This is a genomic window from Paenibacillus silvestris, assembly GCF_009882985.1.
GTDB classification, from domain to species: domain Bacteria; phylum Bacillota; class Bacilli; order Paenibacillales; family NBRC-103111; genus Paenibacillus_E; species Paenibacillus_E silvestris.
This window is the reverse complement of sequence record NZ_WTUZ01000016.1, coordinates 230,686-288,356: the sequence shown is the minus strand read 5'-3', so window position 1 is coordinate 288,356 and position 57,671 is coordinate 230,686. Positions and strand designations below refer to the sequence as shown.

Annotated in this window: 38 protein-coding genes (2 of these 38 only partly in view); 3 read left to right on the top strand and 35 right to left on the bottom strand. The window is 46.8% G+C overall.

Annotation, left to right across the window (positions count from 1 at the left end; translation table 11 throughout):
- Positions 1 to 834, bottom strand: partial view of a DUF4091 domain-containing protein gene (locus GQF01_RS13995; protein WP_161407390.1) — the start only. It extends 846 nt beyond the left edge of the window; 834 of the gene's 1,680 nt are visible here — the first part of the coding sequence; the start codon lies at positions 832 to 834; its stop codon lies off the left edge, out of view.
- A 156-nt stretch (positions 835 to 990) separates the two neighbouring features.
- On the opposite strand from GQF01_RS13995, the gene GQF01_RS13990 reads away from it, so the two are divergent.
- Positions 991 to 1,824, top strand: a complete 834-nt coding sequence (locus tag GQF01_RS13990) for a helix-turn-helix transcriptional regulator (protein WP_161407389.1) — start codon at positions 991 to 993, stop codon at positions 1,822 to 1,824.
- A 480-nt stretch (positions 1,825 to 2,304) separates the two neighbouring features.
- Here GQF01_RS13990 and GQF01_RS13985 read toward each other — a convergent pair whose 3' ends face one another.
- From GQF01_RS13985 to GQF01_RS13895, 19 genes are all read right to left on the bottom strand, one after another.
- A complete protein-coding gene (locus GQF01_RS13985; protein ID WP_161407387.1) occupies positions 2,305 to 3,876 on the bottom strand; it encodes a response regulator transcription factor in 1,572 nt (523 codons plus the stop codon).
- On the bottom strand, positions 3,870 to 5,621 hold the full coding sequence (locus tag GQF01_RS13980) for a sensor histidine kinase (protein ID WP_161407385.1): 1,752 nt from the start codon (positions 5,619 to 5,621) through the stop codon (positions 3,870 to 3,872). Before GQF01_RS13980 ends, GQF01_RS13985 begins: the two co-directional genes overlap by 7 nt.
- A 129-nt stretch (positions 5,622 to 5,750) precedes the next feature.
- Positions 5,751 to 7,124, bottom strand: coding sequence for an ABC transporter substrate-binding protein (locus GQF01_RS13975; RefSeq protein ID WP_161407383.1), 1,374 nt, complete (start codon positions 7,122 to 7,124; stop codon positions 5,751 to 5,753).
- A 122-nt stretch (positions 7,125 to 7,246) separates the two neighbouring features.
- The gene (locus GQF01_RS13970; RefSeq protein ID WP_407945406.1) at positions 7,247 to 8,038 is read right to left on the bottom strand and encodes a carbohydrate ABC transporter permease; all 792 of its coding nucleotides are present in this window, start codon (positions 8,036 to 8,038) and stop codon (positions 7,247 to 7,249) included.
- Positions 8,039 to 8,105: 67 nt separating this feature from the next.
- On the bottom strand, positions 8,106 to 9,053 hold the full coding sequence (locus GQF01_RS13965; protein ID WP_161407379.1) for a carbohydrate ABC transporter permease: 948 nt from the start codon (positions 9,051 to 9,053) through the stop codon (positions 8,106 to 8,108).
- Positions 9,054 to 9,239: 186 nt separating this feature from the next.
- Positions 9,240 to 10,262 carry an S-layer homology domain-containing protein gene (locus GQF01_RS13960; protein WP_161407378.1) on the bottom strand — a complete coding sequence of 341 codons (1,023 nt, stop codon included), beginning with the start codon at positions 10,260 to 10,262 and terminating at the stop codon, positions 9,240 to 9,242.
- Between the two features lie 20 nt (positions 10,263 to 10,282).
- Positions 10,283 to 14,101, bottom strand: coding sequence for a polysaccharide lyase family 8 super-sandwich domain-containing protein (locus tag GQF01_RS13955; protein ID WP_161407376.1), 3,819 nt, complete (start codon positions 14,099 to 14,101; stop codon positions 10,283 to 10,285).
- A 72-nt stretch (positions 14,102 to 14,173) separates the two neighbouring features.
- Positions 14,174 to 19,210 carry an Ig-like domain-containing protein gene (locus GQF01_RS13950; RefSeq protein WP_161407374.1) on the bottom strand — a complete coding sequence of 1,679 codons (5,037 nt, stop codon included), beginning with the start codon at positions 19,208 to 19,210 and terminating at the stop codon, positions 14,174 to 14,176.
- 270 nt (positions 19,211 to 19,480) lie between these two features.
- Positions 19,481 to 22,996 (bottom strand): Ig-like domain-containing protein, encoded by a 3,516-nt coding sequence (locus tag GQF01_RS13945; RefSeq protein WP_161407373.1) that lies wholly within the window; start codon positions 22,994 to 22,996, stop codon positions 19,481 to 19,483.
- A gap of 522 nt (positions 22,997 to 23,518) precedes the next feature.
- Positions 23,519 to 28,678, bottom strand: coding sequence for a discoidin domain-containing protein (locus GQF01_RS13940; RefSeq protein ID WP_161407371.1), 5,160 nt, complete (start codon positions 28,676 to 28,678; stop codon positions 23,519 to 23,521).
- 66 nt (positions 28,679 to 28,744) lie between these two features.
- A complete protein-coding gene (locus tag GQF01_RS13935) occupies positions 28,745 to 29,593 on the bottom strand; it encodes a carbohydrate ABC transporter permease (protein WP_161407370.1) in 849 nt (282 codons plus the stop codon).
- Between the two features lie 13 nt (positions 29,594 to 29,606).
- Complete coding sequence (locus GQF01_RS13930; RefSeq protein WP_202556355.1) at positions 29,607 to 30,515, bottom strand: carbohydrate ABC transporter permease; 909 nt, start codon at positions 30,513 to 30,515, stop codon at positions 29,607 to 29,609.
- Positions 30,516 to 30,642: 127 nt separating this feature from the next.
- Positions 30,643 to 32,034, bottom strand: a complete 1,392-nt coding sequence (locus tag GQF01_RS13925; protein ID WP_328803459.1) for an ABC transporter substrate-binding protein — start codon at positions 32,032 to 32,034, stop codon at positions 30,643 to 30,645.
- 220 nt (positions 32,035 to 32,254) lie between these two features.
- Complete coding sequence (locus GQF01_RS13920; RefSeq protein ID WP_161407366.1) at positions 32,255 to 33,529, bottom strand: ABC transporter substrate-binding protein; 1,275 nt, start codon at positions 33,527 to 33,529, stop codon at positions 32,255 to 32,257.
- A gap of 27 nt (positions 33,530 to 33,556) precedes the next feature.
- Positions 33,557 to 34,546, bottom strand: a complete 990-nt coding sequence (locus GQF01_RS13915) for a substrate-binding domain-containing protein (RefSeq protein ID WP_161407364.1) — start codon at positions 34,544 to 34,546, stop codon at positions 33,557 to 33,559.
- Entirely contained in the window at positions 34,536 to 36,332 is a 1,797-nt protein-coding gene (locus GQF01_RS13910) for a cache domain-containing sensor histidine kinase (protein WP_161407363.1), read from the bottom strand. Before GQF01_RS13910 ends, GQF01_RS13915 begins: the two co-directional genes overlap by 11 nt.
- Positions 36,329 to 37,951, bottom strand: coding sequence for a response regulator (locus GQF01_RS13905; protein ID WP_161407362.1), 1,623 nt, complete (start codon positions 37,949 to 37,951; stop codon positions 36,329 to 36,331). The genes GQF01_RS13910 and GQF01_RS13905 overlap by 4 nt, the downstream gene beginning before the upstream one ends.
- A gap of 653 nt (positions 37,952 to 38,604) precedes the next feature.
- A complete protein-coding gene (locus GQF01_RS13900; protein ID WP_328803461.1) occupies positions 38,605 to 39,795 on the bottom strand; it encodes an MFS transporter in 1,191 nt (396 codons plus the stop codon).
- A gap of 102 nt (positions 39,796 to 39,897) precedes the next feature.
- Positions 39,898 to 41,052: a glycosyltransferase WbsX family protein gene (locus GQF01_RS13895; protein WP_161407358.1), complete on the bottom strand. Its 1,155-nt coding sequence runs from the start codon at positions 41,050 to 41,052 to the stop codon at positions 39,898 to 39,900.
- A gap of 139 nt (positions 41,053 to 41,191) precedes the next feature.
- On the opposite strand from GQF01_RS13895, the gene GQF01_RS13890 reads away from it, so the two are divergent.
- On the top strand, positions 41,192 to 42,112 hold the full coding sequence (locus tag GQF01_RS13890) for an AraC family transcriptional regulator (protein WP_161407357.1): 921 nt from the start codon (positions 41,192 to 41,194) through the stop codon (positions 42,110 to 42,112).
- A gap of 59 nt (positions 42,113 to 42,171) precedes the next feature.
- On the opposite strand, the gene GQF01_RS13885 is transcribed toward GQF01_RS13890, so the two are convergent.
- The 9 genes from GQF01_RS13885 to GQF01_RS13845 all read right to left on the bottom strand — a co-directional run bounded on the left by GQF01_RS13885 (position 42,172) and on the right by GQF01_RS13845 (position 50,111).
- The gene (locus GQF01_RS13885; RefSeq protein ID WP_161407355.1) at positions 42,172 to 43,290 is read right to left on the bottom strand and encodes a PepSY-associated TM helix domain-containing protein; all 1,119 of its coding nucleotides are present in this window, start codon (positions 43,288 to 43,290) and stop codon (positions 42,172 to 42,174) included.
- Positions 43,291 to 43,310: 20 nt separating this feature from the next.
- A complete protein-coding gene (locus GQF01_RS13880) occupies positions 43,311 to 44,144 on the bottom strand; it encodes a hypothetical protein (protein ID WP_161407354.1) in 834 nt (277 codons plus the stop codon).
- Positions 44,145 to 44,159: 15 nt separating this feature from the next.
- Positions 44,160 to 44,861 carry a hypothetical protein gene (locus GQF01_RS13875; protein ID WP_161407353.1) on the bottom strand — a complete coding sequence of 234 codons (702 nt, stop codon included), beginning with the start codon at positions 44,859 to 44,861 and terminating at the stop codon, positions 44,160 to 44,162.
- A gap of 175 nt (positions 44,862 to 45,036) precedes the next feature.
- Entirely contained in the window at positions 45,037 to 45,531 is a 495-nt protein-coding gene (locus GQF01_RS13870; RefSeq protein WP_161407352.1) for an SRPBCC family protein, read from the bottom strand.
- Complete coding sequence (locus GQF01_RS13865) at positions 45,512 to 46,375, bottom strand: sugar phosphate isomerase/epimerase family protein (protein WP_161407350.1); 864 nt, start codon at positions 46,373 to 46,375, stop codon at positions 45,512 to 45,514. Before GQF01_RS13865 ends, GQF01_RS13870 begins: the two co-directional genes overlap by 20 nt.
- A gap of 26 nt (positions 46,376 to 46,401) precedes the next feature.
- Positions 46,402 to 47,361, bottom strand: coding sequence for an acetylxylan esterase (locus GQF01_RS13860; RefSeq protein ID WP_161407349.1), 960 nt, complete (start codon positions 47,359 to 47,361; stop codon positions 46,402 to 46,404).
- 505 nt (positions 47,362 to 47,866) lie between these two features.
- Complete coding sequence (locus tag GQF01_RS13855) at positions 47,867 to 48,022, bottom strand: hypothetical protein (protein WP_161407348.1); 156 nt, start codon at positions 48,020 to 48,022, stop codon at positions 47,867 to 47,869.
- A 6-nt stretch (positions 48,023 to 48,028) separates the two neighbouring features.
- A complete protein-coding gene (locus GQF01_RS13850; RefSeq protein ID WP_161407346.1) occupies positions 48,029 to 49,771 on the bottom strand; it encodes an AAA family ATPase in 1,743 nt (580 codons plus the stop codon).
- Between the two features lie 49 nt (positions 49,772 to 49,820).
- A complete protein-coding gene (locus tag GQF01_RS13845) occupies positions 49,821 to 50,111 on the bottom strand; it encodes a hypothetical protein (RefSeq protein WP_161407345.1) in 291 nt (96 codons plus the stop codon).
- Positions 50,112 to 50,324: 213 nt separating this feature from the next.
- On the opposite strand from GQF01_RS13845, the gene GQF01_RS13840 reads away from it, so the two are divergent.
- A complete protein-coding gene (locus GQF01_RS13840) occupies positions 50,325 to 51,425 on the top strand; it encodes a GerAB/ArcD/ProY family transporter (RefSeq protein WP_161407344.1) in 1,101 nt (366 codons plus the stop codon).
- Between the two features lies 1 nt (position 51,426).
- Here GQF01_RS13840 and GQF01_RS13835 read toward each other — a convergent pair whose 3' ends face one another.
- The 6 genes from GQF01_RS13835 to GQF01_RS13810 form a co-directional block, all read right to left on the bottom strand.
- A complete protein-coding gene (locus GQF01_RS13835) occupies positions 51,427 to 52,581 on the bottom strand; it encodes a Ger(x)C family spore germination protein (RefSeq protein WP_161407343.1) in 1,155 nt (384 codons plus the stop codon).
- A 20-nt stretch (positions 52,582 to 52,601) separates the two neighbouring features.
- The gene (locus GQF01_RS13830; protein ID WP_161407450.1) at positions 52,602 to 54,005 is read right to left on the bottom strand and encodes a spore germination protein; all 1,404 of its coding nucleotides are present in this window, start codon (positions 54,003 to 54,005) and stop codon (positions 52,602 to 52,604) included.
- A 205-nt stretch (positions 54,006 to 54,210) separates the two neighbouring features.
- A complete protein-coding gene (locus tag GQF01_RS13825) occupies positions 54,211 to 54,528 on the bottom strand; it encodes an NIPSNAP family protein (RefSeq protein ID WP_161407341.1) in 318 nt (105 codons plus the stop codon).
- A 35-nt stretch (positions 54,529 to 54,563) separates the two neighbouring features.
- A complete protein-coding gene (locus GQF01_RS13820) occupies positions 54,564 to 55,307 on the bottom strand; it encodes an SDR family NAD(P)-dependent oxidoreductase (protein ID WP_161407340.1) in 744 nt (247 codons plus the stop codon).
- 651 nt (positions 55,308 to 55,958) lie between these two features.
- Positions 55,959 to 57,128, bottom strand: a complete 1,170-nt coding sequence (locus tag GQF01_RS13815) for a YbfB/YjiJ family MFS transporter (protein WP_161407339.1) — start codon at positions 57,126 to 57,128, stop codon at positions 55,959 to 55,961.
- Positions 57,129 to 57,312: 184 nt separating this feature from the next.
- On the bottom strand, positions 57,313 to 57,671 hold the 3' end of the coding sequence (locus GQF01_RS13810) for a glycoside hydrolase family 88 protein (RefSeq protein ID WP_202556332.1). Its footprint extends 793 nt past the window's final position; 359 of the gene's 1,152 nt are visible here — the last part of the coding sequence; its start codon lies beyond the right edge, outside the window; its stop codon occupies positions 57,313 to 57,315.

Below are 57,671 nucleotides of genomic sequence, written 5' to 3'. Positions count from 1 at the left end.
ATGCTTCGCACCCCACTGCGTGAACAAGTGCGAGAGCTCGAACACCTTCACGCCGTTGCGGTTCCCCATCTCAACCCAGCGCTTCAGCCGTTCGAAACCGAACGTGTAGGATTCGCCGTTCTTCCAGACTTCCACCAATTGAACCGTTGGACGTTCCCCGCCGACCTCCGTATCGAGCGGAGGTGTAAAAATCGGTGTCAGCAGCATATTGCAGCCATAAGCTGTTGCCGTTTGCACATACGATTCTACGATTTCCCAATATCGCTCGCTGAACACCTCTGCGCCGTAATAGACGGCCAGGCTGTCTGAGTGGAACCATTCCGTATGGAGCAGCTTTTGTTCCGGTAGTGCGGCAGGCAGCACGGTAAGCGTAAACGTTTCGCTAGCCAGCGTCTCCCCTGCCGTGTCGACGAAGGTGATAGTTGCTGCGTGCGAACCAGGCTGCGCGTCGCGGCCTACCTCCATCGTGACCCAAATAGAGCGCCACTGTTTGGGAATCGCCGTTAATGTCCCCGAATCTGGCACAGGCACGAGCAGATCCGGGTACAGCCCCGGGGTATCGCGCAGCACACCCTCATCGTGGTTCGGGTAGTTGGGAAATTCAGCCGGCACCAACTGTACACTGCGCAGACGGATGCCGTCTTGCAAAGTTGACGTTACACCCAAAGAGAAAGGTAACTGGGCTTGGCTTCGATAGGCAACTTGAAAGGAGTAAATTTCGCCTTGCAAGGCAGAGGCGGCGTGTGACGCAGCGGCTTGAAGCTCTTCATCAGCAAAAACTTTCACCAAAGAGGAAAGACAACGTGACTCGAATTGCGCTTGTAACGTTGGCATGATAGGTCTCCTTCACTTATACTATGAATAAGCGTCACATGACTCCTGTAACTAATGACCAGTGGGCTTTCCGCTTGGAATTTTCGTCATGCAGCTTCAGTTTACCTCGCTATCTGACAGAAAGGAATGACACCCATGACACGCTTCTTGGACTCTATGATCAGTCCGCAGCCGATTCGCATCGTAGATCTCAAAATCGATTCATCCAAGCTCAGCATCCCTTCTCTCACGATAAACGAAATGGGACACTTGCCGGGGCGAACGCTGCAGCGCAGCCAGGCCACCTTCGAAAGCTGGGCATTTCTGTATATCGCTGGCGGAAGCGGCTTTTACCGCGTGAATCAAGGGCCTGTGCAGCATGTCGAGAAAGGGTGCCTGTTCTTTGTTTTTCCCGGAAGTGTCATCGACTTCGGCCCGAAGGAGGGCGGGCATTGGGACGAATATTATGTGCGCTTTGAAGGCAGCCGCATTCAGGAATGGCTTGGAAGTTGGCTTGTGCAGACCGACATCGTGAAGCACGTCGGGTTTGAAGAAGCTTGGATCGCGCAGCTCGATGCCATGTTCCTGCTTCTTGAGAGCGGATCTCCGACGCAAATTGATGGGGCCGCTCTTCAGCTTGAGGCGATGCTGTTCAATTGGATGGCCAAATCCAAACTCCCGCAGGGCCAAGCGACAACTTCCAAAGCAGTAGATGTGCTGCAAGATATCGCTACGAGCTTGTATTCCCCGCTTAACGCGGAACAGCTCGCCAATCGGCATCATATGGCCGTATCTACGCTGCGCCGATTGGTCAGCCAGCATACTGGCTACCCCTTGCATGATTACATTCACCGTTTGAAAATGGAGGAGACGAAACGGCTCCTGCTCAGCACCGACCTGCCAATTAAGGAAATCGCCGACGCCCTGGGTTATCCCGACGAAAGCTACTTCTCCCGTTTGTTTAAAAAATATGGGGGCCTAGCGCCCAGGCACTACCGCGCGCGGAGTTAATACAAAGAGACGCTACCCGAAGAGGATAGCGTCTTGGTACTGACGCGCGCAGCGTTAGGGAAGCTGAGCACGAGACTACGGCGAGCAAAGCGAAGCATGGATCGCACTGAATGTATGCACTGAACGTATGGACGTCTATTTCTTTTTTGTTTCTGCCTATCAGTGTACGCGCTTAAATCCAGTGTCTTCCACTCGGAGGTAAATAACGAAGCTGCCCAGCAACACTCCACTTAACAAACTTTTCCTACTTTAAGAGAACTAGAGGGCCCTATTTAGGCGAAAAGTGGTGGTTCAAGCGCATGTGAGGAACTACAGGGCTCTATTACAGCGAAACGTGACCTCTATCTGTCAATGACAATGATATAGAGGATCACAGTTCCCTCCCATTTCCTCTAATGTCTGTTTCCCTTGAAATAGCGCCCTAGAGTTCCCTTAACTTTCCTAAGAAATTCACCAAGTTTCGAAGCTCCGCCGTCAGCCTCATTTGTAATGCTTAGGGCTGACACCTACATACTTTTTAAAAATCCTCGAAAAATACGTACGTTCCATATAGCCTAACTTTAGCGCAATCATTTCAATATTGTATTGCTTTTCTTTTAACAAGCCGCAGGCAATTTTCATTTTGAATTGGTGGTAGTAATCAACGAAATTCACACCGGTTTCTTGCTTGAAATATCGGGAAAAATAGCTTGGATTCAGAAATAAATAATCGGCAATATCCACCATCGAAATATTTTCAGCCAAATGATCCGTTATGTACCGGTCGATTTGCTGCAGCTTCGGCTTTTTATCTATCGCCATATGAAGGGATGCTGTGTGCAGCTCTTCTATTTTGCAGCTGATTAATTCAAGACTCTCTTTTAACCGCTTGCACCTCAGCAAGCAGCTATGGAACGTTTCTTCGCTTTTAGGCTTAGCTTCCAATTCGATCAGACGAATTCGATGCGAGCATGCCGCCAGGAACATCCCCGACTCAATCCGCTCTTCACGAGCGAAAGCTTCTAAAGCACACAGGGATCTAGTAATTCCATCGATATTGGCATCTTTGATTTTAACGGCTTCTGTGATCCGATCCCATTGTTCCTCCAGAGAATGACTGACATTCCACAAAGGAACTTCCAACAATTTGATCGTCCCGAACGTATCATCTTCATAAAAAGCTGACTTCTGCCACATCTTCATCGTCCTATAATTAGCGCTTATTCCCTCCACGCCTTTGAAAGGAATCCCATAATGAAGGAACACATCCATCTTCAAGTACTGTTTAATCAGTTCACGTAAAGACAATAAATAATCCTTAAACAGCGTTGTCGCATTCACGCTCAGGTTCTGCTGATAATTATATATACAAATCAATTGACCGTCCGAATCTGAAAATAACGTGACCTGCTGCTGCGATTGCAAGGACAATTCACTCGCTATGTTCCCAGCCGCATACAACAGCAAATTCATATCTTCAAATCTATACTGTTTATAGACCGAAGCCCTATGAAAGGAGCCAACCGCCATAAGAAACTGCGAATGTCCCCAGTTGATCCCTAACCGCTTCCCATAACTAAGCATCTCTGTGGCCGATGATGTTGTAAGGAGCTGCTGAAAGTACGTCATCTTGAGTAAATCTTTATTTTTGATCAAATCTTGTTTATACACAATGTCCTCTACTTGATTCTTAGCCTCAGTTAACAGTTGAATGGCTTTGCGCAGACTTACATCAAGCTGTTCGGAGGTTAATTCATCCTTAATCAAATAGTCGACTGCATCTAATTGCACAGCTTTTCTGGCATAGTGAAATTCTTCATGACAGGTCAAAAATACAACCTGAAGCTCAGGCTTGATCGCCTTTAACTGAGCTACCAGCTCCAAGCCATCCATTTGTGGCATCCCAATATCCGTTATGATCAAATCGAGCTGTGTTTCATGGAATTTCTGCAAGGCGCTTTCTCCCGAATGTGCCGTCGCAGCAAGCCGCAGCCCCAATGATTCCCAAGAAATCAGTTTCGTCAAATATTTGATCATCGGCACATCATCATCTACCAACATGACATTCAACATGCAGATCCCCCTATATCCAATTTCTCTGTAAATCCGAGTCTAACGGTCAAGCCCCCGAGCTCACTCTGTGTGCATGTCATGGATGAGCAGCTGCCATAGGTCATTTTCAACCGTTGAAAAACATTCCACAGTCCCACGCGTTTATCCGATTGCCAAGCTTCCGTATCATGTGAGTTTAGCAGCTCGGCATTGAGCTGATTAATTTTCTCCTGGCTCACACCCACCCCATTATCGGAGATCGCAATTTCCACGCGGTTTTCAATTTGCTCAGCACGAATGGCAATTCGAGGTTGATCGACAGCTTTCCTAAAGCCGTGTACAAAAGCATTTTCCACGACGGGTTGAAGCAGAAGCTTCGGGAATTCTAAGTTGGCAAGCGCCGGAGGAAGCTCAATATCCAACTGAACGACAAGATCACTGCGCATCTGCATGATGTCCACGTAATGAAACAGCAGCTTGCATTCATTCCCAAGGCTAGAGGGTTCATTGAACTTCATATAAGCCCTTAATAAGCTCATCAAAGAATTAATCTTCTGACTATGGACCATTTCGTTATCTAACGCTAAATTGCACTTGATTGAATTCAGGGTATTCATCAGGAAATGAGGACGAATCTGTGAATATAGCGCTTGAAGCTCTAATTCACGCTTCTGCTCTTGCTCCTGCTCGTTTTCCACAATAAGCTGGTTGATTTGTTCCAGCATAATATTCAAGGTTCGGCCCAAATCCGAAATTTCATCCTTGCCCTCTTCATCAAACCGAATCCGCCGATTGCCATTACCAAATTGCTTCACGCCAGCTTGAAGCTGCCGAATGGGCCGATGAAGCCGCTTCGCTACATACATCGAGACGACGAAAAAGATTAGAAAAAAAGGAATGATCAGCAGCAGCGTAATGAAAAATGTCTTCGTAATTTCACCAGTAGCTTGCTCGTCTGGCGTTTCACTAATGAGCTTCCAGCCTGAATATTGAATTAGACTCTCATTTCTAATGCTGCTTCCAGCGTGAGCATCCATGACATAAGGGACGTCCGGATTGCCCGCAATCATTTTGCCTTCCGTATCAAACAATGCCAACTTCGATGTACCTAGCTGCGCGAACGCTTTCATAAAATAACGCTCAGGTATGGAAATAAACAAAGTACCCAGCTGCTGCGTATCACTTGGAAATTTGATTACTCTTGCAAGCAAGTAGGCCTTGTTGGTTAACGCGTTTTCCCCTTGCGTGGGCACAGTTCCAAGCCATTGCAAAATATTGGGCTTTGACAGATTCACACGCCATTTAACGGCTTCGTACTGCTGCCTCGTCAGCTCAGGGTCTGCCCCTTGAATCTCACTGGATTGAACGATAAATCCGGATTGATTGGACACATACATGAGAATGTCTGGATTCATCGTTTTCACATCAACCAGACTGAAAAAGTCTTTGATTTGCAAATAGGTCTCAAAATCATGGAAGCTTTCTATGCGTTTCATAGCCACAAAGTTGCGCAGCTGTTTTTTAACATTTTCATCCTGAACAAAAAAGTTCGACGCATACGTCATATCATCAATCGTTTTGGATATATCCTTGGCAATGACGGTAAGCACAGTCTGATTGCTGAGGAAAATTTTCTCCCTCACATTTTGATGCGTAATCGAATAATTGAGAAATGCAGCAACAACAGTCGGCAGTAAAATAAAGCAGAGAAATGAGATTTGGATGCGTCGATAAAAGGAAAATCGAAATAGTGAGTGGATTCTCATGGGAACTCCTTTTGCCTTCTGAGATGCTTAACATTTAACTATTCCTATCATAGCATAACGCCTGTTGCCCTATGAACGTAAAACATAGAGGACGCTTTTACGCCCTCTATCCGGTGTGTCCATGAAAACCTATTTTGCATTTTGCTTAGCGATTTTATCCGATTCATCCATCATCCACTTCTGAGCTTCCTCAGCCGTCGTATTGTCGAGCATAAACTTGCTAAAGCCTTTTTCCAGAATGCCCTTCAACTGGTTGCCGTAAGAAACGGAGATGGCAGGATCAAAATTCGTTTTTATTTTCTTATCAAAAATGGTTGCTTGCAGCGACGTCACGTCGATAATATCCGCCGCTTTGCCATATAGGCGATCGACGATCGCTTTGGGATCAGCCTTTTTATACCCGGACAATTCCAGTCTCGCCTCTTGCTCCGTCGTCATATACCGAATGAAATCATAAGCTTCCTGCTTATGTTTAGAGTTGGAGGCAACCGACACGTAAGATCCTCCTATGTTCGTAATGCCTTGCTCACCGCTTTTGGATGAGCGAGGCAGCGGAGCAATAACCGATTTGAATGTGTGCGGATACTTCTCCTTGTTCATCACATTGTCGAGCATGAATGGCGCTGTTGCCAGCATAGCTGCTTTACCGTTCAAATATTCCGTAATATAGCTTAGCTTCGCTCCGACAACATCAGCTAAAGGTTTTACGGATTTATCGTCTTTCTCCATGGAGCGACGCAGATTGAAGAAGTACGCAAACGAAGGATCATTAAAACCAGGCTTGAGGTCGCTAGTCAGGTAAGGGCTCTTGAGATCAGAATATGCAATCAGATTCGTATACTCGCCCCATGTATGGAAATAAGCGCCGTATCGTTTATCATTGCCTTCGCCTTTCGCAAGCTTTTTGGCATACTCCCGAAAGTCGTCCCAGGTCCAATCGAAGGATGGCAGTGGAAGGTTGGCTTCCTTCAACGCCTCTTCATTAATCAGTACAAAATAAGGACTTGATGTCAGCATCGTCGCGTAATATTTCCCATTGACTTTGGGATTAATGTAGTAATCTTCTTCCGGCTTTACATTTCCTTTGGCATATAGCTCATCTAGTGGAGCAAGGACGCCTGCTGCCGCTCTGGCCAGCGTTTCATCGATGTTCCCATATTCAAGAACGTCGACCTCTTCACCGGAAGACATTAAGACATCCATTTTCTTCATGCTTTCCACGGAATTTCCGGGAACCAAAGAAATATTCTGCACCTTAATGTTCGGGTATTTGACTTGAAAAGCATCGATCATCTTCTGCCGTGCGACCTGATTCGTTTCATTATCCCATGTGTAAAATTTGAGATTCACCGGCTTTGCAGCCGCTTGTGTTGCAGCAGGCGCTGCGCTTGTCGCAGCTGCGGAAGATCCCGCATTTTCTTTATCAGAACCCGCGCTGCATGCACTCAGAATTGACATCGTGAATAAGGCGCTGCTCAGCAAAATTGCCTTTCTATTTGTCATGTGATGTCCCCCAATTAGTCGTTTTTGTTGTTGATATTCCGTATTTTACACGGTTTTCCACTCCGCAATGGTATAATATCTTGCTCTCTTTGTGTGATATCTTTACCTTCTATCCATAGCGATCAACCTTTGACTCCGCCAAGCGCGATACCTTTGATTACTTGCTTTTGCAGAATGATAAAGATCATTAATAGAGGCAAAATGGCAGCAACAGAGGCCATCATAAGAACCGCGTAATTGTCGGCAAATTCATTTTTGAAAAGCTGCAAGCCAAGCGGAATGGGATACAATTGCTTTGATATAAGGAAAATCAGCGGATTCTGATAATCATTCCAGACCCAAATAAATTTAATAATCGCTACTGTTGCTAGAATCGGCTTGGATAACGGCAGGATGATTTGCACATACATTCTAATATAGCCTGCTCCGTCTATTTTCGCCGCTTCCAGATATTCACTATGAATGGAGACCATGAACTGCCGCAGCAAGAAGGTAAAATAGATGGTCGAGAACATCCCCATGAGCATTAATCCCGCATGCGTGTTGTACAAGTGCAGCCACTTGAGCAGCAAATAACGAGGCACCAGCGTAGATTCGGCAGGGATGATCATCAAGGAAAGCAAAATGCCAAATGCCGTATTGCGCCCACGAAATTGCAGTTTGGTAAAGGCAAATGCCGCCATGGATGAGAAGAGCAACGTTGCAAGAGTTATCGTGAGCGCTAGCTTTAGTGAATTATAATAAAACAAAGAGAACGGGACGCTGCTAAGCCAAACTTCCTGGAAGTTGTTCATCAGGTTCCACTTGGTTGGCAGCCACTGGATCGGGAATACCATGACATCCTTCTCATACTTCGCTGCCGCCGAGAGCATCCAAAGCAAAGGCAGAAGGAATAGGAGCGAAAATAATCCCATCAATATCGTAGTGATCCACTTCGGTATATCTATCTTTTTCAATAACAAGCAAGCCCTCTCCTTTCTGCTATTCGTAAGCGGAATGCTTCTGCAGCCGATAAGTAATCAAAGTTACAACGCCGATAATAAGGAACAAGACCCATGAAATCGCTGAAGCATACCCCATCCTGAAGTTCTGGAAACCTTCCTCATAAATGCGGTAGACCAGCACAGTTGAGGAATCATTTGGCCCCCCGCCCGTAAGAAAAGCAATTAAATCAAACACCTTAAAGGATGACATTAGCGTCGTAATAAATAAGAAGGACGTTGTCGGTGCAAGCAAGGGAAGTGTAATCCGGAAAAACTGCTGAAAGGAAGATGCGCCGTCCATATTGGCCGCTTCATATAGCTCATCCGGGATATTCGTCAATCCAGCAATAAATATAATGATTTGATAGCCAAGAGCAGCCCAAATCGCAATAATCATGATGGAGGTTAACGAGTAATGGGTATCCGCCAGCCATTTCGGTGGGTTATGAATCCCTAGGCGGAGCAAGAACTGATTAATCGGACCTAGGGATGGATGGTACAAAGCGCTCCAAATCGCACCAAGAGCCGTTATGGAAGAGATATACGGGATGAAAAAAGCGATCTTAAAGTAGCTTTGTCCAAACACTCTGGCTTGTATGAGGACCGATAGAATTAAGGCAAACACGAGTCCAATAGGCACTGTAATTGCCGTATACGTTAAGTTGTTTTTTAAGGCCATGTAGAACTTATCGTCCTCGAATAGCTGCTTAAAATTATCAAGCCCGATAACCTTAATACTTGAAAGTCCCCCAACTAAGTTCCATTGACAAAAGCTTAAAAATAAGGAGAACAAGACTGGAAATACCCCTAGAATTAGAATGCATAGATAGACGGGCGATAGAAATAACCATCCCGCGAGCGCTTCTTTTCTTGGTTGATTCCAGAAAGCTCTTGGCCTCGAAGGAGTCGAAGTTAAAACAACCCTCTCTGACTTATGGATCAACATGCCGTTCACCTCTCTATATAAGTGTCATCGTATAGATCAACTATACTGCCTTTTCATTTTCACCTATGAATCTGATATTTTACTGATTTGTGTAGTATTTTTACTTTATGCCCCAGTAAATGAAAAAGATTGCCAACCACCTGACCAGTACGGTCCGGTAGAAAGCAATCTCTTCGAGAATATTGACTATTTTGCGCTGATTCCTCCTAAAAGCCTTTTCAACACAACCACTGATTCTGCCCTTGTGGCATGTTCCTGCGGAGCAAATTCTTGCTCTGTTCGGCCATTCATTAAGCCATCACCAACAGCCAGTTCTACGGAGTGTTTGGCCCAATCACTGACTGCGTTCTCATCGCTGAACGTGGCCCTGGTACTTGCCGTCATATCTTCGACTTTGGTCCCCGTCGCCTGAGCCTTCGCTCTCATGAGCATAGCGGTCATTTCTTCACGTGTAATGTTCTTCTCCGGGGCAAACGTATCATCAGAAACTCCGTTGATCAGCCCTGCTGCATAAGCTTTCTTCACCGTGTCCTCATACCAGGAGCCAGCTGCGACGTCAGCAAAAGGATTGAGCCCCGTGCCTTCCTTAAGGTTCAAGGCTTTGGCGATTAGAGTTGCAAACTGTGCGCGTGTTACATTCGTATCCGGTGCGAAATGATCGTCATCCATACCTTCCACGATCTGTTTGCTGACCATCAGCATAATATCCGATTTGGCCCAGTGACCGGCAAGATCGCTGAAGATTTTGGTGAAATCAGCGGATTTACTAAGCGTAATGGATTGACTTTTTAAATTGTGATCGACGATTTTCATAGAGGTCCATGTCACTTGGGATGCCCCAACCTTCTTGGCTTTGAAGGTAATAGTCCCAATGTCCAAATTTCCCTTCTCGCCATCTACTTTCCCCACTTTGGTATGTGCAAATGTCACTTCGTTGTTCTTCACGATAGGAGAAACGGAGAAGCCTTCAATCTTCGTATCTGCTTTGACGACTTCGAGCTTGCTGGCATCAAAAGCGAACTTTGCTTCATACGCGAATAAATCCTGCAGATTTTCCCCCTGTAACGTAACTGTAAATTCGCCTGTTGATTCGGTATCCGTGGTCTTCATCACAAATTGGGAAGCGTCCTCCGCATAGGCCGGACCGAGTAGTGCTAAGGAACAACCAAGATTGCAGACTAATGTGGCAAGTACGATTTTACGTCTCATTATAAGCCATCCTCTACGATTTATTGGATTATTTTGGCCGCTACAAAGGCAAGGTCGTTAATATCGATATGACCATCACCAGTAACGTCCGCTTTCTTAGCTTGTTCCCAATCTGAGCTGCTTGTATCTTTACTGTAATGGGCTGCTACGATGGCCAAATCGCCAATCGTCACTTTCCTATCGTTCGTCAGATCGCCAGGAAGTCCTGGAATCGGAGCCACTATCGCTACGCTGTAACTAGAAGCTGCCGCTTCCGCCTCGTCCCCTTCAGCATCGCCAAGCACCGCTTTCGAAATCGCCATCGTCCCCGTCTTATTCTCCGTGACAACTTTGGCTCTAAAAATTAGCTCCACAATTTGCGCGTCATCGCTAATTGCATGAGCTGCACCTTGACTAGCAATGATTAGTCGCAGTTTACCTGCTGATTGCTTTATTGGCTTCAGGATGGAGACGCCGTCAATCACCGATTTCGCCGATACGAACTCCATCGCATTCGCGTCATAGTTCAGAGTGACATCTTGTGCAAAAGCCGTTTGTGTCAAGTTTTTCAAACTGAATGTAACCTTGAATGTTTCCCCGCTCGCTACCGACCTGCCGCCAGTAAGCTCTGTTGATAGTGCTGCCGGTGGCGTATTTAACGTAACCTCAAGAACAGGTCGATAGGAGACATTGACATGCTCTCTGGACGCATAACTCACGTCCCCTTTCGCTCCCTGATTCGACGTAGAGGCAATCAACAGCGACATTTTCTTGTCAGCCGCAAGCGCACCATTCACTTGCTCAGTTACATCAAATTGGGCAGCCGAATAAGCCGTTGTAAGTGCCCAAGTGGCAAACGCTTGGCCCCCGGCAGGCTTATTATCCCAATTAATCCCCGACTCTCCCCAGCTGTTATCCGCCACAAGCTGCGCCTGATTCGTTGTACCAGACATACTCACACCAACCGGAATGAGCGTAACCTTAGCGCTTGCAATAGTGCCAGAAATGGAAGCTAGATTGAATCGCAAGTACGATTGCCGGGCATATCCAGCAGCATCCTGCTTGGTTACCAGACTATCCGCTGTCCCATAGCTCGTACTGGCATAAGAGCCGTCACGGACATACGCATCAGCTTCAGGCCAAATCATCATGATTGGAACCGGAATGGCGGATAACTCATTTGAAAGACTGCTTTCACCTGCTGCTTGGTAAGCCGCTACGGCAAAATAGTATTTCTTCCCCGTTTCCAAGCCAGTGACGGCAACTTGATTGGTTGAACTTACAGCTGTGACATCAAGCGTCTTGGTGTATACACCTGAAGACGTGCCATACTTCACCCTGTATCCAGCTGCTCCATGCACGCCAGTCCAAGACAAGACAACTTGAGAAGCGCCGCCTTCTGCACTTACCAAAATAGGCGCTTCTATACTTGAAGGCGCTTCCAGATTGAACTTGGCTGCGAATGTCTTACCGAAAGCCCCACTCGTTTGAACGATCAGTTTGATTGTCGGACTGAACTGGGTAACCGTGATACCAGGATCGAGGGAAACGACTCCAGCTGCACTGCGGTTAATTTCCACTTGAATCGTGCCTGTGTTCGCTTTCGTCGGATCAGACATCCCGATGTGGATTTCTCCATTCGTTTCGAGCATTGTGACTGAAGCCTTCTTGTCGCTTGTAATCAGTGGTTCATTGTCTGCATAGACCGTCTTGGTTACATCATTCCAGAAATTCGCTCCAACTGCATGCACAGACGTATCCATCACCGCATGAGCATCGGCTGAATTTTCCAGCATTTGAATATCCGGATTAGCCGCATAGATCTCCGTTGCCGCCGCATCCTTGCCTGGCAGCACAACATAAGCATAAGAAGCATTTGCAGGTGTTCGACCATGATTAAATGCCAGGCTAAGATAAGGATTCGCCACTTGTTCCGTGTTTCCTCCTGTATTAATCTGTTTCCATGTTCCTGATCTATATTCCCGTAGTCCAGTTATGGATGCTGTACCTGGAAAATAATAACCGATATCAGAACCTGGCACATTGCCAGCCAAATGAGCCCAGTGTGCGTTATTCATAGCTTCCGACCATCCAAGCCCATTCGGCTTGGTGACACCGTCTACAATGAACGTATTATCTCCACTTTCATTTAACTTACGGTTCTCGACAATGGTTTCAACCGTGCGTGCCGTGTCCGTACTTGTTATCCCTGAGCCTACGGCGACGATTTGATCCCCCAGCATGAACCATGATTTTTTTCCTTGCAAGGGACTTCCCGTATTTTGAGAAAGTGAGAACTGCATCCCCGCTGAGCCGTAGAGTTGATCAACAGATGAACCGCCAACCCATGTGTTTGGATTCGCATAGTTTTTCCAGTCAACCGGTGTTCCGCTTCCAGAACCATCTGTTGTCGTCCCAGGAAGGCGGTACATATTGACAGTAGCCCAGTAATTGCCGCTGTACTGCTTCAAATCATTGTTGTACAGCGTCGTCATTCCGACACCCGTAAACCACCCCTTGCTATTTTCACCATTGCCATATTCAAAGGCGGAAACACGTGGCGAGAACATGCTAATGCCCAGTCCAAAATGTTCACGAAGCTGGGAAACACGATCCATTCCCGGAAATTGGAATTGACCTACCAGCTTACCTTGTGCTGCGATCGCTGAATCACTCATCAGCCTCTTGCCAAGGATCATGTCGAACATACTTGCCCCTGTGTAATAGTTCGCAAAGGTTGTATCGGTTGATATCCATTCCTTGACCATCCGCTTGATTTTCATCGCTTGCTCAGGCGATGCACCTTCTGCCAGACGAAGCATGCTCAAAATAATAGATCGTCCCGTTGTATGATCGTTCCCACTTTGCCGTGAGATTCCCCGTCCTTTCAAATTATCCATGCTGGCCCCCATATAAATGAGCGGCTTGTATGATTCTTCGACCCATCTGTATACATTGGCCACATTCGGATCTATGATACGCCACGAAGAACCGCTTAATACATACATCAAATCCGCCATCCTTCCGAGCAGCACATCCCCATATCCGCCTGTGTAGGCAACATAAGTATGTTGAATAAACGATCCATCCTCGTAGAAACCATCTCCGCTTTTTACATATAGAAATGCGGGACTCATTGAATCCCTGCCTTGTGTAATTTTGGCGCTCGACTTACCGATAACGCCGCGAAGAGACACCACATAAGCTTTGTCCAGTAAGTTCGCTCCCGTCTCGACGACCGAACTTACCGTTCGTTTACTTGGATTAGGAACAAATCGGTCAATGGCCCGCATGTAATTATCAATCTGAGTTTGCGTCAAATCCCCATACATGAGAACTAGTGTGCTATTAACCAGCTGAGGCGTACCAATTTCCCAGTCCCACCAATTGTCATATTCACTTTTGGATTCTTTATAGCGATTGGCATAAGCCCAATCCAAACCGCTGATGATATCCGATTTGAGACTACTATTGTGATACAGAGGGGAGCCAATTGTGGAATAAGCAATTGCCATTTGATTTAATCGTGTAAAATGCGATGAAACCTCGCTCGATTTTGTTGTGCTTTGCAAATCAGCCCATAAGTAGGTCCTGTTCGCCGCTTTATTCATCGTGTCCCAGTAACCGGTCAAATTCTCATTGCTTACGGCATCGCTCTTAAATTTAATGTTTACGGAAATATCCGAGTCATTCGGATCATAGCCGCTTCCTCCCGTGAAATAAGTAAACATTTTGGCACGCAGCGCGTCGAATTCGTCAGCGGGGTTGGATGCTGCTGCTGCATGCGGCGTAAATGGGATGACAAGCATGAGAATGAGCAGCGTAAGAATGACGTGAAATGTTCTTTTTTGTTGTTTCATTCGTACCTCCCTATACGGATACGTTCCGTTAATTAAAAAAGAGGGGAGCATACTTCACTCCCCCGTTCTTTCTTACTCCATCATTTTGGATGCCACAAATGCTAGATCGTCAATATCGATTTTACCATCTGCCACAACATCTGCTTTTTTCGCTTGCTGCCAATCAGGGCTGTTGGTATCTTTGCCATAGTTAGCTGCCACAATAGCCAAATCGCCAATCGTCACTTTCTTATCATTCGTGAGATCGCCTGGCATGCCTGGCATCGGTGCAAGAATCGCTACACTATAACTGGAAGCTGCCGCTTGCGCCTCTCCTCCTTGCGCATCGCCGAGAACAGCCTTCGATACCGTGACGGTACCCGTCGTATTTTGCATGACGGCTTTCGCTCGGAACGTCAGCTCCACCACTTGCGCGTTGCCACTGACTGCATGAGCAGCACCTTGACTTACGATGATCATTCTCAGCTTGCCCGCTGATTGCGTAATCGGCTCCATCATGGTGACGCCCTCAATGACGGATCTTGCAGATACAAACTCCATCACATCTGCATCATATTGGACGGTCACATCTTGTGCTAATGCGGCTTGTGCGATGTTTTTCAAACCGTAGGTGACTTTGAACGACTCACCGGATTGAACGGTGCTGACCCCTGTAAGCTCTGTCGAGAGGACCATCGGTGAAGCCGCAATGTGTATCGTGATAACAGCTTCATCTGAATCCGCCATACCGTCATTGGCTCTGAAAGTAAACGTATCGGTTCCGCTTACGCCTGGGTTCGGTGTATACGTGAACGCACCCGTTGCCGGATTCGTAATCACCGCTGTCCCTTTCGTACCACCCACGACAATTGCATACGAGAGCGTATCCCCATCATAACGACTGACCGACAAGTTTCCGTTATAGACAGCGTCTTGCACGGTGTTCACATCAGCGCTAACTGCTGTAGGACTCTCATATAACGAGAGGGAGATATCGTCGAGATACGCTACTTTTCCATCATTGCTCGCATTCGTATTTTTCCATGAATAAATGGTGGCAGCTGTATTCGCAGCACCTGTTTTGAAAATGATTTTACCTTCTGAATAATCCAGTGTGCTAATTGATTTTGAAATCTGGCTGCCGCCATAATTTTTGACACCGATGCTTTGCGTATTTCCGGCATCCATCACTTTAATCCAGCCTCTAGCAACATAGTTCGTATTCGGTGTTAGACCGCTTACCACTTGTTCAGCACCTGAATTATTGCTCATAAACTTCACAGCATTGCTGCCGGAGTGTACATGGGCCGGATCGCTAATAATTGTGGCGCCTGTGCCATAGAAGGAAGTCCAGCCAGGCGGCGGTGCAGTTGTGCCCGCTTCGAATCCGCCGTTTTGGAGTAGATTTGCCTGCGCGATAGCTACCGTGACTGTTCCAACATTAGAATCAAGCAAGCCGTCAGATACTTTGAACGTAAAGCTATCGTTCCCTGTCGCACCGGAATGAGGTGTGTACACGAAGTCGCCTGTCGTGCTATCCAATAGCTGAACGTTACCTAAAGACCCGTTACTCACGATTGAATATTGAAGCTGATCGCCATCAGGGTCGCTTGCAGTGAGCTTGCCTGTTACAGGACGGTCTATTTTTACACTGTATTTCGCATTCGAAATCAATGGACGATGATTGACTCCCGTTGTATCGCCTTGGTATTCGAACGCTCCAATATCCGCAAACCCTTTGTATAACGGATTGCCTTCATAATCTTTACCACCGTTATTATTCATCGCAATCCCCGCATTAATAGCAGGCGAATCCGGTTGCAGCTCATAGGCATTGGCTGTTGCCAATCCTGATCCTGCACCACCTGGATGCACAAACTTTGGTTCATCTGTCACCTTGTTAGCATCGTTAGGCTCATTCGCAGAATGAACGCCTCCCGCTTCATAGAACACATTGTTGCTGAATAAAGCATTGCTCCAACTGTTGTTCAGCCAATTTGTAGGTGTCGTCGTGTTCGTGTTATAGAAAATATTGTTATAGAAGCTATAACCCCTTTTCACTGTGTTGCCTGAACCCATTATTTGGTTCTTACTTCCATCATAATAAAACACATTATTATAAATAGAGCCCGTTGTCTTCTCGTCAAAAGCAAAGTGCCTGAATATAATGCCGTCGTTCTGACTGACGTTATAGCGCAATACATCGTTCTCATTGGTTCCCATCAGGAGCATGAACCCCATCGGATTATCATGGCTGTAATTGTATTGGTAAACCGTATTAATCAGGAATTCGTCGAAGTCAAAAGCGCATCCGTCCTGATTATTAGCAGGTCCTCCCGTAACCTCGTTATACTGAATGAGTGTATTCTTGGCAACTGCCAGCCAAATGCCTGCAATGGCATTGCTGCTCGCAACCCGCGTACCAAATTTGTTCAAATAGTTATACTCCAGAACTGCCCCATCCGTATCCCGTAAAATAATACCGTCTCCGCCCACATCTTCCATCGTGTTATGCGCGATGTAAAAGCCCGTGTTCCAATTGCCATATTTGAATGTGGCTGTCGTTGAGAAGGAATCGTCGCCGACATAGTTCGCATGAGCCGCAACACGAATGGCAACGCGATCGACTTTGCGAATCGTATTATTTTCAACCTTCACATCATTAAATCTGGCCGAAGTCACTTGGCTGGTTGGAGCCGTTCCTTTGACTACACCGATAATGCCGCCATTTTCTTTGGGACCTGCGTTGTTGTTTCCATCGATATCATGAACATAACAGTTTCGGATATAAATGTGGTTGTACACCCGATCGCTTTCATTCGCATCGATGGTGAAGAAAATACCCGCTCTAAGCGCAGCAGAATCGTTGTTCTCACTTGCAAAATTGTCATCATTCGTTACTTCTAAATTGTTAAGTTCCCAGTATTCCTGATTTTTCAGAAACACTGCCCCTGAGTTGTAGGTCGTCGTTGAATTGTATATCGTTTGATCGAAATTATTCCCCTGCCCGTTAATAAGAGGTCTGTTGCCTGTGCCATATTGGTCGATAATAATTGGACTGCCTTCCGCTCCTGAACCTTTCGGCCATAATTGACCATTCCATGAATCGCCTGCTTTGAGCAAAATCTTGTCACCAGGAATAAACGTCGTGCTGCTGACTTTATTCAAGGTTTTCCATGGTGCAGCTGCGCTTAATCCATCATTCGCGTCATCGCCTGCGGAGGAGCTGACATAGAAGGTATGGCTTCCTTGACCCGAAATTTGAATATTCGTTTGACCGACAACACCGCTGCCGTCTTGCGCTGTAGCCTTGACAGTTACGGAGCCATTGTCTATGGCTGTCAACAAACCAGTGCTGTTGATCGAAGCACTTCCTGTCCCCTTCTCTACCGTCCAAGCTACGTTAGTGGTTGGCGCTCCTCCAGGCTGAGCCGTCGCTCCCATTTGCAGCTGTCCAGCACGCGAAGTGATCTCTGTAGCTCCACCAGCTCCTGTCACCGTCAAAGAGGTCATTTTGACATCAAATGTTAGCTGCAAAATATTGCTTTTTACACCGCTAGGATCATTGGCTGTTGCTTGAATTTGCACGGTGCCGGCTTTAACTGGCGTAAGAACGCCAGTGCTCGAAATCGTTGCGACATCCGCTCCTTGCAGGATAGCCCAAGTAACGGATGGATCCGCCGTGTCCACCGGTATGACCGAAGCACTAAGCGCTACAGGATCAAGCGTCGTGAAGCTTGTTGCTCCCGCTGACGCTTGAATCGTGATAGCTGCAGCTTTCATCGTCTGGCCTGTGATCGTGATTACAGCGCTACCGGATATTTCCGGCTTAACCGTGGAGGTAGCCGTTACTTTGACGGTTCCATTCCCCTTCGCAGACAATAAGCCTGTTGCCGAAATCTCGGCATTGTTCGTTGGCGTTCCGTCTGCATTCTCTACTTTCCATGTCACCATGGAAGGTGCGCCAGCAGGATTGACAGCTGCTGTCATTTGCAGGGAACCTGCATCTGCCGTAATAGCTGCCGCTCCGCCTTGTCCCGCTACAGTCAACCCTTCCAAATCAGCGGTCGTAACCGGGATCGACAGTGTTGTCGATAGACTGGTTCCAAGCTGTGTTGTTTTGATATCGTCATAGTAAGTAACTGCATTATTAGGCAGCCAATTGCCGAGCAATGCGACGTATTGATATTTCGTTTCTGCTGTTGTCGTGCCAACCAAAGTTCCGTCTATGTACATTTTGGCATCGGTACCTGAAGTGAGGTCCCATTTGAACTCATGCCAAGATGGCGTTGTTCCACGATTCACGGGTGAAGGGGAAAAGGCGGAAGTCATTAAACGCGTAGTAAATTTAGTCCCCGAACCTGTGGCACCGTCCCAATGTTCTCCCATGAGCAGCCCCGCTGATACATTCACGGCTCCTGATGTAGTTTTGGTACCTACATAAATATTGTTTCTAGACTGATCAGCAGGGGAAGCTGCCCCAGCGGAGCCATTATAAAACCATGCCGTCACAACCCCATTCAAGGCTTGGCCCATATCAACTCTTACCGTATTCGTAGTGGGGCCTGTGCGATTAGCACTATACGTGCCGCTGTGCGCTGGAATCCCTGCCCCTGTTTTGGCCACTACCGCCGTTGATGTCGTTGTTGTGGCACTCGGGTCATAGCTAAAACTGCCGATGTTGCCGCTTTCAAATCCCTCGAAATATTTTACATCCAAGTACTTGATGTCAGCTTTAACATCTACAGGCACATTGCCCGCAGAGCCGTCGTACGTCAATATACCTGTTGCATCATCGATCGTTACACCTTGAACGGTTGACGTATAATGAACACCGCTGAGCTCAGGATCTGTTGAATTGGAGGCGGTTGTCTTCTTCAGCTCAACTTCCGTTCCATTGCTCATATGTGCCATTACCTTTAGCTGAACTTGCTCGCCAAGCGTCGCAATTTGCGTTTTGTCAGCCAACACGTAGGTATTCACCACCGTAGGTATAGCCGATGGCGATGGAATGACGGCCGCATAGGCTGTTTGGGTGCTGCTGCCGAACGGTAAATTCACCACATTGATGGCCAAAAGCGAAACAACACCCAAAGAAACAGTGCGTTTAAACGTTTTAATAAAAGGCATGATTCACGGCTCCTTAGTATCGTATGAGAAGTTCTTGTCTTCTCCATATGATACAGTACGTATTGTCCAAATCATGTGCATAATCTTTACTTTTTCGTTTAAATTCTTTACTTGTTTCCTACTTGAGATTCGACATTATTTTCACATAGCACATAGTTATGCTGAAATTTGACACATTTTGTATCATCCATCATACACTTTAGTGCAAATCAGAAATGGAGTTAGAAGGAGACCAGGGAAACGTTCTTCCCCGATCTCCACAATTTCCTGTTATTCTAAAATTTTCATCGCCATTGCTGCGATGTCATCAATGTCAATCTTGCCATCGTTATTCATATCCGCTGATTTAACAGCCTGCCAATCTGCACTAGCTGATGTTTTACCATAATGAGCAGCTACAACTGCAAGGTCACCAATGCTTATTTTGCCGTCATGGTTAATATCGCCTACGGTACCAACCGCAATATTGATTCCTACCGATGACACTGCTGCAGTTGTTTCCGCGCCCGTGCCGTCAGCCAGCGTAGCACTTGCTACAGAGATTGCTGCTGATGCCGACTGCGAGATAGACTTCGCTCGGAAGGTTATTTCCAGCAACGGTGTATCACCTATAATCGCATTCCCTGCCCCTTGGCTGGCCAAAAGAAGACGCAAACTGCCTGACGTATTCTTGGATTCAACAAGGCTTACTTTATCTTTTACCGATTTGACAGACACGAAGTCCACTAGGTTCGCATCATAATTCACCACAAAATCCTCAGCATAAACTTGACTCGTTACATTGTTCAGACCTAATCGGACAACGAAGTCACTGCCTGGAGTGACAGAAGGAACACTGCTAAGCGTTGTCACAGCACTAGAAGGCACCGCTGCTTCTACCGTCACTTGACTTGTCGCCTGAAGGCTGCCGTCAACGCTAGTAGCTGTAATCGTCACTGTCCCTGGTTTTATACCAGTTACAATTCCTTTACCCGCTTGATTGTCCACGCTCGCTACCGTGGAATCACTGCTGCTCCAAGTAACGTTCTTATTGCTCGCATTCACTGGCAATACGGTTGCCGTCAACTCCGTCGTCTGTCCTTGTTTGACCGTTGCGGCAGATTTATCAAGCTGCACGCCTGTGACCGGAATCTGCACCGTTGTATCCTCGCGTACCGCACTCTTCAAATTCGGCAGTGCTTCCTGACCTTGCGCATTGGCAATGACCGCTGTCTCCAACGATGCCGCAGCAGATTCTTCTTGCTGAGTTGCCTGAATCTTCAGCAAAGCTGCATCCGGTGTAATGCTGTTCTCTGCGCTTAGTACGACTCTCGTACGTCCATTAGCCGATTCACTTCTGAGCACCTTCACGCCTTCTTGAACGGATTCTACCGCCGTTACGTTCAGTCCATTCGTCGCAACGACAATGTCCATCGCTTTGGCAGGGGACGCTGTATTGCTGACAGACAACTCATAATACTTGAACTGCTGCGTTGTTGGAGCTACCACTTTCGTCAACTGCAGATTTGGCGAATCCGCTTTGTTCTGATCTTTCTGTGCCACGAACATGCCGTTAATCCCTTGCGAGTCACCAATGGTTCCACTAATACCTAACGCCTTCAATACCGTGGCTGCCAAATCTTTGGTCGTCCCACCTTGCAAAATTTTCTCCTTGCCTGTACCCGTTGCCACCGTTCTCCCGTTTGCCGCAAAGAAAATCGTTGTCGCGAGCGGGGAATCCTGTCCGTGTGAAGTCGCGCTTCCTAACGTCGTATTGGCGTTCTCCGTGCCTCCCCCGTGATCCGGCAGCATGACAATCAAGGTATCATCCAGCAAGTTTTTATCACGCAGTGAGTTGACAACTGTTCCTACGTTCAGATCCGTCTTCGTCAACTGCTCATAATATTGCTTCGTGTAGAAGCCAATACCATGCCCCGCATGGTCCATATCGTCAAATTGGATGAACATGAGCGATGTATCGAGTGCTTTACCGCTTGCCACATACTGTGCGAAAGCAGCTGCGTCCGCTTCATCGTTTCCTGTTCCAACTTCAACGCCTACTGATGGTTCGATATGTCCGTCCAAAATGTTTTTCCACTGCGCGAAAGCGACCATTTTCTTGTTCGGTAATGCTTCTCGCACCTTCTTGAAAACGGATGGATAGGGTGAGGTTTCCGAATAGTAATAGAGTCCGCTTTCCGTGTTGTTAATTTGATGTTTGCTAAAGTCAACGCCATTCAACATAGCGCCCCAGTTCGGGGATGAGCTTGATGGCAGTGTCGTTTTGGCCGTGTAGCTTGCAGCGCCTTTCTCAATTAGACTGCGCAGGTTAGGCGCGATCTGCCTATTGCCGACCTGCTCCTTCAGGGAGCTTGGCGTCTCCCAATACGGTGCGTTTGGCATCACAGACAAACCTCCGCCATCCATGCCGATCACGACAACCCTTTTATACGGAACGTACTGCGCATTGCTGGCAATTGAGCTCTGCAGCTCGGAGGAGTTTCCTTGTGCAAGGGCAAGGTCGCCTACCGTGACAACGCCGTCCTTATTCAAGTCTTCTGTGGCTTTCGGATGAATTTGAACCGTCTCTGGCTGCGAATTAAACGTTTCATTCACCAATTTGGTCGTTCCGGCATAAAACTCTGCCTTGCTTACCTGAATTTGCCCTTGTCCGGAAGCCGCTTTCGTTCTAAAAAACACTTCAGAAATTCGCGATTTGTTGTATTCAAGTGGATTGGATTGGCCATATACGATGCCTCCCGGAATGGTCAACTTCACGATGCCCGGGGTGGAAGTATCTGCTGCTATCGCGTTCGTTGCGCTTACAAACTCGAACAAGTTGTTATCATAGGCGAGCTCGATAACTGATTTATCTACTGCCGTACTCATGGTTGGCGTACGAAGGTCCAAATTGACTCGGAATGTGCTCCCCTGTACGGCATGCTCAGCGCCAATCAAGTTCAGCGAGCCTTTGAAGTTCTCATTCACCTCTATCGGAGGTACACTATTAAACATATCCCCAACTTCCTGGGCGGTGACGGCTCGTTTAATGACTTGCATGTCATCCACTTGCATATCAAACGTGCTTACCTCGTAATTCCCTGTACCATCGTTGCCGATCATCGTGGACAATCCCGAATCAATCGTTCCTGTTCTGCCGGCAATATTCATACTACTCGATATGCTTTGGAATAATGTGCCGGTTTTCACCGAAATGGCCACAGGTACTCCGTCTTTATAGAAATCAGCGCGTCCGGTCGTTCGATCATGAGAGACGACAATGTGGTGCCATTTCCCGTCAGCTACATTCGGAATCTCAGCATCCGCTCGAGACCCGCCCTGTGTGTTATAGTTCCATTTCAAACTATTGTTCGGCTGTAAAGACAAGGCATAACCTACATTGCTGCCGCTAGCCCAGTTTTTGTTTGCAATAACCGGGGGATCGCTTGCTACACCAGGAGACTTCACCCAGAACGCTAATGTGAAATTTGTACTTGTGCCTAATTGCAAATTAGCTGGCTTGCCTAGATTCAGATATTGCCTGTTTGCACTTGTCGAGTTGAGATTGATTGCCTTTCCTTCTCTTCCGGCCACATAAGTTGGATTCCCCGCTGCTGTGACATTGGTTGCGTTTGTAGAACTGTCGACAGTATTGTCCTCAAACTTCAATTGAAGCGCAAAGTCCGAGGCAACGACTGCGGCATAGGCCGTTTCCGCCAGGTATGGCAGCGTAACCAACAAACTGGATGTGGCTAAGAGCGTAGCTGTTAACGTAGACATGAAAACTTGCTTAAACGTTACTTTCACTTGGACATCCTCCCGAAATAAAGTAATAGTTTTTGCTGCTTGCCAACACGTTTACAAAACCAAAACAATACAAACACACACAATAACAACTAGTTACTATGTGATCTTATGCGAGAGATTGAGAATTGACAAGCCCTTAAATGAAATTTTACAAAACTAAAACAATGTAAATACACACAACACCAACTGTATAACCTGTTATTTTATTAGATGCAATAATTGTTGACAATACTTTCGACAAAAGCTCCCATAATGCGTATTTTTTCAGCGTTTTATTCTCAACTCAGTACAGTCTATCGGACACAGCAGCCGTTATATTCGCGAAAATCGTCGTGAATGATTGCTAACGGACACCAGGAACCCTATTTGCTCATTTCAGGGTGAAATCAGTCCCCAAATGAGCAAATAACAGCACTGGTGTCCGTTAAATGTTCGAAGAAGCCCTTTTTCTTCGAATAAGGGCTTCTGTGTCCGCTATTGAGGAGACCCTCGATAAATCTAGTAAGGGTCTCCTTTCTCTGCCTATTGCATAATTTTCGAAGCAATGAAGGCCAGATCTGAGATTTCAATCTCTCCATCATTGTTGTAATCCAAATGTTTAATGCTCGCCCAATCTGGACTTAAGGAGTTTTTGCCGTAATTAGCGGCAATCATACCCAAATCGCCGATTGATACTCTTCCATCGTTGTTCAAATCACCAGGAATGCCGACAGGAATCGGTGTTACTTGAACGCTTAAGGAGGAATTTAACGCTTTGAACTCGTTCCCTAGCTCATTCCCAAGCGTAGTATCAGTCACTTCAATGGAGGTCGTAGTAACTGCAGTGGGCACTTTCGAATTAAAAGTAAGCTTGAACAATTCCGTCTTGCCTGTCACAGCGTGCCCTGCGCCTTGGCTAGCGGCAATCAGACGAATTTTCCCCGGTACATCGTTCACTTTTTTAACGATAGTCAGGTTTGGATACAGGGAATCAACCGACACGAATTCCATGACACTAGGATCGTAGCTTAGGGTGATATCTTCCGCATAAACCTGCTGTGTCACATTGTTCAAACCATAAGTCACTTGGAGCGACCGGCCGCCTTGAACAGTGGAGCTTCCCGTTAGTGTTGTATAAGGATCTTGTGGCGCAACCACTGTCACCACGACAGCAGCAGTCGCTTGCTTCCCTCCATAGGTTGCTGTGACAACAGTTTCCCCTTGGGATACACCCGTGATTGTACCGCCAGTTAGCGTAGCAAGCAGCGGATTGCCAATCTCGAACAGAGATGCAGTAGTCACATCTTGATTGGTTCCATCTGAATACTGCGCAGTTACCTTAACTGGTGTGGATAACCCTTGTTGCACGTCATAGCTCGCTGAATCAAAAGCAATGGTTTGCAAGGTAGGCGTTACATCCAACTTATACACGTTCAGCTCTGCTGCGGAAGCAAAGTTGCCTGCACCAGCAGTTGCTTCTAGCTTAATAAAAGCAGCACTCACAGCTGCAAAATTCACATCTTTCACACTGTTATTTTGCAGCCATGCTCCACTCGCTACTTTCGTATACGCGTTGCCGTCTTCACTGACGTAGACGTTGTAGGCGGTAATTGTACCATTCCCAGCGTCTTGACGAGGCGTATATGCCAGCTTGCTAATTTTGTAAGTACCGCCCAAGTTCAACACAATGGATTGCGGCAGCGGATCAACATTGAACCATTTGATGTGCCACCAAGTGCTCGGATCTCCATCAATAGCCATGCCAGGTTCGTTGCCAGACTGGGTGCTTGCTGCTGTCGCTGTCATCTGAGTTTGCGGTATTATCACCAAGCCCGTTTGCCCCGTTACTGTAACATCTACAGCCGCTTTGAATCCACCTTCTGCCGTAGTAGCGGTAATCGTAGCTGTTCCTGCGCCTTTCGCAGACACGACGCCCCTCTCATCTACCATTGCAATGGCAGGGTTGCTAGTGCTCCAACTAACACCTGAGTTTGCTGCATTCAAAGGCATTACAGTGGCTTCCAAAGCAATTGGTGCATCAAGTACATTCATCGTAATCGCTGAACGATCCACCGTTATGCCCGTTACTGGCGCCGTGCCGACAATCGGCAACCCGATCAGCTTCACGTCCGCAATACTAGCCTTGGTATTCGCATCAGCGAGTCCCGTAATCGTTATTCTCACATAGCGCCCTTGGCTGCCGAATGTATCTTTGAGGATCGGAGCTGCTTCCGTATTGCTCATGCGGTTTAATACTTGAATCCAGTTGCTGCTGCCCGCCTCCCGGACTTCCAGCTTGTATCGATACACTTTATCGCTCTGTCCGAACGCGATCTCTAACCCTTGGATGGCATGCATGCTGCCCAAATCGGCGGACCATACATGGCCAGGGTTCGCATCACTCGCCATCCACATCGTATCCAACTTGCCATCGTTGGCGTTACTTGCCGCGAATGATGGATCCGAGCTGTCTGCCGATGCCGGTTTGCCTTTCAAAATGTCTCCTAAGGCGGGCGGCGCTTGAGGCGTTTCATACACATCAAGTTCGGATGCTGAGGCGAATCCGCCCACGGCTACGACTGCTTCCAGCTTCACATAACGAGCGTCAACCGCTTCGAATTGCACATATTTTTTGACACTATTACGAGTCCAAGATCCTGAGCTTATTTTTGTATAATTCGTGCCGTCGCTGCTCACATACAGATTATAAGATTGAATCGTGCCATTCCCAGCATCTGTACGTGGCGAATAACGGAATTGGCTAATATTGCGCACTTTGCCCAGATCAACAATGATCGATTGCGGCAATTTGTCAGAGCCGTCCCATTTCGTGTGCCAGACTGAATTCGCATCGCCATCAATCGCTTTGGACGCTTCACTGCCAGGCTGGAAGCTTAATGCAGAAGCCTTCAGCTGATTTTTGGGAATCGCCAGTGGAATAGGTACGCTGCCATCCCGGTATACATTCAGCTCTGCTGCAGCTGCCAAACCATTAACTCCAGCTGTTGCTTCCAATCGCACATATTGCGCTTCAGCGGTAGCGAACGTCACGGTTTTCTCTTGCTTATCCGCTGCCCAAGTACCACTGGCAACCTTGGTATAATTCGTTCCATCTGTGCTTACATACACGTTATAAGCCGTAATAATACCGTCCGTGCCTAGATACTGTCTTGGCAGGTATTTCAATTTATTCACAGAAAACTTCGTGCCTAAATTCAGTGTGATAGACTGTGGCAGAGGTGCGCTGCCGTCCAGCTTCGTGCTCCAGACCGTTTCCGTGCTTCCATCGAGCGCATTCGCTAACGGAGCAGTAGCATCGGTGCTTGTAGCCGTTGCCACGATGTCTCCCTGCGCAATTTTCGTTGGGTCGTTATCTGGTTCAGGCAGTGTAATAACAGCAGCATCTGTCAATGGTGTTGTATCCGCCTCGAAACCGGCTACTTTCAATTCAAATCCTTGATCCGACGGCATATCCGGTGTTTTCACGTAGAGGATGCCACCTTTGTCTGCCGCATCAAAATACCAACCGCTTGCTGCTGCCGTCCATTCTGTTTTACTTGCAAGCTCCGTATAAGTTGACCCGCCGACAACTATACTTGTCGGTTTCACATGCATGTGAATTTGGAATTGGTTGGTGCGTGCTGCCAGCTTGCCATTGTAATCGCCAACGCTTGCTCCTACTTGAACCTTCAAATCGCCGGTTCCAGCTTCCGGAGCTATGGAAGTAATGAATGTTTTCGCAAATTTACCGCTGCGGTGCTCTCTCGTTACCCCATCATCCTCGTACATCGTGAAAGATGAAGTTTGGTAAGGATAGATATCATACGTAATCGGATTCGGCGGCACTTGACCGTCGTATAGCGTTTCCGGATACATCGGAATAATCGCGCCCGCTTTGACAAGCAGCGGTACACGGTTAAGTGGTGCGCTGTATTCATCCAGCATTTTGGAGCCGTAATGCTCAGCGCCTGTCCAGTAATCGATCCATTTGCCTTTCGGCAAGTAAATACCGTTTCTTACTGTCGTGTCTTTGTACACCGGTGCAACGAGCAGTGACTGCCCGGACATGAATTGATACTGTGTCAGCGTATTCTTGGTGTTCGGATCGTTCGGGAATTCGTAAACCATCCCTCTTGTGAACGGTGCTCCCGACTCATAAGCTTCATTGAGGTAAGTGTAAAAATAAGGCGTTAAACGCTGTCTAAGTTTCAAAATATCACGGTTATAGCTTGTATAAGGCTCTCCATAGCGCCAAGGCTGCTTATCTACGGATGCCCAACCGGACATACTCATTAGAATTGGCGTGAACGCCTTCCACTGCAGGTCACGGACATATGTCTGTGCGCTGCCGCCGAAAATCCCATCCACATCACCGGTAGCGTACGTCATGCCTGACAGACCGGCACCGATCATTGAAGGAATGTGGAAGCGGATATATTCCCAGTTCCCGGATTGATCTCCGGACCAAACCGTGGAGTAGCGCTGCGTGCCCGCCCATCCGCCAACGGACCACACGAATCCGCGAGAGTCCGAGTTGCTCTCGACGCCTTGATGCGCCTGCTTCGTTGCATCCAGCGCAAAGTCGTATCCAGGTCCGACCCACGCTACGTCAAGCTTATTCAAGCGAGTTCCAGCCACGCCTACTTCGGTTGCGATATTCGCAAGACCGTTCTGCGTCCATAAGCCGGTGTAAAAACCCAAATCATGAAGCTGCTGCACGGTGCTTGGCAGCTGCACATAGCCACAGCCATAACCATCATTCGGCAGCAGCCATCCGCCAGGCATATCATTGGAACGGAAGCCTTGAGCTACCTTCAGAACATCTGGCGTCGTCAGCTTATTCGGCTTGTTAGCGCCTGTGTTACTTGTGTTGTAACAATCCGCATCCCCCATGCTCATTCCCCATCTAGGAATCAGCGAAGGCTTGCCTGTCAAATCTGTGTAACCGTTTAAGATATCTTTCATCGTATCGCCGTAGAAATAGTACGCATCAAAGCGATTTTCATTATGAGTCAATTGTGCGGGACTGCCGAAATCGTATGTACCGTCTTGGAAGGTGTTCCGCAGTACGCCATAACCAGCCGTGCTCAAGTAAAACGGAGACGGATTGGACACCGTTCCGCTGCCCCAATCGCCAAAGTTTTTGGCGATCTTAATCGTTTTGTCCCGATGTGAGAAAAAGCCATTTTGCATGCCACCGCCGTAGTAGTACTCATCAGCACCTCTAACGAGCTTCTGAGTTGTAGCAGATGAGCTATAGTTTAACGGTGATTCCTCTTGCCAAACAAGCGTCGTGTTGTCACTTTTGTACATCGCGAATTTCAGCGGGCTTTTGTAAGCGCGCAAAACGAACTTGCCCGTCGCAATTTTGTAGTAGCTGCCCTCATCTGTCCAATCCACGGCTACAGGTCCGAAGTCCTCCTTCACCACGATCGGCTCTTTCGGCGTAGCTGAGCTTTTGCCCGCTAACGTCTGAAAATTCCCGCCTACGCCAAGCCAGATACGAACCATGTCGTCGCGATTGAAAATGACTTTCACCTTATCGGTGCCCGATGTGATCGTGAACGTCTTCGCGTCTGTCTTCTCGAAATTCGTGATGTCGCCAACCGCTGCCGCATGCGTCGTAGTGCCGCCCAAGCAGATGATAGCGACGACGAACATCAGGCAAAAAGCATAACCAAAAGCGTGCTTTAGCGTCTTCACTTCCTACACTCTCCTCTTCATTTTCAACCTTATATGGCTAAACGACTGAGAGAATCTAAGCTGCTACTAACCTTTTAATGCCCCAGCCGTAATCCCTCCTGTAATCTGTTTTTGAAAAATACTATAGAAAACAATTGTCGGCCCCATGGATATAATCAGGGCAGCGAAAAGGGGGCCCCACTCTGTTCTGTACTGCATCTCCCCCTGCATAACCGCAATGGCTACCGGGATTGTATACTTGGTAGGATCATTGATCAGCACAAGTGCAAACACATATTCATTCCAAATATTCAGCACCGTAATGATCGCTACGGACATCAAACCCGGCTTGGCAAGTGGGAGCATGATCCGGAAGAAGATTCCATAGTGGGAAGCCCCATCCATCGAAGCCGCTTCTTCAAGCTCACTTGGGAGTGATTTGAAAAAGCTGACGAGAACAAAAACGGCAAAAGGTACGGCTGTAACCATGTAGACTAAAATAAGACCAAATAAATTGTTCGTTAGATGAAGATCATTCAGTAAGAAGAACAAGGGGATAATCCCTAGAAACGTTGGAATCATCATGTAGGAAAGGTACGAATAGTACAGCAATCCGTTGCCTCTGAACGTAAACCGGGCAATGACATAAGCAGTCGTAGCCGACAAGAGCACACCAAAGACGGTGCTTACTACTGTCACTACTAGGGAGTTCATAAAATTTTGACCAAAATGATATTTTCCCCACACAAACGAGAAATTCGACCAAAGCAGGGGAAAATTCGGCAGGTCCCACGGTTTCCCAATAAAGAACTGCTGGTTATCCTTCAAGGAACTAAAGATGGTCCACAGCAGCGGATATAAAATACATAGGGACCAAGTGATTAGACACACATTGAAAAACATTCGAAATGCCGGATTCATCATACGTTGACTCATAAGTATTACCCCTCTACGTTAATTCAATGGTTTCTCTCTTCATCAGCCTTTGAAGCGTTGCTGTCGTGATCAAAGAAAGGACCAGAATGAGAACGCCAATCGCAGACGCATAACTGAATTTGCCGAACTTGAAGGCATTGAGATATAAATAGGAGCCCATAACTTGTGTGGCATTATCAACTCCGCCTTCAAAGGTCATGATCGTCACGATAACGAATGAGCCATTCAGTGTCGTCATGACAATCCAGACAACAGATGTCTTAATCTGCTCCCACGAAAGAGGAAGGGTAATCAGCCAAAATTGATGCCATTGTGAGGCGCCGTCAATGTCAGCGGACTCAAATAACGATGACGGAATGCTAAGAATGCCTGCGACGAGCAAAATGATGGTAAACCCAATCCCAGCCCAGATCGACGGCGGCAGAAGCGCGAAGATCGACCACTTATCGCCTAACCAAGCGAAATCGAACTTTTTATCCGTAAACAAAGAGAGAAAGGAATTCAGAAATCCAAGATTCGGATTATACACATACCGCCAGAGAACCCCAACAACAACAACCGAGAGCACATTGGGTAAAAAGAAAACGATCCGATAGAAACCTGAACCTCTGATGTTGAAACGAGTAAGCGCTACCGCGAAGAACAAGGACAAAACCATGAAGCCAATGACTTTGCCGATGACTAGAATGTAGTCGTTGCGGATTGTTTTCAAGATCACACTGTCATGAATCATGTCATCAAAATTGCCAAGACCAATAAAATTATAGGTTTCAGAGCCGCCTGACCAATCAAACAGGCTTAGATAGATGCCTTTGAACATCGGGTAGACGGTAAATACGAGATAAAGCAGCAAAGTGGGAAGGGTGAAAGAAAGAATGAAGATATTCCGCTTCATCTTTGCAGTCGAGGTTCTAACACTCATTTTCCGATCCATCGGGCCAGCCGCAGCTGTCTTTCTCTCTTTCATACTTCCCTCCTATCTAAAATTCTGAATGATAAGAAGGCAAGAGGTCTCCGTCCATACTTATCATTCAGACTCTTAAGGTGACTTATTTCTTTTCTTTGGAGCGGATTTTGTCTGTCGCTTCTTCCATACGATCTGCCCACTGCTGCGGCGTAATTTCACCTTTGGTCAGTGCAATCGTCGCATTGTTTCTCGCTGTTACTAATTCTTCTGGGATCACGATTTCCGGCGCAACGACGGTATTCGGTGAATTATAGAACTTGGCTGCTTCTTTGGTTAGCGCCGGCGCATTCGTGCCTTCTAGATCTGCTTTAATGTTGGATGGAGCTTTGGAAAGCTCTGCCCAAGCCTTGCTTTGCTTCTCTGTGAAAATGAATTGCATAAAGGCTTTGGCTGCATCCGGATTTTTTGCTTTTTTCGCGATAGCCACTGTGGAAGTGTACGGGTTCGCCACGAATTTGCCGCCTTTGTCTTGACCGATGGATGGCAGGAATCCGAACTCGAAGCCAGCTGGAATATCCTTGGCCATCTCGCTTTCAACCCAGATGCCTGTCGGAATGAAAGCAGCTTTATGCTGCAGCCACTGGGACTGCGAATCCGTATGGTTCAGGGCTGGTGAACCTTTATCGATAAGGCCTTTGTCTCGCATTTCCACGATTTTGGCGAGTGATTTCATGACGGGTTCACTCTTCCATACACCTTTCTCAAGACCATTAATTTTCTTGAAAATGGAGGTGTCGTAGTTGTTCATGGCAATAATCGTCGGGTCGAGCAAGCCTCCATTGATGTAGTAAGGGTACACACCTGTGTGAATGTAATCGCTCATCTGACCATCTGCTTTAATCTTCTCCCCTAAAGCCATGAAGCTTTCGAAGTCGGCAGGCGCTTGCCAACCTTTGCTTTTGAATAATGCTTTATCGTAGAACGTACCCCATGATCCAAAAACAAGCGGAATAGCGAAGGCCTTGCCTGGTTTATACTCTTCCGGCTGAGCGATTAGAAGATCGAGAATCTTTTTACCATCTGCGTTTTTGGCATCCTTCAGCCAATCTGTAATATCCATAAGCTGATCATCTGTCACCATCTGCCTTGTGTTAGAACCGGCTCCGTCAATATAAACAAAATCAGGCGGGTTGCCTTGCAGCCAACGCGGTTTCATTTGATCATTAATTTTCGCTCCGGCAGATTCTTTAATCTTGAGGTCCGGATTCTGTTTCTGGAAATCGGCAATAGCTTGTTTCCACCAAGCGTCACCATATCCGCCGACAAAATATTGAATTTCAAAATCACCAGCAAGCTTGGTTCCCTCTGGTTTAGCGCTATCAGCCGGTTTGGCGCTTTCCGCAGGCTTAACGCTTTCGGCTGGCTTCACGGATGCCGTGGTCGTAGTCGTGTTATTACTTCCGCAGGCCGTTAACGTTAGTAATACTGTCGATAACACCATACCCCATGTCATTACTTTTGTTGGCTTCATCATCGTATAGACCTCCCTAGAGTTTTGCGAAGCAAACGTGTGTTTAAGCATCCGCTTCTACGATTTGCAATTCCTTTACACACTTTTATCATAGTAATTTTCACTCTATACAACCATTGAATTTAGTACTGTAAACAAGTGAAAATGTACTGTCTTTCTTTTGTTTTTGGACAACGAAACAAAAGCCAGGAATTATTTCCTGACTTTTGTGCTTGTTAATCAATTAACGGCTTTTATCCAGCGCGATTTGTTGCAGCCGATCAAGTGCCTGTTTGGGCGTCATTTGACCAAGCAACACCGTCTGCCCCATATTTCTAGTTGCGTTTAGGACGGCGGACCATGCGGGATGGTTGATGGGGTAGAACTTCGCATTTTTGATCGAATTTAAATTTTGTTTCATCAGGGTATCATCTTCTGCCATTTTATCGCCAACGGTGCGAAGGGTAGGCAGGAATCCCTCCCTGAGAACAAACTCTTCATAGCGAGCATCCTCATAAATAAAGTCAAGAAATTTAGACAACGCTTCCTTATTGGTATGATCGGTCTTGAACGACATCCACACGTCCTGTACGCCAAGAACCATAGGGGTTTGGCCTTCTTTTACGGGGATCGGTCCTTTTGCCCATTTTAACCCTGGATACTCCTGTGGTACGACAGCCTCGAAGTAATTACCTGAGATCAGCATGCCCAGTTTGCCGTTCCCAAGAATGCGCTGTTTCTCATCACGCGTCGTAATTGCTGGCTCTGGATCTGTCAAACCCTTGTCATACATATGCTTCAGAAACGTCAATCCTTCCACATTCTCGGGCGAATTGATCGTCCATTTGCCATCTTTCATCCAGCCACCTCCAGCCCCATAGAAGAAATAGGAGAGGTACGCCCAAATTTCATTATCCGTCAAATCAACTCCAAAACCGTCCACTTGCTTCCTATCTTTGATGATGCGTGAATCTTCTTCAAGATCTATCCACGTAAGGGGCGGCTCGGTAAGTCCAACGTCATTGAAAATATCTTTGTTATAATATAATTCCCGGAGGGTTGTCACATAGGGAACCGTGTATTGCACGCCATTCATCATACTGCTGTCCATCAGATAGGGATAAAATTTCTCCTTCAACTCCTTGGACAATAGTTCTGTCATACTGTTAAGCAGCCCATCCTTCGCGAAATGTGCGTAAATGTTCGTAAGCAGTAAATCCGGAGGCTGATTGCGGCTAATCATCGTATTGTAAGCACTGTCCAGAATGTCCCAATTGATGACCTGCAGCTCCACCTTAATAGTGGGATACTTCACCTCAAACTCCTTTACGACATTTTCAAAATAGGGTCTCGTAGACGCGCTATATTCGGGAGCCACAAAGGTAATCGTTGCTTGAGCCTCGTGATCGGTGGCAGCTGGAAGGCGTGCGTCTCTCCACATACATCCAGTTAGCAGCATGGTCATAATTTGAAGAAGTGCGACCAAAGATACTTTTGTACGTCTATGTAAGTTTCTCACTGGTTCGATCCCCCGTCCGTTCAACCCCTATTTTTCCACCAAAGGAAACAGCAGCTCTTGATTTTCCTGGGTATACATGTTCTCTTTCGTTATAACAACAGCATCTATGTTCACTTTTGGGTTCACTTTAATCCCATTTAAGGCTTGCACGGCCGTCTCAATGGACAAATACCCCATATTGAAAGGCTTTTGAACAATCGTCGCCTGTAAGCTGCCTTCTTCCAAAAGTTTGATCTGGTAGATGGAGCTGTCAAAACCAACGATTTTAATATGATTTAATCTCTGTTTCTCCTTAACAGCCCTTGCTGCTCCCAGAGCAGCTGTCTCATTTAAGCCAGCGATGCCTTGAATGTCTGGATCCTGCTCAAGCAGTGTTTTCACCCGATCATACGCACCATCCTCTGTCCCATCAAACTCATAGTTGCCTGCATACTGAGCGCCAGTAAAATCAGCAATGGCATCTTTAAAGCCATCCTCACGTTCCTTTTCGACCATTGAGCCTTTCTGGCTGCTGAGCGTTAGGACGCGATATAGGGTTCCATTTTGTCCGCCTGCCAAGATCTTGCCAGCTTTTCTTCCCGCTTCGTTATTGTCAGTTGTGATCAGACTTGTTTCTACGTGTGTTTGAATCGGAGAGTCAATCAAGATCATCTTGATGCCAGCTTCTCTTATTTTATCTACCGTTGGTGTAAGCCTTTCGTAATCGGTGGCTGCTAAGATAATCGCATCCGGCTTTTTCGCTAAAGCCTCGTCCAAGTTGCGAATTTGACCTGCCGTGTCCGTTTCGGATAACGGGCCCGTCACATCGATATGGACGGCAAACTCCTTTGCTGCCGCCTTTATCCCTGAACTTACCATCTGCCAATAATCCGAGCGGATATTGTTCGTTTTCAGCACGACAGCAATTTCAAACTTTTTTTGATTCGTGATGCGCACCATTTCCACGCTGTATACGACTAAGAAGCCAATTACAATTACGAGCAACACGGCCAAGAAAACTGGCTTTTTAATGACCATCTAGTGCTCCTTTCTGAACACATTTGGGGAGTACAATGGTAACCTCAGTCCCCTCCCACTTCTCACTGCGAAAGCTGAGACCGAATTCATGGCCAAACAGTTTAATACGTTCATGCACATTACTAACGCCAATACCTCGAATGATGCCATCTTTCATTTTCAAAATGTGATCCAGCTTCTCCGGTTCCATACCGACCCCGTTATCCGCCACGACAAAAACAATTGTGTCTCCGTCTTCTTTCCCTGTGATATGAACAAGACCTGGCTCCAAGCTATTTTTGATGCCATGATAGATCGCGTTTTCAACAATTGGCTGCAAAATAATTTTGGGTATATGAATATCAAGAATCCCCGGATCTACATCGATTTGAAAATCAAGCTTATCTTTGTACCGCAAGGTTTGGATCAATAAATAGTTGGTGATATGCTCAATTTCAACTCGAACAGGCACGGTTTCATTATTTTTATTAATAATCGCACGAAACAGCTTGGCTAACGATGAGGTCATTAGAACAACTTCCTCATGTTTTTTCCGCTCCGCCATCCAGATGATTGAATCGAGTGTATTGTACAAAAAATGAGGATTAATTTGCGCTTCCAGCAGCTTCATTTCGCTTTTGCGCTTGCTTTCTTCGTTTTGGATAATTTGATTCATCAAATCTTTGATGCGGCCTACCATGATATTGAAAGTCTGACTCAACTGTCCGATTTCATTCCCGCTTTGAAATTCCGAACGGATGCTGAAGTCTCCTTTTTCCACTTGTTTCATGCTGCTCTGGAGAAGTTTGATCGGTCGTGATAGGTGGCGAGATATGAAAAAAGAGAGGTATAACGCGATGACTAAGGCTAGAATCGTCCATAATAAATAAGACAGATTGATTTGATTCTGGTTGGCGATCAGCTCACTGGCATAGGCGACCCCGACGATTTTCCAACCGAAATGTGTTTCTTGGATCGTATAAATCCGTTTCTTGTTCCCTTCTCCCGTAACAAAGCTGCCGCTGCCGGACTGCTGGACCTTATCGATCATCTCCGTCTTGAGATTGCTGTTAATCAGCTTCTGCTGCGGGTGATACACGAGGCTTCCATCCTTGTCGATGATGAACACATAACCTCTTTTGCCTAAATTAATATGGCTGCAAATTTCATTCAGAACACTCAAATTCAAATCAACTAAGAAGATTCCTTCTCCTGTAATGCCGTCTGCACTTTTTAGCTCCCTACTAAGTGAAACCACCCAGCGATACTCATTTTGGATAATGTTCTGGACGTGCGGTGCAGAGATGACGGATTTGCCGCCTTCGGCTTTTGCCTGTTTGTACCATGGCTGTTCCTCGAAACCGGAGTTTGTATTCAAACTCGTAATTCTGCGGTCTGAAACGAAACGGTTGTTATACCCAAACACCATGATGGAGGCAATATCTTTGCGGGTGATCAGAATCGACTGAAATAAATCCGAGATCCGCTTCTCATACGGTCTACGTTCCTCTTCGCTGATGAAGCTATTTCCCGTAATGTAATACTTCACATCTTTGTTCGTGGAGGCAAGCATGGAGATATCCTCCATGTTGGTTATATAGGACTGAATGTTGATATTAACCTGTTGAATAATTTCGGATATATAGTGCTTGGAGTTCATTTCTACCGCGTCAGCCGACAATTGGTAGGAGATATAACTCGTAATCGTGATCAAAAATAAAATCAAGCAAGAAAAGACGACAGAAATACTGGATTGGATGCTTCTAAATTTGAAAAGAAACAGGCCGACATCCCTTTCTTTTCTCATTGCATTTTCTCCCTTAACAGCTTTTCCCGGTACTCCTTAGGGGATGTTCCTGTATTTTTTTTAAACAACACACTAAAGTATTGCGGATCGGAATAGCCTACTTTCGCCCCAACTTCATAAGCTTTCATCGCCGTATGCTGCAGCAAATCCTTCGCTTTCTCAATGCGAACCCGTGTGACATATTCCATGATCGTCTGTTCTTTGTGCTGCTTAAAAACAGTACTGAAGTAGCTTCTGCTCAAATGCACGTGGCGGCAGAGGTCATCGACTGTGAGGTTCTCGTCAGCATAATGCTCATCGATATATTCGGTCACACTCCGAACTTGCATCTTCGTCTGATCGTTTCTTTGCTCTGAAATGTAAGAAATGGCTTCTCTACAAATTGATTTCAGCCACGTCTCGATTTCATCCAGCGTTTTGAAACGATTGATATCTTTTAACACAATGTCATGTCCTTGAAAATGAGCGCTATCATTTCCGACAAGCTCGTGAATGGTGGTCATAATTGCAATAATAATTGCCTGAATTTGTAGATAACATGCTCCTATTGGCATCAAAGATGCCTTTAAATTACTGATGAATTGCCCCGTCAATACGTGGGCCTCCTCGAGCGTACCTGTTTTCACGAGGGTTGCAAACTTGCGATTCCACTCGATATCCAGCTGCTGCGCCGGTTTCTTGGCGCCTTCCATATCCAGGATCGAGATAACCTTATTTTTCCCATGCAAAAAGCGGTAATCAAGTGCGGAGATCGCCCCATTGTAAGAAAGCGGGAGTTCACGCAACGTTCCGCATAAGGTGCCAACACCTACGGTCACTGTGAATTTCAAGTATTTCTCCATGCAGAAGCGAATGACTTCAGATAAATTAAGCGCAGCTTCATAGGTCCCTTCTTCCGCTTCACCGGAGAAAATGACAATCATTCGCTCCTCCCTTGTCCGGAAGACAATAGCGTCCTTCCCTTCCATCACTTCTTGCACAATATTGAAAGCTGCGGAACGGAACAGCTCCGGATCGTTTTGCCATTTCTCCTGCTTTATCTCGTCGAAGTCGTCAATATCAATCGCCACAACTAGATAAGGCGGAGCAATCAATGGCAGGCTGAAATACTCGAACCTCTCGTGGATTCGGAAATCTCGCAAGTTGCCGCCAACTAACTGCTCAAGAAACCGCTCTCTTAACAGAGGTAAGCTCTGATGAAGCTGCATCTTTAGGAGTGAGAGATTCTCACGGTTTTCTGCTTCTTTATCCATCTCTAGCTTTACTTTATCTAACAGCTGGCGAAGCTCATTTGCCGTAATGGGCTTGACGATGAAATCATGTACCTTTAAACGCAGCGCTTTCTGGGCATAATCAAACTCATCATGACCCGTTAGGATAATCACCTTAATATACGGATAATTTACATGAATCTGCCTGGTTAATTCAATGCCGTCCATGAATGGCATACAGATGTCAGACAATACGAGATCTGGCCGGAGTTCTGCAATAGCCTCCAATGCTTCGTTGCCATTCCTGTAGTCCCCTATGCATTCAAATCCGTGCCGTTCCCAATCGATGCTCTCTTTGATGCCTTCTCTTACTTCTACTTCGTCATCAACGATCACGATTTTATACATCGACTACACCCCTGTCTCTACATAAAAAAACGGATTTCCGATCATGTCAGGAATCCGGTCACAGCTATGGATGCTTCATTTCCTAATATTATACAAGCCTTTACTTGCATCGGAAAGGAGTCTAATTTGTATGTTTTTGTCGATCTGTCCCAATAAATGTATGAATAACCAAGCGGATGCAAGCTAATACACAAAATGAATTCGCTTACAGTTTATTTTGTCTTGGTTTGAGTTGAATGTGGAGGGATTGCCTTAGACTGATGATACTGCGGCGCTGAAGGGCTGGTCCATTGGACGAAATCCACTGAACGCAGTAATTTGAAGGCCCAATCACTGATCTTATTGGATGAAATCCAATGGGATCAGGTAATTGGGGTGCTATAGCACTGGAAATTGCAGTTTCAGTTGGATTTCATCCAATGAAATGAGCAATTTAGGCGGGATTTAAGTATTTTCATTGGAAATCATCCAATGAGGCTGCGCTGCTTCTCACCGCTAACGTGAGCGACTCGCTCCCCCCTTCACCTTCCACTCACTCTATTTACCATACAGCCAACTTCCACCTCACCTGCCAATAACAAATGACATAAAACCCTAGCGGTAACTCCGCTAGGGCTTTACGGAAGAGAACTGCTGTCCTCTATCACCTAATCTCACTTCGTCAGCGATGCACTTGGCACATTCTGTTTCCTGCGGAGCCAAACGACGAGTCCGAACACAACGACAGTAGCCATAGATACCCATGAGCTATACAGGAACACTTGTCTCATACCGTATGCAGCACTCATGATGCCACCGAAGAAGCTGCCAATAATGCGGGCTGCCCCAAGGCTGAGTAAGCCATTCAGCGTTTGACCGCTGGCTTTCCACTCCGCAGGCACTTCACGGTTAATGAATGTCGCTAGGGTGACCGACAAAACGATAAAAATCACACCATGCAGCGCCTGCACCGGTAAAATCCAATACGGTTGGTCTATGATGGAAAATAGGAACCACCGGACACCAGACGCAAGCGCGGCAATAATCAAAATCATTGAGATCGAAATACGCTTGAAGATCCAGCTGGAAAACAGCAGGAACGGCAGCTCGCTCATCGAAGAAATGACCATCGACCAGCCAAGCAGCAAGCTATCGGCACCCATTTCCTTGAAGTAAATGGGGAAAAAAGCATAATAATAGCCAAGAGTAACTTGGACAATAAAGTTAATGCCCAAATAAAACATCAGCTTCCTGTTGCGGAATAGCTCCCGGAATCGTTTACCAGTTACGTTGGCCTGACGGCTCGCTGCTGGCGGAAAACACCATAGCAACAGCAAACCGGCAAACATCGTTCCTGCATAAACAGGGAACATGGAATTAATGTGCGATTTGGCAACAATACCGAACACCAGCGACATCGTGGCGAAACCAATGGTGCCTCCCAGGCGAATCCAACCAAAATTCCACTTGGGACGCCGATCCAATTCTTCCAGTGTAATCGCATCACTTAATGCAAAAATAGACGTTTGAAAAAACATAAACACACAAATTAAGATAAGTAAATAAGTGAACTGATGCGAAAGCGGGAAGAACATAATTGAAATACCGCTCCCTATCAAAAGAAAAGCAAGCACACTATTTTTGGTCTTGGCACGATCGCCTAGCGCTCCCCAGACCGGTTGACCTAACATGGCAATTAGCGGACCAAGGCTAAGCAGCATGCCGATTTGTTCCTGCGAAAATTTGGCGTTAAACAGGTAGACAGGTAAAAATGTGCCATACACCGCATTCCCCATATAAATGACTGCGTAAAACAACATAAATGCGTAGAGTCTCGTTGTAAGCCCCTTCTTCCTTCTAGAAATATGAATAGCCAGCCCTCCAAGATGAAGGGCCAGCTCCGACTTAAGGTTATTAAAACTGTACGACAAGTACACTTAGCGTTCAAGTGTTTTTTTCGTAGAGGCTCATTCTCCCTCTTCCGGCTTACTGCCGAATACATCTCGAATCGCTTCGAGATAAGCCATTCCATTAATCATATCCGGCTCCAAATAGCTGCCCTCTGTCCACTCATTCCACGCATTAATGGTGAAAATAGGCGGTTTCGTCATGCCGCGATCCAGAAATTGTTTGACACCCTCCAAAGCAAGCTTAAACTCCCCAGGTGTGTTCCCCCCGAGGGTGGCCATGTACGGATACCCCAAATCTTCGAATGTTTCCGATTGTACGGTTCGTGGAGAGGAATCCCAACCCATTGTCACATTCGGGTAATATGGCAGCTTATAAGCCGCTGTGAACTTCTCGTAATCAAGCAGCGACTTCTCTCGAATGGCTGCATAATCGGTCTCTGGGAACTGTTCCAGAGGCTGATGATGAATCCAAACGTACGAAGAAATACTATCCAGGCCCAGCTGCTCCAGCACCTCGTCGATATTCGTAATCCCTTGCTCCGTTGGAAGGATTTGCAGACCCCATACGACAACATTAATGTGCAGTTCCCCTAATCCAGCCGCTCGCACTCTCTCACGGAACTCTTGTAGAATTCGCGCCGTTTCCTGAGTTCCACCCAAACCACGAATCAGACTGTGAATTTCGTAGAACGAGACATAAAGCCCTTCATTTACACGCCAATAAGATGGATGTGAAAAGTAGTTCTGAATCATATGGTCCGCAGCCTTAGCGAAGCCTTTCTCGCTGATTTGGCCTGCGGCCTGCGTGTTGAAAGGTCTGCTGCGCTGTGCGGGATGAATGTCGACCCAATCATGATTCGCCCACATAATCGCAAATTTCAGTCGATCATTATTCGGAGCATGCAGGAACCCTTCATCCAGTGCGCGCTGTAAGAATGGACCATCCTCATACCAATACCAGTCAAAGATGAATGCCGTTAAGCCATGATCGGCCGCCGCTCCTATTTTGCGAGCCATGACAGCCGGATCCGCTTCATCCTCATAGCCCCATAAAGGCACTTTGGGCTGCTGATGGCCGGGGAATTTAGGCTCCGCACGCTTCACAAGCTCCCATTCCGTCCATCCGGTTCCGTGCCACACATCATTTCGCTTATCGCGATGGTAATTAGGAAAATAATAGGCTGCTGCTTGATAGGTTGCCATCTCCGCCATCTCACCTCTTAGACAAGTTCAATAGTTTCAAAACCTGTCTATATTGTATAATTGAAGTAACCATGTAACCACTTACAAAACAGACCTACCTACCACCATTTCGGACATCGTCCCAAAGAAATGAGGGAGCGCACTTACCATGCCAAGAAAGCTAGGTTCCTATTCTGCCGCCGAATACATTGAAGACAACGGTTTTCTGTATGTGAATGAAGTGAAAGAGACGGAGTGGCTGCTAGAGCATGTTCACGATTTTATAGAGATCGTTATTGTGCTTGATGGCAAAGGCCTCCAGTATATCGATGGTGAGCCTATGCACGTTCAGGAGGGGGATGTCTTCGCCTTGCCTATTGGTGTCTCTCACGTTTTTCGTCCATCACCAGCCAAAAGTGCCGCTCCGCTTATCGTCCGTAATATCATCATTCGCTCGGAATGGCTCGAGCATCTGAAGGTTTGCCTTCCAGACCTGTCCATCAAGCAATTGATTGATTGGCTGATTGGCAAGAATGATAGCAGAGATTCGCCGCCGCAGCGCTGGGCCAAAGCATCCGATCACCTTGGCACTATTCGCAGGATCAGTGAAAGCATGCAGGACATCCTTGCCAAGCGAGACATGGCTTATTTAACTGAGGCCATGGCCTTGGTTGCCGAACTGCTCGTATTGTTAATTCGCAGCACCGAATGGCGGCTTGTCCCCCTCATGGCGCAATCCGTGATCCACCCTCCAACAAGAGGCTCAAGCCGCAACGTTGAACAGCTCCTTGAGTACCTCACTCATGCGCTGCCCGATGATTATACGTTACCGATGTTAACGGAGAGATTCCACCTAAGCGAACGCCAAATTCTGCGAATATGCCATCGACACCTGGGTACCAGCTACATGCGTTTCGTTCAAAAGCAAAGAATTACGCATAGCTGCCAGCTACTAGCGTCTTCGCATCTGAAAATCTATGAAGTGATGCAAGCTTCAGGCTTCCAGAATGCCGATTATTTTAACCGGCTGTTCAAGAGGCATACCGGCTTAACTCCAAGCGCCTATCGTAAACTGCTCCTACATATGTAATAGACATGAGGAAACCCCCTGCCAACAAGATCGTTGAGTGGGGGTCTTTATGTATGATCCTATGCTGCTGCCGTAGCCGCCGAATGCTGCTTTTTGTTACGTTTGCGCCCGCGCGCCTTCAGTCGCCAGATGACGAGTCCTGTAATCATAAGAAAAAGAGGCATCATGCCAAATACAAAGGCAATCAACTTCGTCGTTTCTCCACCCCAGGTAGCAAAGTGAAGACCTTTTCGCCAAGTATTATACATATTGATAAGCAAATGAGGGTTTGTTTTGTACAAAACAGAACCACTCGATGCATCCATATAGATCGTGCTATTACTGCCGCTAGAAGCCCCGATGCCTTCTTTTAATCCGATTTGATAGGATTGCCCAGGTTTCTGTGGGAACGTAATTTTGATCAACTTGCTGCTTGGATAGGCTTGGTTAATCAAATCTACAACACGGCTGACAGGAAGCGGAGTTCCCTCCTTGCTTTTGGACTGCAGGGCGGCCGCTGGGATTTCTTCCTTCGCTTTGAATCCGACTATGCCTGGAATAGACTTCTCAAAAGCGTTGACAACACCTGTAAGAGCTGCAAACAGCAGAACTGGGATCGAAATAATTCCTATCACCTTATGCAGACTCATATTGTGAAGCAGCTTGCTTCGATTTCTAATCACCTTAAAGCCAGTCGCCATCCTACGAATGCCCGGCCACCACAAGTAAGCACCCGTCAACAATATAAGAATCAGCCCAATCCCTAAATATCCTACTACGGATGCGGCGTTCGCTTTACCGATGACCGATGTTAGCAAGAAATAACGATGCAAATTATAGATCGTTGCAAAAGGCTCTTTACGCTCCTCCAGCACTTTCCCGAAAGCTTCGCCTGTCCCGGGATCCGCATAAATTAAGCGTCCGTCCTTGCCTTCCTTGGAAAGATGAACATGATAAAAGCCATCGGTTTTCGTCATGTCAATCCAATCCGTTTTGAAGGCCGGATTTAAGGCACTCGCGTGCTTCTGAATCTCCGCGACTCCGACGTCACCTGGTGTAGGCGATTGGCCGATTGGATACATCCAGCTTTCCACCTCAGGCTCGATCATAATCAGACTGCCTGTCGTGCACGTTGTAACAATGAAAAGCCCCAAAACTAAACTCAGAATCAAATGAATCGATAAAACAACCTTGCGCATCACTGTATTCCCCTATCTCCCTATAAAATGGTCTGAAATGCCGTTTTATGCTCATTTTTATATTTAATACCGGATTGCAGTGTGGAGATCAGCATGATATCTCTCCAAATAAGCAAATCGGTCACCTCAGCTTGCACATTATAGGAATGAAGCAGGATGCGCCCTTTTAAATCTATCAACTTATAGATCCCCGTGTTGGCACATACGTACACGTCACCTTGATGAGAGACTAACCGGTTCAAATGCATCCCTTCAAACCGTATTTGATGGAAACCACCCATCTTATTGCCCATCACTAAACCACCGCGCGACGTAGTTCCTATCAACATTTGGTTGAACACGGCCATACTTGTCACCGCTTGATTAAGCGGAAGATCGCACCAATCCCCAGTTAATAAATCGTAGAATGCAACGCCATCCTCATATCCCAGAAATAGAAAATGTGGAGTAACCAGCATATCGAACGTTTTCTTGTCTCGATAGGCAAGTGGCTGCCACTCTCCATCATTGCCGCAAAGGAGCCCTTTGGAGGTCAGCACAAAACGATCCCCCCAACCAATCACCCGGTAGCAGGGATCACTGACAGAGGTTTGCTTCCAGACGTCATCTTCTAGCACATATAAACCAAAATTGGTTGAGGCATATAATTGGTTATCCACCCAGTCCAAGCGATGAATGCGCAAATGATCAGGCAACCCCTGAGAAGCATTCTCCCAAGAACGGAGAGGCGTGAATTGAAATACACCTTTACCATCCGTTCCGGCGTACAGGACACCATCATTTGAAGTCGTTAATGTTGTGAAACGCAGCGGCAGTAAGTCATTGCTGGACTGCCAGAATCGATTACTTTCCATGATGCTCCCCCTACTTTACATGACTAACCGGCCGGAGCAGCACGGGCAGTTATCATTTTGCATATATACTTCTGAAACTAGCTTTAGATAGTCCATGGAGCTGCTTACATCCATATCCTCCAGGGTTACCCGGTACTGCTTACCGTTCATCATATTCCATACCTGCATGCGCTCCGGCATTTTTCCAAATGCTTTATAGCAATAAACGACGGTCATATGGAAAAACATCTGCACCGCTGCCTCATTTTCTTCCATCATATATTTATGGATTACGAATGAATCCTTCGTTGGCTCCATGACTTGCATGATCATAGACAAACCCAAATTTAGCTCTTCAACCCACACATTGCTGCTTTCAAAAAGCATTAGCGGACATTCCACAGAATTTTCCCCAGTAAGTGCTTTGTACAGATGCATAAGCACACTTCGCTTAACATCCATATAGAATCCAAGTGAATCAAACTTGCGAAATTTATTCGTCCACCGACGTTCAAATAAACTCGTTAAGGTCAGGAATGTTCGAGATTTCGGTGGCAGCGAGTACCACTCGTTAATTGCATGATAAGCGGCGTACTGCGTAAGCTGTTTCCAATCCGGTTCATCCTGCCTTCTCTTACTGATTACTTGCGTATGATCCCGGATCCAACGCTCTAGTTGATAATCAGTAAGAACTTGCATGGTTCCCATGCCCGTTCCGACTTCATTTTCGTTAATCATATGTATGGGACACCCCCGTGATGTGGTTGATGGATGGCTTGAACTAATTGATAATGATTTTCAATTTCACTCAATAAATCAAATGATAATGTTTCTCATTATAACTGTCAAGTCATCTGCAAAAAAAAGTAAAAAGGAATCCCCAGCCCCTATCGCGGCCTTTTGGGATTCCCTCTTATTTCTCATATACGGCATCGTCGATGCCTGTATGTAGTCTCATTGTTTCCTCAGCCGCAAACTTGATATACAAGTTCCTCTGCATCAAGAAGTTGCGCATATAGGCTTCCAGAAACCATTTATCTGCTAATTTCCCCAGAACGCCCATAGGCGAAGTATACACGAAGAGATCGATCATTCGCGTTCCATCTTCGACAGGGACAAACTCGTGCGAGTGCTTGAAATTCTTGAAAGCTCCACGTACCTGTTCATCCACAAAATAATAAGGACGATCCATCTCCGTAATTTTCGCGGTCAGCTTCTGTTTGATCCCGAAATGAACCGCTTCCCAAGTCACAGTTTCCCCCAATTCGATGAGGCCGCTTGTCCGGCCCCCTATGGGTCTTTCCTTGGTTTGAGCGGTGGACTTGGCATGGATGTCGATGCTTCTTGCCAAGTCAAAGATCACTTCCGCTGGCGCGTTAATGAGTAGTTCAATGCGAATGGACGGCATGCCAAAGTTCCTCTGCGATTTTTTTGAAAACTAATGCTTGCTCCCAGCGATTGGAGATTTCCTTCCCATCCTGTCTGACCACCGCATAAGAAACAGGCCCCAGCTCACATACAAATGGGAAAGCGTCTCCTTCACCGGCGGTTTGAACCCAGGAGCTCATCCCTTCACGCCACCATCTGGCAAAATGCACCACCATCGGATGCTCACCATGCTCCCCGATATCCACCTGAACTTGGTTACCGTTCGATACCCGGGCATGAATGCTGGAGGTCCGCTGCAGCAGTTTGGCGAATAAATCCTCGGTTACCGGGTCTGCCCCTTCTTCACCAATCGCGGAACCGACGATGTAGTGAGATAAATCATTCGTTAGCCGCAGCTTCGGGAGTGCTTGGACATATTCGGCTGTCCTGAGCAGATCTTGCGTAACTCGCCCGCGATGTGTTTCAACGAAGAATGGGATACCTACTTCCTCCGCTTGCTGGATGAGACCTTTTAACCCTGAAATAGCTTCAGCACCTACTGTATATTGATCTAGTACTTGGGCGTTGATGTACCGAGCTCCGAATTGCTTCGCCCTCTGCAGGAAAGATGTGATATCATCTCCTGCACGTGGGAAGGGGGCCATTTGCACGCCAAAACTAAAGCTGTATTCCTGCAGCAAACGATGCCATTTGTCCACTTCTTCCACTTGCGGCAATCTTCCCAAAATACCGGTAAATCCAGCTTCCGCCAGCTTCTCGAATTTCTGTTCCATGGACCATTCGGTCTCACCGTCTCCCAGTCCAGACATCGCCCACCAGGATTGTTGAACATCTAATCGTAAATTCCTTTTAACCGTCATCATTGTCAGCCTCCCGTACGTACTCAACTTCACTCACCGAAACTTTCTTGCAAAAAGCGAATGACCTTTCTATGATGCTCTTCACTGGTTTCATGCCCAGAGAAAGGATAATCATAGATGATCTTTGAGCAGCTGAGCCGGTTATAAGCGGCATATACCGTATCTGGCATACAGACCGTGTCCTTCCAACCAACTGACATCAGCACTGGTGCCTGAATACGATGAGCAAGGTTCACGATGTCGAAATAAGCCAATGATTCTAAAGCTTGTCCTAACTTATCTGGATGGCGTTTCAAGTAAGTCGCTATCTCTGATAGGGAGCCTGTGGAATGAAGAATGCCATAATCTAGATGGCACAAATTCGGAATGTCAGCAACGACTGCCTTGATTTGAGGGCTGAGCGCTCCGGCCAGCAGCGCCATGCCGCCGCCTTGGCTTGCACCAACGGCAGCTATTCGACTCGCATCGATTTCAGGCTGCTGACCAGCGGCTTCCACGGCTCTGACTACATCCAGTGCAAGCGCCAAATAATAGCTGCGTTCCTTGCTCAGCAGGTTCTGTGTTACCCAGCCCTTCGAAGAGCCGGCATCGGCCGGAAGGAGATTGCCTGTCTCCCCAGCTTGCCCTCTGGCATCAACGGCCAGAACGGCATAGCCAAGGAGCAGCCAGACAGCGTAACGCTCTGGGAGGCCTCTGTCTCCGCCATAACCAGGGAACATAACGACACAAGGTGGTTTCGGGCTTCCGTTCGGTTTATCAGGGACGAGAAACCACGCGTTAATTGGCGTACCGTCATGGCCGAGATAAGTCAGCTTATCCATCCGCACCGAAGGAAAAAGGGGGGATTGCGGCTCTCTTAGTATCGATAGCGGCTGCTTAGAGGCTGCTTCGAGTGTGTTGTTCCAATAGGTATCGATGCTGTTCCTATCCAGTGTTGGTGCTGGAGCGTATTGCTCCAGTTCTCTTTTGCGTTTCGTGAAAGCATTCATAGCGTGACATCCTCTCCAGATCGGCAGATTTCCTCTTTATGCTACCTCTCTTAAATTATAATGTATATAGGGGTGATAAGGCACAAAACTCGTAGACTAGCGTCCCCCACTCACGCGCTCTATCAACAACCCCCAAACTACACGCACCTTGAGCGCTCTATGTTGCACTTTGTGCAACAAAAAGGTTGTTTGCGCGCACTTGTCCACTCTATGCTGCACTTTGTGCAACTATTTCGCTAAAAAGGGCTATTCCAGAGGCCGCTCTAGGTGAAATGATTGTACTTTATGCACTGAGGGTAAGGTTTTTAATGTTTATGCCGCCTCTATGTTGCAGAATGTACAACATAGATCAGTGCTCGAGAGGTATCGAGGTAGAACCCCCCCTTCTATAGCTCCTCTGCCACCGCTACAAGTCTCATTGGACGAATTCCAATGAAAACACCAACGGCACACCTAAATTGCACATTTCGTTGGATGAATTCCAATGAAACTGTAATATCAGGCGTTATATCCGTACGATTAACCGATCCCATTGGATTTCATCCAATAAAATCGGTGTTCGGGCCTTTAAATCGCTATGTCTATTGGATTTCATCCACTGGGCACAGACGATGCCAAACAAAAAAATAGCCCCAGCGGCATCAACAGCCCGCTGGGACATTACTTTTCACTCGGAATCCTTCGATTCATCCACGTTTTCATTCACATCGAGCAGCTCAACCGGTGCTTCTTTGCTTGGAGCATTGAACACTGGCGGCTTCACATCAGGCAGCACAGGCCGACTCTGCCCATACAGCTGCACGAAGATTTGTTCAATCTCATCTCCAGTCAGATCACCGCGCTTCAGCAGCTCCTCTGCAATGGTATGAACGAACCCGTCATACTCCCGAACGAGTTTCTTCACTTCCAGCATCTGATCTTTCAGCAGTTCATTAATTTTAGGACGGAGCGCCTTTAGACCCTCTGCCCTAGAACCAATAGCCAACCAGCTGAAGAGCTCGTCGCCCATTCCGACCATACCGAGATAAGCACCTGCCAGCTCCGTTGCCTGCTGGAGATCGGAAGTAACACCATTTAATTTCTTATTCAGAAATTCCTCTTCCACGGCACGAGCGGCCAGACAGACTTGAATTTCCGCCAGAATCTCGCTGTCGCTTCGGTTATAACGCTCATGCGTCGGTTTGGTGGCTGCGAGTCCAAGCGCGCCGCCCCGGCGAATAATCGTCACCTTCCACACGCGTTCATGCGGCTTCAAAAGGAACTGCGCCACCGCATGGCCCGCCTCGTGGTAGGCTACATTCCGCTTCTCATCGTCTCTCATCGAGCGAAGCGGTTGTTTGAGGCCCCACTCATAGGTCTCCATCGCAGCTCGGAAGTCTTCGTAACTAGCCAGTTGGGCACCGCGCTGATGCGCGATGACGACAGCTTCGTTCACGATGTGCTTGATTTGCGCCGGACTGTATCCGATGGAATCAAGTCCTGCCGCTTCCGGAGTGAGGGTATCGTCCTTCTTCACTTTCTTCAAATAATACTGGAAGATGTCTACCCGTCCGTCATAGTCAGGTACATCTACCCAAAGCTGCCGGTCGAAACGACCTGGACGGAGCAAAGCAGAGTCAAGCACATCAGGCAGATTCGTTGCTGCGACGGTCAATACTGCTGGACGCTCTGCTTTCTTACGTCGAAGCCCCAACGAACGGAGCATCTTGGCAATTTTGGAAGTGTCGATATTCGGCGGGTCCATCTGCAAGAGGAGTTCATTGAGCAGGCCGGAGCCTCCGCCCATGCCCATCATCCCCATCATGCCTCCGCCAGCGCCTCCTTGACGACTCATGCCGATCGCATCGATCTCGTCAATGAAGATAATGCAGGCGCCGTAAACTCTCGCGAGCTTTCGCGCCTTCCGGAAGATACCCATGACTTTCAGGTTACCTACGCCGAAGAACATGTTCTGAAAGCTCGGAGCTGAAGCGTAAGCGAAAGGCACTTGCGCTTCGTTGGCAATCACTTGAGCCAAGTAAGATTTCCCGGTACCGGGAGGTCCGCACAGCAGCAATCCTCGGATTGCCTCCCCGCCCATCTCCTTGAACTCCTGGACCCCTTTGAGCAGGGTCACAATCCGCTTCGCATTCTCAACAATTTCGGGATTCCCCCGATAATCGTCCCAGGTTGCGCCGGTCTCGCCAGGCAGTATCCAGTAGGTGCGTCCCCTGGCAAGAAACCAGAAGAGTGCTACGAACTGGATGATCATGAATAGTACTGCGAATAACAACTGGAATAACAAGCTGGCGATGGTTAACGCGGCATTCCAATAGGTCGGCCCTCCAACGAACAAAACCAAACCGATGATAATGAGGGCTGTTAGCCAGAGGATGAATTTTCGCCACCTAATCCACTGATATCTCCTCATGGCATCACTTCCTTTCCTGGGACCAACTTAAAGAAGGCCCGCTAGTTATTTATTGGAAAATTCTTTTAATATCCAATAAATATTTGAGAATGACAGCGACCCCACAGATGAAATAAAAGATCACAAGAATCCAGCCTGTGGGATCGATTGAAACTAAATTTACAAGTACATTCAAAGGTAAGACATAATAGAGGACATCTTTTAGATAACCTAATACGAAGGTAACATCGAATGCTCCTTCCCAAAACATTTTGAAGAAGGAAATCAGAAAATGGATGATCATTAATCCAAATATGGCCCATAATGTATAAATCATCCAGCCGGCAACTGTTAATATCACTTTTCACCACCACCTTCCTACATCCTATGCTAGGAATACTGACAGGTGAAGATGATATGAGATTCAGTGGGCAACTAGATTAAAACCAATATATTCTATTTATTTCATATTAAGACCGAGTGCGGTTTAAAATCAAGCATAATGTTAGGAGCCCCCCATTTATGGGTATACTGATGCAAGAATTGGAAATTTGACATGGGGAATGACAGTAAAATGCGGTTATCTATCACACAATTTTTTTGGCTTATTGCTACCATTCAAGTGTCAATGACCATTTGGTTAACCATCTCGCCTACGATCGGACGCGTCCATCAAGATGCCTGGATTTCCATCATTATCGGGGGAGGGATGGGGCTGTGGACAACGTTCGTTTCAGCGAAAATAAGCGCTCTAAATCCCGGCTTGACGTTGATCGAAGTGAACCGCGTGATTTTCGGCAAATGGCTGGGAGCCATCATTTCCTTGCTTTATATGTTGGCGTGGCTAAGCGTCACCGTTGTTATTTTGAGAGCGATGGCTCAATTCGTTCAGCTTGTGCTCTTTTTTCAGACGCCTATACAAGTGATTTGCGTAATTATGATACTCATCATGATCTATATCACACATGGCGGGGGGATTACAGCCATTGGTCGATTCAGCCTGATCGTCGGTCCGCTCTTTTATTTGATCATCCTCCTTTCATTCGTATTGAATTTACCAAATATTTCTCTCCGCTATCTGATGCCAGTTTATGCAGATCACGGTTTCGTTCCCATAATCAAAGCTTCCTTCATCCATGCTTCCTTCTTGTCGGAATCCATCTTAATCACGATGTTAATCCCTTTCATAACGAAGCCAAAGAAGACTTTGAAGGTCGCTTTGCTTGCAGTTGGGCTCCCCAGTATTGTCGTGCTGCTCGCCACATCACTTGTCATCATGACGTTCGGTCCCCATTTATCCGGTAAATTCATCAACCCGTATTTCAATATGGTCAGGTATATATCAGCCTTGGAATTTATTCAAAACATGGACGTGTGGGTTATTTTCGTATGGTTGTTTGGCGTATTCGTCAAGCTCTCCCTCTACTTATTCGTCATAAGTCACGGAACAGCGCAATGGCTTCGAATTAAGAATGCTAAGAAACTGCTTTGGATCATAGCAGCAATCGTTCTGCTTCTTGCCATTCTCCCCATCAATATCGCCGTACTTCTAACCGATTATGATGAAAAAATCTGGGCTCCTCTTATCTTCTGGCCGATCATGGTTTTCCTGCCTGGCCTTACGCTGGTTCTCAGCTTTTATAACAACAAAAAAGCAAAAGCGCCTGCTTCCTGAGCTAGGTTCTTTTGCCTTGTGCACCAACGCGTTCGATTTTAAGAACAACCTCTACGGTTACTTTTGCCTCTGGGAACAGCTGTGCCCAGTCCTTTTTTATTTTTTTCCACTGATAAGGATGCTGCCGATGAACAGCTTCTCCAAAACCGAAGACGTCCGTTTTATAAACCTTTTGGATCTTCTGAATCGATTCAATGACCGCTTGTTCGAGCTGCTTCTGCATGACATCCTGTACCATTTGCAGGCTCGTCGGAGACATTAGATCCAAATTTGTCCAATTTTCTTCGACACTGCCGATGCTGGCTAAACGAATGTGAACAGAGACTTGGTCCTGATCAACAGATGTGTTCATTTTGACGCTTAAATTCGTTTCTGTCAGCGTAATGTAACCTTTTCCTTCCGATATGTATTCTGTGAGAATCCGCTGCTTGAGCCTGTCGAGCAGGCGCAGTGTAATAAGCGACTCTTTCTCGGTCAAAAAGCCGACTAACTTCTCTTTTTTATTAAAAACCGCCAGTTTTTTTATTTCAAATAATTGTTCTGCCGCTTCTTTATCAATCGTATCGGTATCGATCACGGACAGGATGGGGCACTGAGTCTCACTTTCCTCAGCAACGATAAAATCCCTCAGCACTTTATCTCCGTTCTTACTGTATTTTTCTTGATCAACTGCTGCATTGGATGAAAACGGATCAAAGGGACTGTTCACTTTCAGGATCATCTCAGGATCTTTGCCAACGACAACAAAAGCGCTCGTTCTTAAGGACGTATCCATATTGCGCGTGTACATGTCGAGCGAATCTTCTATGCCTTCTTTAGCCAGCTCTCCTCCTATGAACAGCGCCCTGCGATGTCCGATAAATAAACGTCTGGGCAGCTTATCTTGTATCGTTTGACAAGTGTCCATCAATGTCCGGCCGGTTGAACTTACGACGATATTGCCTCTGTCCTTACCAGAACCTTGCTTGCCAGAAAAACCAATCCGAGAAGGGATCGCAATTTGGGCGCTGACCTTAACTTTGTTATCCATATCCTTTTCCAAAAAGGTCCCCATCCAGAAAGCGTAATGATTAATTTCCGTTCTGTCCCAGCACCCTGTCAGGACACAGGATAAGAGCAGGCAGACAAGCACTGAAGAAATCTGTTTCTTCATCATACAATCCCTTCTCAATTCGCTTAATTCCCATTTGGTTCACGATACAGGGTATCCCCCAATTTATTTTTATCAAAAGGTGCCAAGGGAAATAAATAGGGAACGCCAAAGGATTCCAGCTTGCACAAATGGATTAAGATAGCAATCGTCCCTGTTGCAATGCCATAGAAACCCAACGTGCCTGACAAGCCTAGCAGAGGGAATCTCAACAACCGGAATGGTAAGCTAAGACTGTACCTGGGTATTGCGAAGGAAGCAATGCCTGTACTCGCTACAATGATAACAATCGGCGCGGAAATAATACCTGCCTGGACAGCGGCCTCCCCAATGACTAACGCCCCGACGATGGAGACGGTAGAACCAACAGCCTGAGGCAGCCGCAGGCCTGCTTCCCTAAGACCTTCGAACATAATCTCCATGATAAAAGTTTCTATTACCGTCGGAAAAGGGATTCCTTCTCGAGCCGCGGCGATGCTGATCAGCAAATTCGCAGGAATCATCTGGGGATGAAAGGTCGTTAACCCGACATAAAAAGACGGGAGCAACAGAGACATAATGAATAAAAGAATCCGGATGATGCGCACACCTGACACATAGAGGAACCTCTCGTAATGGTCATCTGCCGCTTGAAAGCCTGACCAAAAGGTCATGGGAGCAAGCAGCGCATTGGGCGAACCATCAACCAAGATACCCACTTTTCCTTCCATTAAGCTAGCTGCAACCGTATCAGGTCTTTCCGTATTTTGAATTTGCGGAAAAAGGGAGTACGGCGTGCCTTCTATCTGCTCTTCGATGTAATTGGAATCCAGAATCGCTTTGGATTTGATGCGGCTGAGCCGGGCTTTGATCTCAGTCAATAGATCAGGATCAACTTCGTCTTCCATGTAAGTAATCACTACGCGGGTTCGCGTCGTTTCTCCAAGCTCGATGGGCTCCATCTTCAGCTTAGGTGAATTAATTTTACGACGAATCATGCTTGTATTAATCCGCAAAACTTCAGTGAAACCTTCCCTCGGCCCACGAATAGAGGCTTCAATGACAGGCTCATCCACGCTGCGGTGCTGAAAGTCGACCAGATTAATCAGCATGGCACTCGGTTCATTCTCAAACAGAAGTGCGGAGTCACCGTACAAAATACTTTGTACGATGCTGTCCATATTCGTCACTAACTTCTGTGGTGCCACGGCAAAAAGCTGGTTTTTCAGCTCATCCGAATGAATCCCCATAGCATGATGGCTGGAATCAAGATAAGGCTTGATAATGAGCTTTTCTATTTCCAGTGTATCAGCCAAACCATCCAAATAAATAAGTACGGCTCTGCCAGACTGATTCGGAAAATGCAGCTGCCTAAATACAATATCAGAACACTTCTCAAAAATTTGTCTAAGCCGCTTCTCATTTTCTTGCAGATCAGAGCTCATGGCCATTTCGCCAAGTGTACTCGGGGGCGGTGCTTGATGGGCGTTTACCGATGATTTCCGTCTAAATCGTATAAAAGACAACGCACGATCCCCCTAAGTGAAGCAGCCTATTTTTAGTATTCGGCGGAGTGGTCATTTTATACAGATTTTCAAGCATTGTTGTGTAATGAAAAAGGCTGAGCAGAAATAACATTCTGCCCAACCTTTAGATTCACTCGAAAAATGATGCATTTTTCATAAAAATAACATCGATTTTCTCATGTAATGGACCGTCTTGTTCCGTTCTTTCCTTCAGCTCCAACCACTCTGGATCTTCGAAAAAGGCTTGGAAGTTTCGTTCACGTGCTTCCGCATCCGAATGTTCAAGCACATAATACAACCGTTCTTTCGTCTCGTCAGCGTCTACCCAGAAATTCGTAACCTTCATATCATGTTTAGCAAAAATGCTGATCGTCCCGTCCCGAAACCGATTCAATATCGCTTCCATGCGCCCGGGAGTTACATCGTATATCCGCAGTTCGTATATCATAAACGTCATCCTCCTGATGAAAGATTATTTATAGCTTACCACTGACCAGCATTTTGACCGCCATCGACATGAAGAATTTCACCAGTCACGAATTGTGCTGATTCCAGATATAGAATGGCGTCAACAATATCCTGAACCTCGCCCATTCGGCCCACTGGGTGCAATTGAGCTAAATAATCATGTGTCTCAACCGCATGCATCGGTGTTTTCATAACCCCTGGTGCGACAGCATTCACGCGGATCCCCTTGTCCGCATACTCAATCGCCAGCGATTTGGTTGCCGCGTTCAGGCCTCCTTTGCCTAGCGCAGTAAGTACAGATGTCACGGCTTTCATAGGCTGGTCAGCACCTCCGCTTGCCGTAATATTCACGATGTGGCCGGAACCAGCTTTCAGCATCTCGGATACCGCGCGTTTAGTGACATAGAAGAATCCTTTCACATTCGTTGATAGGACCGATTCAAATTCGTCTTCAGTAGTATCTGTGAATGGTTTCGCAATAAAAATACCTGCATTATTAATTAATGTGTCGATGCGTCCAAAGCGTGAAAGGGTTTCGCTGATTAAACGTTCAGCCGTTTGGGGATCTGCAATGTCACCTGCAACATACCCGACGTTTGCGCCTGTTGGATCGATCTCTTTTGCAGTCTCTGCCAGCTCTTGTTCGCGGCGGCCATTGATGACTACTTTAGCCCCTCGTTTAACTAGCTCAATTGCTGCTGCTTTCCCCATACCGCTGCTTCCACCTGTGATGACTACGACTTTATTTTGTACACTCATTTGTATAATCTCCTTTGTTTGACTACCTATTAAAAGGTAGATATTATTGTAATAAAAATGTGATGGGCTGATCTACTCGTTCATCATATAATAATTCGATTATCCTGCATAATACAGAATCGAGATATTCAGTATCTCATTTCAGTATATCTAAAGTGAGAGGCCCTTATGCAAGGGGAGACGGCGCCGTTCAGCGCCACTCGGCGGTTCACTACGTGAACGTCTATGCCTTGAGGCGATCCATTGGCTGCTCAGTCCCGCAGGGCGATCCTTCTTCCCCGCCACGCGACTGAAATAGCTGGAAAAACTACCGCTAATCCATGCCGCGTCAGCCCTGAGAATGCAATAGCTGGAGAAACTCCAGCTAAATTGTCTGTAATATCGAAAAGTTCGAAAAAACCGCCTGATTAGCGGTAGAAATTCCAGTTATTTGCATAAACTCAGGGAAAACCAGGAAAATAACTGGAGTTTTCGGCGTTAATTCCAAAGCCATTGAGCCACTATATAGCGTAGTGCCACACTAGCACACTGCATTGCCACCTGCAGGCAGTAAGTAATGGTGCAATCCGCTACATAGCCGCTATGCGCCATGGAGGGATCCGTTGCACCCCACTGCGCCCCCTTGCACAACCGTCATTCCCACAGGTCCATTTAAGTAACTGGCTTCAACTGTTTCCGGTCAGCACGGCCAATGCCCAGCGGCAGACTCACCGCCCCCAAAAGTACAATAAATGCAGCTCCGATTAGAGCTGTAAGATAGCTGCCATTGCCTGAGATCAAATGACCCGCGATAAGCGGCCCGATGATTTGTCCCAAGCCAAAGAAGGTCGTCAGCAATCCGATTATTTTCCGGTTATTCTGCGGATATATATCCTTCGCAAAAGAAACGGTCAGCATCGTAATCCCCATAAAGGTTGCCCCGAACAGGAAAGCGCCTGCGAATACGGCCGCTGAAGAATGAATAAGAACCGGAATCGCAATGCTAATGGATTGTACAATCATTGAGACGGTCAACGTCCACTTTTTCCCCCAGCGAGAGGCAAGCATCGACCATACGATGCACGAAGGTGCGCCTGCGATACCAACCAAAATCCAGCTTAGCGATGCAATATTCGGAAGGTTCGAGACCGTCTTCGCGTAAGCTACAAGATAAGTCCCGGTGACAATGTAACCCAAGCCTTCTAAGCCATAGGCAATCATTAGCCATATCAAAATCCGACGACGAACGCCCGAAGCTTGCTGGTTGCTTGGTGATATTGCCGCATTCGTACCAGACTGCTTGTCTCGCAACAAATACCAGGCTGCCAGACCAATGATCAGACTGATCAGACCTAATCCTTTCCATACGTCGATCCAATCCCCGCTCTTCGCCAGCAGTGGAACTGAAAATCCCGTCAGAAGAATGCCCGCTCCTACCCCGCCATAGAAAATGCCAGCTTGCTTGGTCGATATACGCTCCATGACCATGCTCGAAGCAATGACGAACACAACCGCACTGGCTAGGCCAGACAAGAATCGAAGCAAGAGCCAGATCTCTAGACTGTGGAATTCCCCCATTCCCCAGGTCGTTGCTATACTGCCAATTAAACCGAGAAGCAGCAGCCTAGATCGGTTGTTCACTTGTACTAGGGTCAGAATAAACGCTCCGACCAAATATCCCAAATAATTGCTTGAAGCCAGATAACCCGCACCGGCTGGAGAGAACAGATGGTTTTCCATCATCATCGGCAGGATCGGTGTAAAAGCGAATCTTCCGATTCCCATAGCTACCATCAATGCCCCAATGCCTCCGAGCAGCACAATAACCGTGTTTCTTTTCATACGCGTTCCTCCCTTGATTATTTTTTGGACGGCCTATTCATGATACTGTGATTATTGTTGTCCTGCATAATACAGAATGATGATGTTAGTTATCCTGAATTCAGATAGCTAAAATTAGAAAAAACCGCCAGGGAACTTCCCTGACGGTGCTTGTATTCATGTCTGTGGGGGGAATGGCGACCTCCTAGAAAATCCGCTGCTTCCATCCCAACAGTTTAGCAATCGACTCCACATAATAGTAATCGCCGTAGATAAGCGACACGTTCACGTTCTGCCCAGCCGGCTTGTTCCCGGTACCTTCCAGCAAAATAGCCTGATGTTCCGGTTGATCCCACGTACCGTAATTCTGCGTCAGCGACAGCAGTATGCGCTCCGCGGCGCGGCGGTACACATTGCCTTCGATAGCTGGCAAGAACTCCGCCAGCTCAATCAACCCAGATGCGGCGCAAGTAGCCGCCGATGTGTCCCTAGGCTCGTCCTCCAGCGATTCCGCCGCACGGAAATCCCAATGTGCCACGTTGTCCTCCGGCAGGCACGCCAGGA

Excerpts from the sequence above, each read along its gene's own strand:
- GQF01_RS13990 (WP_161407389.1), top strand. The coding sequence starts at position 991 with ATGATCAGTCCGCAGCCGATTCGCATCGTAGATCTCAAAATCGATTCA.
- GQF01_RS13985 (WP_161407387.1), bottom strand. The coding sequence starts at position 3,876 with ATGTTGAATGTCATGTTGGTAGATGATGATGTGCCGATGATCAAATAT.
- GQF01_RS13980 (WP_161407385.1), bottom strand. The coding sequence starts at position 5,621 with ATGAGAATCCACTCACTATTTCGATTTTCCTTTTATCGACGCATCCAA.
- GQF01_RS13975 (WP_161407383.1), bottom strand. The coding sequence starts at position 7,124 with ATGACAAATAGAAAGGCAATTTTGCTGAGCAGCGCCTTATTCACGATG.
- GQF01_RS13970 (WP_407945406.1), bottom strand. The coding sequence starts at position 8,038 with ATGGGATTATTTTCGCTCCTATTCCTTCTGCCTTTGCTTTGGATGCTC.
- GQF01_RS13965 (WP_161407379.1), bottom strand. The coding sequence starts at position 9,053 with ATGTTGATCCATAAGTCAGAGAGGGTTGTTTTAACTTCGACTCCTTCG.
- GQF01_RS13960 (WP_161407378.1), bottom strand. The coding sequence starts at position 10,262 with ATGAGACGTAAAATCGTACTTGCCACATTAGTCTGCAATCTTGGTTGT.
- GQF01_RS13955 (WP_161407376.1), bottom strand. The coding sequence starts at position 14,101 with ATGAAACAACAAAAAAGAACATTTCACGTCATTCTTACGCTGCTCATT.
- GQF01_RS13950 (WP_161407374.1), bottom strand. The coding sequence starts at position 19,210 with ATGCCTTTTATTAAAACGTTTAAACGCACTGTTTCTTTGGGTGTTGTT.
- GQF01_RS13935 (WP_161407370.1), bottom strand. The coding sequence starts at position 29,593 with ATGAGTCAACGTATGATGAATCCGGCATTTCGAATGTTTTTCAATGTG.
- GQF01_RS13930 (WP_202556355.1), bottom strand. The coding sequence starts at position 30,515 with ATGAGTGTTAGAACCTCGACTGCAAAGATGAAGCGGAATATCTTCATT.
- GQF01_RS13925 (WP_328803459.1), bottom strand. The coding sequence starts at position 32,034 with ATGATGAAGCCAACAAAAGTAATGACATGGGGTATGGTGTTATCGACA.
- GQF01_RS13915 (WP_161407364.1), bottom strand. The coding sequence starts at position 34,546 with ATGGTCATTAAAAAGCCAGTTTTCTTGGCCGTGTTGCTCGTAATTGTA.
- GQF01_RS13910 (WP_161407363.1), bottom strand. The coding sequence starts at position 36,332 with ATGAGAAAAGAAAGGGATGTCGGCCTGTTTCTTTTCAAATTTAGAAGC.
- GQF01_RS13905 (WP_161407362.1), bottom strand. The coding sequence starts at position 37,951 with ATGTATAAAATCGTGATCGTTGATGACGAAGTAGAAGTAAGAGAAGGC.
- GQF01_RS13895 (WP_161407358.1), bottom strand. The coding sequence starts at position 41,052 with ATGGCGGAGATGGCAACCTATCAAGCAGCAGCCTATTATTTTCCTAAT.
- GQF01_RS13890 (WP_161407357.1), top strand. The coding sequence starts at position 41,192 with ATGCCAAGAAAGCTAGGTTCCTATTCTGCCGCCGAATACATTGAAGAC.
- GQF01_RS13885 (WP_161407355.1), bottom strand. The coding sequence starts at position 43,290 with ATGCGCAAGGTTGTTTTATCGATTCATTTGATTCTGAGTTTAGTTTTG.
- GQF01_RS13880 (WP_161407354.1), bottom strand. The coding sequence starts at position 44,144 with ATGGAAAGTAATCGATTCTGGCAGTCCAGCAATGACTTACTGCCGCTG.
- GQF01_RS13875 (WP_161407353.1), bottom strand. The coding sequence starts at position 44,861 with ATGATTAACGAAAATGAAGTCGGAACGGGCATGGGAACCATGCAAGTT.
- GQF01_RS13870 (WP_161407352.1), bottom strand. The coding sequence starts at position 45,531 with ATGCCGTCCATTCGCATTGAACTACTCATTAACGCGCCAGCGGAAGTG.
- GQF01_RS13865 (WP_161407350.1), bottom strand. The coding sequence starts at position 46,375 with ATGATGACGGTTAAAAGGAATTTACGATTAGATGTTCAACAATCCTGG.
- GQF01_RS13860 (WP_161407349.1), bottom strand. The coding sequence starts at position 47,361 with ATGAATGCTTTCACGAAACGCAAAAGAGAACTGGAGCAATACGCTCCA.
- GQF01_RS13855 (WP_161407348.1), bottom strand. The coding sequence starts at position 48,022 with ATGTCCCAGCGGGCTGTTGATGCCGCTGGGGCTATTTTTTTGTTTGGC.
- GQF01_RS13850 (WP_161407346.1), bottom strand. The coding sequence starts at position 49,771 with ATGAGGAGATATCAGTGGATTAGGTGGCGAAAATTCATCCTCTGGCTA.
- GQF01_RS13840 (WP_161407344.1), top strand. The coding sequence starts at position 50,325 with ATGCGGTTATCTATCACACAATTTTTTTGGCTTATTGCTACCATTCAA.
- GQF01_RS13835 (WP_161407343.1), bottom strand. The coding sequence starts at position 52,581 with ATGATGAAGAAACAGATTTCTTCAGTGCTTGTCTGCCTGCTCTTATCC.
- GQF01_RS13830 (WP_161407450.1), bottom strand. The coding sequence starts at position 54,005 with ATGGCCATGAGCTCTGATCTGCAAGAAAATGAGAAGCGGCTTAGACAA.
- GQF01_RS13825 (WP_161407341.1), bottom strand. The coding sequence starts at position 54,528 with ATGATATACGAACTGCGGATATACGATGTAACTCCCGGGCGCATGGAA.
- GQF01_RS13820 (WP_161407340.1), bottom strand. The coding sequence starts at position 55,307 with ATGAGTGTACAAAATAAAGTCGTAGTCATCACAGGTGGAAGCAGCGGT.
- GQF01_RS13815 (WP_161407339.1), bottom strand. The coding sequence starts at position 57,128 with ATGAAAAGAAACACGGTTATTGTGCTGCTCGGAGGCATTGGGGCATTG.